Genomic DNA, 57,477 nt, shown 5'->3' on the forward strand with positions numbered 1-57,477 from the left:
GGCGGACTCTTCCCGATCAACGACATTCTCGACTAACGGCTTTCCCGATGGCGAACGGACCCGGTTGTCCGCCGCCCGACGCCGGTCAATCCCGTGGCGCTACTGCCCCCCGCTGGCGGAGCTTGCGGCTCCAGCGTTGCTTGGCGTAACGGCGCAGGTTGGAGACATTGTCCGTCTCGTCCATGATCTCGGTGCCCAGCAGGGTTTCCAGCAGGTCCTCCAGGGTGACAATACCCAGCCAGGTGCCCAGCTCATCGTAGACCACGGCCATGTGCTGCCGTTCCCGGAGCATTTCGGAGAACAGGTACTCGATATTGGTGTTGGCCTTGACCCGCATGATCTGGCGCAGGCTGTCCATTAGCGGTGTATCCTCGTCCAGCGTGATGAGGTCGGCCTTGTGGATATAGCCCAGGGCCTCCCAGTCCTCGTCAAGTACCGGAAACCGGGAGAAGGGCGTGCTGCGGACCTTCTTCAGGAACTCATCCAGGGTGGTGTCCGGGGAGATGGTCTTGCACACCGTGCGTGGCGTCATTACGGCACTGACCTTGATCTCGTGGAAACGCAGCACGTTCTGGATAATCCGCCGCTCGTCCTCATCCAGTGCCTGCTGGTCCCGGCCGATTTCCGCCAGGGCGCTGATTTCACCCCGCACATCGGTTTCCTCGTCCGTGGAAGTGAGACGGCGGGTCACCTGCTTGGACAGCCAGACGAACGGCAGCAGGGCTTTCATCATGAAGCCAAGCATGGAGGGGAGTGCCGGGGCGATACTCCGCCAGTATTTGGCACCGATGGTCTTGGGGATGATTTCCGACAGTATGAGGATGGCCAGGGTCATCGCGGCGGAAGCGGCGCCCAGCCAGGCTTCACCAAACACCACGGTGACCTGGGCACCGACGCCGGTGGCGCCCACGGTATGGGCGATGGTGTTCAGGGTCAGGATGGCCGACAGCGGGTCGTCGATTTCATCCTTGAGTTTGCGCAGGCGCACGAACAGAGTGGGTTTGTCCTTGCCCAGGGACGCAATATAACTCGGGGTGATGGATAGTAGTGCGGCCTCGAGTATGGAACACAGGAATGAAAAGCCGATGGAGAGGAAGGCAAAGAGAATCAGGAGTGTCATGCCGGTCCTGTCAGGAGGAATAAAGCTGAATGGTATCGCCCCGGTATCACGGTGTGAAGCCTGCCGACCGATTCCGGTCCATATCGGATACCGGGAGAATCGGTGAAAAAATCGGTATAGTGCGAAAAACTTACACGAAGGGATGAAAGCATGCTTTTTGCCATTCTGTTGGGCGCTGCCATCGGATACGCCTTTGGAAAGTTTCCGGGTCTGATCATCGGGGGTGCTGTCGGGGCGTTCCTGTTCAATCGCCTGAAGAGCAAGTTGGTGGGACGCCTGCGGGACCTCCAGTCTGGTTTTGTGGAGTCCGTTTTTGCGGTAATGGGGGCGGTGAGCAAGGCGGATGGCGTGGTCACGCGGGACGAGATCCAGATGGCGGAAGCCATGTTTGATCGCTTCCATCTCAATGCAACCCAGCGTGAGACCGCCAAGGCGGCCTTCAACCGGGGCAAGTCGGAAGATTTTGATCTGGACGCCGAGCTGCAGCGGTTCCGCCAGGTCTGCGGCGGTCAGCCCGCGCTGCTGCAGATGTTCCTCCAGGTGCAGGTATCGGCGGTGTCCGCCGATGGTCAGGTGCACCCGGCGGAGCATGACATGCTGGTGCGTATCGCCCGCGGCCTGGGCCTGCCGGACAGCCTGGTGGAACAGCTCGAGGCAACCCTGAGGGGCGCCCGGGCGAGTGCGTCCGGGGCCGGCAACTACTCCAGTGCCCAGCAGATTGACGATGCCTACAAGACCCTGGGCGTCAGTCCCTCTATCGGCGATGCTGAACTCAAACGTGCCTATCGCAAGCTGATGAGCGAGAACCACCCGGACAAACTGGCGGGTCGCGGCCTGCCCGAGAGCATGCGGGAAATGGCCGAGGAGCGGACCCGGGAGATCAGTCACGCCTACGACGTGATCAAGGAGGCGAGGAAGCGCTCGGCCTGACGGTGTCTGTCGCTGATATGTGGTGTGGCAGCCAGATGCAGGCGCAGAGGCCGGGTCGGCCATCGCACCGGTCCCGCAGTGTCAACTGCCCATGGTGCAGCTCGGCAATGCGTCTCGCGATGGCAAGTCCCAGTCCGGCGCCGGAGCCCTGCCGCTGGTCCAGCCGGGAGAAGCGCCCGAGCGCCTTCTCTCTATCGGCCGGCGGTATGCCCGGCCCCTGATCACAGATGCTGATCTCGATGCCTCTGTCCCTGTCCTGCAGTTGCACGTCGATGCGGGTGCCTGGCGGACTGTACTGGACCGCATTGGCCAGCAGTGATCGCATCAACGTGCTGACCAGGGTGGCCTGACACCGGACGGCGGTATCGCCGGCGTGGTTTTCCAGTGATGGTTCAATGTCCTTGCGGCTCGCCAGGGGGAAGACATCGGCGATGCTCTGGGTGACGATTTCAGCCAGATCATGCTCCTCCAGGGCGGAATCCACACCCGCATCGACGCGACTCAGCAGAAGCATCTGCTCAACCAGGTGAACCATGCGGTCGACTGAGGCGATCAGATCGCCGTGGGTCTCGGGGGAGTCCTGTTCCAGTTTCTCAAGGTTCAGGCGCAGGGCCGCCAACGGTGTACGCAGTTCATGGGCCGCATCGGCCGAGAAGCGACGTTCCCGGTCCAGGGCCTGGTCAAGCCGGTCGAGGAGGGCGTTCACTGCCAACACCAGGCCGCTGACTTCCCGGGGGGCATGACGGGCGTCCAGGTGATGAATGCGCTCCGGCGCCATATGCCGTATCGGTTGCTCCAGCCTTCTCAGCGGGCGGAAGCCCAACTGAATGGCGCCCGCCACCGCAATGGTCAACAGGGGCAGGGCGACGATCAGGGGCAGGACGTTGCCCAGTGCCAGTTCCTGACTCAGTTCCTGACGAATATCCTCGCGCTGGGCCGTGCGAATCCAGTAACCGGTCTGCTCGTCCCTTAGGGTAAAGGTTCGCCACTGGAATCCCGTGGCTTCGGCCCAGCCATAGCCTGGTGCGAGCACCATGGAATCATTGGCGGCGAGGGTATCCAGGACCGGCTCGCCGTCGGGGTTCCAGACTTCAAAGGCGAGCTTCTTCTCGTACTTGTGGCCTGTACCGTCCGGAAGGATTTCATTGTCATCACTTTCGTCCAGGGCGCCCTCGGGTAGCTGCAGGGTCTGCTTCAGGGCGCCGGCCAGCTGCTCCGGGGACTGTGTGGTGGCGAGGTTTTGCACCAGCCCCTGCACGATCCGGGTACTCTGGGCCAGCTCCGCGTCAAAGAGCTCTTCCAGTTCGTGGTTGCTTTCAATGTAACTCCAGGTGGCGGCGACGGCGGCGATCAGTACCACGAACGACGTGACCAGCAGAATCAGCGTCCGCGTCATGGACATGGCTGGTCCCCGCAGTAGCCGGCCTGCTGGCTGTCCAGCAGGTAGCCCACGCCGCGCACCGTGCGGATCGCCGTTTTGCCAAGTCGCCGCCGCAGGTGATGGATATGCACTTCCAGAGCATTGCTTTCCGCCCCCTGATCCCAGCCGTACAGCTGCTCCTCAAGCCGGCGGCGTGTGGCAACCTGGTCCGGGTGGCGCATCAGGTAATGCAGGATCTGCAGTTCGCTGCGGGGCAGGGAGGTGGTCTGTTCGCCAATTGTCAGTTGACCCGTATCTGGGTTGAGGCGCAGGTCACCGACCGTCAGGCCGTTCTCCGGTGATGCCCTGCCACGGCGGGTGACCGCGCGGATGCGCGCCTTGAGTTCCGCCATGGCGAAGGGTTTGGTGAGGTAGTCGTCCGCACCGGCATCCAGTGCCTGCAGTTTCTCGTCCAGTTCGGACCGGGCGGTCAGTATGATGACAGGGGTTCCGGCGCCGGACTGTCTGGCTCGGGCCAGGACCTCCAGGCCATCCAGCCGCGGCAGTGTCAGGTCCAGGACGACCAGATCAAAGTCATCGCGGGTCAGTGCGGCCAGGGCCTGTTGGCCGTCGTCCAGCCAGTCCACGGTATGCTGGTCATCCCTCAGCATGGATAACATGGTGCTGGCCAGCATATGGTCATCTTCCACGAGCAGTATCCGCATTCACCCTCTCTCTCATTCGGTTATGCCGGAGCACGATCGGCGCAGTCTGCCACAGAAAGCTTAAGCCTCCCTTAAGAAAAAAGCCCGCGCCTGTTAAGGCTGGTTTAAGGCTGCCTCCCTACTCTGGGGCAAACACAGGGAGAGAGCCCATGACCGATCCGCTGACCATGCCCCCGGCCCTTGATGTGACCTCGGATGAGGTGCGTCCGGTTGCCCGGTTCGGGACCCGCTGGTTGTGTGAAGTTCGCCCCGGCACTGCCAATGCCCGTCGGGCCGGTGATTTTATCCTGCGACGGTTTCGCCAGGCCTATGATGCCTGCCCGGAACTGACGTTACCGCCGCTGCTGGCGATGACAACGGAGCAGGGGACGCTGCTGGCGGTGGTGGGTGTGCGAAGAGCCGGAGACAGCCGCCTGTTCCTTGAGGACTATCTTGATGATCCGGTGGAACTCTGCCTCCCCGGTTTCCCGTCAAGCCGTTCCCGCATAGTTGAGATCGCTCATCTTGCCGGCGTGGAGGCTGGTGTCAGCCGTCACCTCTTCATCACCATGGCCCCCTGGCTGGAGGGTGAGGCGGTGGAGTGGGTGGTCTGTACCGGCACCAGCCGGTTGCGCAACGGGTTCCGTCTGATGGGCATCGATGTCGCTGATCTTGGTCCGGCCGCGCCAGAACGCCTGCCGGGCGGCGGCTGTGCCTGGGGGCGTTACTACCAGCACCAGCCCAGGGTGATGGCCATCCATGTGCCTCCGGGTATACAGAAACTCCGAAGTGCCGGTGCGCTGGACCAGGTGTCGCTCCTTCGGGATGCCGTCAGCCACTCAGGCCAGCCGACCCGGGTCCTGGGAGGGTGCCATGGCCACATTGCCTGACACTATCCAGCGGATTGCGGAGGAGACCCCGGAGCGGACCGCGCTGGTTTCCGGTTCCGGGTCGTACAGCTACCGGTCTCTGATGGAGGCTGTTCGAACCCTTGCGGACGCCCTGGTCCGCCAGGGGCGGCGGCGTATTGGTCTGTGCGGGGACAACACGCCGGCCTGGGTAATGGCGGATCTGGCTTGCCAGGTGGCAGGGGTGGTCTGCGTGCCGGTGCCATCATTCTTCTCGACAACGCAGGTAAGCCACCTGGTACAGCAGGCGGGACTCGACGCGCTGCTGTGGCCCGACACTGATCTGGCGCGAACATCTCTTGGGCAGGGGGTGTGGATGGAGCGTCTGGCAGACTCGCAGGAATCCATCGACCTGCCAGCGGGAACCTCGAAGGTCACCTTTACCTCCGGCAGTACCGGCACCCCCAGGGGTGTGTGTCTGTCCCTGGCGCAGATGCTGGCGACGGCGGAGGCACTACGGCAACGGCTGGCTCCGCTTGGTATCAATGAGCACCTGTGCCTGCTGCCATTGGCGACGTTGCTTGAGAATATCGCCGGAGTCTACCTGCCACTGACGATGGGAGCGACGCTGCGGGTCGAGCCTCTGGCTTCCCTGGGCCTGCTCGGCAGCAGTGGCGTTGATGCACGCACCCTGGTTGCTGCCCTGAATCGCTGGCAGCCGGAATCGCTGATTCTTGTGCCGGAACTGGCCCGTGTGCTGCTGGATGCCGTCGAGGCCGACTGGCTGGTGCCCGATCGCTTCCGTTTTATCGCAGTGGGTGGCGGCAAAGTGGCTGCCTCCCTGCTGTCACGGGCCCAGGATCTCGGGCTGCCCCTGTACGAAGGTTATGGCCTGTCTGAGTGCGGGTCGGTGGTTGCACTGAACGTGCCCGGGGATAACAGACCCGGAGCGGCGGGCCGGCCCCTGGGCCATGTACAGGTAAGGGTGAATGCGGCGCGACATATCGAGGTGCGGGGACACTCTCACCTTGGCTATCTCGGCGATCGCCAGGTCACGCAGGAATGGCTGGATACCGGTGACCTGGGGCACCTCGACAGGGAGGGCTTCCTGCATGTGGATGGCCGGTCCAAGAACCTGATTATTACCGGGTTTGGCCGCAATATCAGTCCGGAATGGCTGGAGGCAGAGCTGGTCCACGGCCTCGGCGTCCACCAGGCAGTGGTGTTCGGGGACGGTGCCCCGCGGCCTTCGGCCCTGGTTGCGGTGGCCCCGGGACAGTCGCCTTCTGTCATGGATGAACGCCTGCGCGGACTGAACGACCGGTTACCGGATTATGCGCGACTGGACACCCTGTACCAGCTCCATCACCCCCTGTCCGCCAGCGACGGTTATCTGACGGCCAATGGCCGGCCCGTACGCGACCGGATACAAGCTGACCTGCCTGCGATCATTGCCGGCAGTTACCCGATCCATACCAACCGCCCAGGAGGACATTCCATGGCATTTTTCGAGCGGCTTCAGGCCGAAACCGAGCAGGCACGAACCCACGTGACCCGTGCACCCGTCATCAATGCCGTCCGGGAAGGCCGGGTGACCCTGGAGAGTTATACCTGGTTCCTGACCCAGGCCTTCCATCACGTCAAGCACACTGTGCCGCTGATGATGGCCTGTGGCGGGCGACTGCCTGACCGCCTGGAATCTGTCCGCAAGGCCCTGGTGGAGTACATCGAAGAGGAAATCGGGCACCACGAGTGGATTCTCGATGATCTGGCGGCCTGCGGCCTGGACCGGGAGGAGTGCAGGGCCAGCCGCCCCGACCTGTCCATCGAACTGATGGTGGCCTACCTCTATCACCAGATCGACCGCGGCAATCCGGCGGCATTCTTTGGCATGGTGCAGGTGCTCGAAGGTACCTCCGTCGAACTGGCCACCCCATTGGCAACGCAGATCCAGACTCACCTGGGCCTGCCGGACAGTGCTTTCAGTTACCTGTACTCCCATGGTGCACTGGATCAGGAGCATTTCGAATTCTTCCGTAGGCTGATGGACGGGATCGCCGATCCGGATGACCAGCAGGCGATCATCGATGCCGCCCGGGTGGTCTACCGGCTCTATGGCGACATGCTCCGTGGGATTCCGCTGCCGGAGACAACCAGCGGCCATTACAGGGAGGCGTCAGATCATGCAGTTGCGTGACCGTTGTTTCCTGCTCCTTGGCGGGACTGGGGGGATCGGCCGGGCGCTGGTCGAGCCGTTGCTGGGCGAGGGCGCGCGGCTACTGGTGGCCACCCGACGTCCGGAGGAGGTAACCCTGCCGGCAGGAGTGAAGGCGGTGAAGCTGGACCTGGCGGCCACGGACCTGGACCGCCAACTGGAGGCGCTTTCCGATACCTGGCCGGATCTTTACGGCGTGATCCACTGCGCGGGGCAGAATGTGTTCAGCGCCCTCCAGCAATCGTCGGTGGCTGATATCGACAATCAGCTCGCGGTCAATCTCCGCAGTGCAATACTGGTCGCCCGCCATTTCGTCCCACGGTTTATCGGACAGGGGGGTGGTGCGCTGGTTTTCATCGGTTCGACGTTCGGCAGCATCGGCTACCCGGGCTATACCGGATACTGCGCCACCAAGTTCGGTCTGCGCGGCTTTACCGAGGCGCTGAGAAGGGAGCTGGCGGATACCCCGGTGGACATCACCTTTGTCGCTCCCAGGGCGACCCATACCGCCATGAATCCTCAGGCAGTCGATGAACTCAACAAGGCTCTGGGCAATGCCATGGACTCGCCACAACAGGTGGCGGACAGCATTGTCCGGGCCATGATCCGCGATCAGCGACGTTGCTTCATCGGTTGGCCGGAGCGGCTGTTCGTGATCATCAATGGCGTTATGCCGCGGCTGGTGGACAGGGCCGTTATCAGGCAATTGCCGGTCATCCGGCGTTATCTGAACTCGGGGGTGTCCTCATGAAATGGGTTGTTGTACTACTGATGTCACTGTTGTCCGTGGCGGCCATGGCCGAAACCCCGGACGCGGGCCTGTCGTCCGAGCTGTCCGCGATCCAGCATCGCTGGGCGGAAATCCAGTACCGTTTGCCGGCAGACGACCGCGAGAAGGCATTCGAAGCGCTGGCCGAACAGACCGAGGCGTTTGTCGAGCACTACCCGCAACGGGCGGAGTCCCATATCTGGCGAGCCATCGTGCTGAGTACCTGGGCTGGCGAGAAGGGTGGCCTGGGAGCCCTTGGCCTGGTCAGGGACGCCCGGAAACACCTGGAGCAGGCGATCCGGATTGACGACACCGCCCTGGACGGCTCCGCCTACACCTCCCTGGGCAGCCTCTACTATCAGGTGCCCGGCTGGCCTATCGCGTTCGGTGATGACGACAAGGCGCGTCGTTACCTGCAGAAAGCCCTGGCCATCAATCCGGATGGCATCGACCCCAACTTCTTCTTCGCAGACTACCTGATAAGGCAGGGGGAGACCGCGCGGGCCCAGCAATACCTGCAAAGGGCGCTTTCGGCCCCGGACCGCCCGAACCGTCCGTTGGCGGACGAGGGCCGTCGACAGGAAATCCGCGACCGGATGTCCAGGCTGGCCGCCGGCCGCTGACAGTATGTGCCGGAGGGGCGTGCGGCCTGGACCTGGGCCGCCTGCCCGCAGGATTCACAGGGCTCGCTGGTTGACCCGGTGGGACAGGGTTTCTGCGGATTCTTTACGCTCCGAATAACGGTCCGTCAGGTAGTTGCTGCCGACTCGAAGCCAGTTTGTCTGATGTGGGCACCGAAAATTTCATGCTGTCCACGTTGGGTAACGGATCAAGTGCCATGGGGATGTCTCCATCGTAGGTTGTCATGGTCTTTATATTCGATAAATCGAATATAATATGTCAAGCATTCTCCAGAAAGAAAGAGGCTAATCGTCTGTTGATTTTTAAAGGTACTGTCATGAAACTGTTACTTGCCAGTCGGTCATGGTTCCAGATATATTGATATCCATATATTTGTCATTTTTCATATGGTGATTCCAATGCGACGTCGAGTTCTTTTCGTCTGTTCCGCCAACAGCGCCCGCTCCCTGATGGCCGAGGCGCTGTTGAGGGATTTGGCCGGTGACGCCTTTGAGGTAGCCAGTGCCGGTACCCATCCCGGTTCGCCGCACCCCATGGCCTTGCTGGTATTGCAGGAGGCGGGCATCGCCACGAGCGGGCTAAGGAGTAAGCCGCTCTCGGAAGTTGAAGACGAGCACTGGGACTATGTGATCACCCTTTGTGAGCGGGCAGCCAGCGAGTGCGGCACGGTTTGCCCGACCGCCCAGCAGATTGCCTGGGATTTCGCCGATCCGTCCCCCTCCGGTCGCCACTCCACCTTCGCCCTGACGCTGGGGGAACTGCGGGAGCGGCTTGCACTGTTCGTGACGGTGCATCAGAAGGAGACAGGAGCGCATTCCATGGGGTATGACCCGGTGGCTGTGTTCAAGGCGCTGGGTGACGACAGCCGGCTGGCAATCATCCTGCTGGTCAGGGCCCACCATGAACTGTGTGTCTGTGAATTGACGGCCGCACTGGAGGTGCCCCAGCCCAAAGTCAGCCGGCATCTGTCCACGCTTCGTGATGCCGGTCTGCTGGAGGGAGAGCGCCGGGGGCAGTGGGTCTACTATCAACTGCACAGCCGGTTACCCCGCTGGGTCGAGCGGGTGATCAACGAAGTCGCCGAGGCCAATGGCAAGCGAATCGACGAGGAAATGAAACGACTGGCGGCCATGCCGGATCGCCCGGTAAAAGCGGATTGCGCCTGAATGGGGATTTTCGAACGTTATCTCAGTCTCTGGGTGGCCCTGGCCATTGCCCTCGGTATCGTGTCCGGCACCTTCATGCCGGGCCTGTTCGAGGTGCTGGCGGGATTCACCTACGCCCATGTCAACCTGGTGGTGGCGGTATTCATCTGGGCCATGATCTACCCGATGATGGTGCAGGTGGATTTTACCGCCATCCGCAATGTCGGTCGCAGGCCCCAGGGGTTGTTCCTGACACTGGTGATCAACTGGCTGGTCAAACCCTTTACCATGGCGGCGCTGGGCTGGTTGTTCTTCCGGGTTTTCTTTGCCGGCCTGGTGGATCCGGCCACGGCGAACGAGTATATCGCCGGCATGATCCTGCTGGGCGTGGCCCCCTGTACGGCCATGGTGTTCATCTGGAGTCACCTGACCCGGGGAGATTCCGGGTACACGCTGGTACAGGTGTCGGTGAACGATCTCATCATGATCTTCGCCTTTGCCCCCATCGCCGCCTTCCTGCTGGGACTGTCGTCCATCACCGTGCCCTGGCAGACCCTGTTGCTCTCAGTTGTGCTGTATGTAGTCGCGCCCCTGATCGCCGGCATCGTCACCCGGCGCCATCTCCTGCGCCGTGGTGAGCAGCGGCTGGACACCTGGCTGGCCCGCAGCAAGCCCACCACGGTTCTCGGACTGCTGGCGACGGTCACCCTGCTGTTCGGCCTGCAGGCGGATCGTATCCTGGACAACCCGCTTGCCATTGGATTAATTGCCATTCCACTGCTAATCCAGAGTTACGGCATCTTTTTCATCGCATATCTGATTGCCCGGAAAATGCGGTTGCCCCATAGCGTGGCGGCCCCGGCAGGGCTGATCGGCACCTCGAACTTCTTTGAACTGGCGGTTGCGGTGGCCATCAGCCTGTTCGGGCTGACGTCAGGGGCGGCGCTGGCGACGGTGGTCGGGGTGCTGGTGGAGGTGCCGGTCATGCTGTCGCTGGTGGCCTTTGCGAATCGCACGAGACACTGGTTTCCGGCGGCATCGGCCGCAACCTGAATCAAGGAGTACACCATGAGCAAGATCAAGGTCGGTATCAACGGATTTGGTCGTATCGGTCGTCTGGCGTTACGCGCTGCCTGGGAATGGCCGGAGCTGGAATTCGTGGCGATCAACGACCCGGGGGCGGATGCGGATTCCCTGGCGCACCTGCTCACCTTCGACAGTGTCCACGGGCGCTGGGATCACGACGTCTCGGCGGACGGCGGGGATATGGTGATCGACGGCAAACGGGTAACCGTCACCCATAACCGCACCATTGACGAGACGGACTGGTCCGGCTGCGATGTGGTCATCGAGTCCAGCGGCGCCATGAAGACGCTGGACAAACTGCAGGCCTATCTGGACCAGGGGGTAGGGCGCGTGGTGGTGTCCGCGCCGGTCAAGGAAAAAGGGGTGAAAAATATCGTGCTGGGTGTGAACGACGGGATATTCGATCCGTCAACCGACCGGATTGTCACCGCCGCGTCATGCACCACCAACTGCCTGGCGCCGGTGGTCAAGGTTATCCATGAGCAACTGGGTATCCGCCATGGCTCCATTACCACCATCCACAGCCTGACCAACACCCAGACCATTCTCGACGCCCCCCATAAGGACCTGCGGCGGGCCCGGGCCTGTGGCAGTTCGCTGATCCCCACCACCACGGGCTCCGCCACTGCGATTATCGAGATCTTCCCGGAGTTGAAGGGGCGCCTGGATGGCCATGCCGTGCGGGTGCCGCTGACCAATGCCTCGCTCACGGACTGTGTGTTTGAAGTGGAGCGGGCAACGGACCGTGATGAGGTGAACCGGCTGCTCAAGGAGGCTGCGGAAAGGGAGCTCAAAGGTATCCTCGGCTACGAGGAACGCCCGCTGGTGTCCATCGACTACAAGACAGACCCCCGGTCATCCATCGTTGATGCCCTGTCCACCATGGTGGTTAACGGTACCCAGGTGAAGCTGTACGCCTGGTATGACAACGAATGGGGTTACGCCAACCGCACCGCGGAGCTGGTTCGCAAGGTGGGTAGCGCCTGACATGGATGCCGCCGTCCGACAGTACCTGGTCATTACCGGCAACTACTGGGCCTTCACGCTCACGGATGGCGCCCTGCGAATGCTGGTGGTGCTGCATTTCCACCAGTTGGGATACTCGCCCCTGGAAATCGCCCTGCTGTTTATCTTCTACGAATTCTTCGGGGTGGTGACCAACCTGGTGGGTGGTTACCTGGGCGCCCGCATGGGCCTCAACCGCACCATGAACCTGGGCCTGTTCCTGCAGATCGTGGCGCTGGGCATGCTGGCGGTGCCGGCCGCCGCCCTCACCGTGCCCTGGGTGATGGCCGCCCAGGCCCTGTCAGGCATCGCCAAGGACCTGAACAAAATGTCCGCCAAGAGCGGCATCAAACTGCTGGTGCCCCATGAGCAACAGGGCAGGCTGTACCAGTGGGTGGCGATCCTCACCGGGTCCAAGAATACCCTGAAGGGTGTGGGCTTCTTCCTGGGGGGCGTGCTGCTGATGGCGGTGGGTTTCCGGGGGGCGGTCCTTGCCATGGCGGCGGCACTGGTGGTGATCTGGCTGTCCAGTCTTGTCCTGCTGGGCCAGGATCTGGGGCGGAGCAAGGCCAGGCCAAAATTCACCGATATCTTCTCCAAGAGCCGGGCCATCAACGTACTGTCTGCGGCGCGGCTGTTCCTGTTCGGCGCCCGTGACATCTGGTTTGTGGTGGCACTACCGGTTTACCTGCACACCGTATTCGGCTGGGACTTCTGGAAAGTGGGCGGTTTCATGGCCAGTTGGGTCATCGGCTATGGCTTCATACAGACCATCGCCCCCCGCATCACCGGGCACGGCGAGGGCCGTCAGGCCGCCGTTGCCTGGGGCGCGCTCCTGGCGCTGGTACCGGCCGCTATTGCCGTGGGTCTGATGGCGGACTGGTCACCGCAGGTGGTGGTTGTCGGCGGGTTACTGCTGTTTGGCGTGCTGTTCGCCATCAACTCATCCCTGCACAGCTACCTGATCGTCCGTTACGCCCGGGGCGATGGCGTGTCACTGGATGTCGGTTTCTACTATATGTCGAACGCCGCCGGCCGCCTGGCCGGGACGGTGCTTTCCGGCTGGGTCTACCAGGCCCATGGCCTGGAGGCCTGTCTGTGGGTGTCCGCCGGGTTTGTTGCCCTGGCGGCGGGGCTGGCGCTGTTGTTGCCTTCGACGGATGAGGCATTTTCCCGATCAACCGTATGAGTGGTATTCAACAACATTTCGAACGGTTGTGAGCGAATGTCGAAGGATGTCCAGGTCCACAGAGCCAAGCGCGATGCGAATCGCATGCGGAACCTGGACCGACGTTGCGAAAGGTTCGGCAGTCGAAACCAGAATGCGGTGATCAAGAAGTTCCCTCACTACCCCGTCGGCGCGCACCTCCTCCGGCAGGGGAAGCCAGAGGAAGTAGGATGCAGGATGCGCCACATAACCCGTGCCCTGAAGGGCCTCGGATGCGATCATTTGCCTGTCGATCGCGTCCTCCCGTTTGGCCGATTCCAGGCGAGTGACGGTCCCGTCCTCAATCCAGCCGCAGGCAATCGCCGTCATCACACCCGGCGTATTCCAGGTGGTCGCGCGAATGGCGCGTTCGATCCGGGGAGTCCACCCTTCCGGTGCTGCTACAAAGCCAACGCGCAGCCCGGTGGCAACGCTCTTGGAGAAGCCGGACACATAGACCGTCCGTTCCGGTGCCAGGGCCGCTAAAGGTGGCGGTGACTGCGGCTCCAGAAAGGCATAGGGGGCATCTTCAATTATCACCAACCCATGCTGTCGTGCCAACCTGACCAGGGTGTTTCGTCGTTCAATGTCCATCACCCAACCCAGCGGATTATGCATGGTCGGCTGGGTATACACCGCCCGGACACGGCGGTGACGGCACAACAGCTCCAGTGCATTCAGGTCCGGTCCTGAGCCATCCGCCGGAACAGGCGCCAGCTCCAGACCAAGGCTGTCCGCGAGCACCTTTATGCCCGGATAGGTCAGTGAGTCAACAGCGACGACATCGCCCGTTTTCAGCAGCGCCATCAGTGTTGTCGTCAGACCGTGTTGGGCTCCATCGACAAGCAACAGGTTGGACGGATCGACCTGAAGACCCCGGGAGGCAAGGTGCTCTGTCACCATCTCCCGTTCACGCATTCGTCCGCCGTGGGGTTGATAGCGTAGAAGTGCGTCCAGGTCCCCGGACGTCGAAAGTCGGCGTAACGCGGTACGTAACAGTTCCGCCTGCCCCGGCAGGGACGGGTAGTTGAAATTGAGATCGACGATATCGTTGGCGGCCGCCCGTTGGTCGACACCGAGGCCTGGCGGTAGGGAAATCTCCCGGACGAAGGTGCCACGGCCGGTTTCTCCGCTCACCAGTCCCATCGCTTCCAGCTCTGCATAGACCCGTGAGGCGGTAGCCAGCGCCAGCCGATGCTCGCGGGCAAGTTGACGATGAGTGGGCAAGCGGTCACCCGGGCGCAATTCGCCGGAGCGGATCTGTCCGGCAAAGTTGTCTACAACCTGCTTGTAGCGGGCACGAGGCATGTTAATTGTATCCATTACAATAATTTGATTGTCATGGATATGCTGCCTACGATGCGTTGCTTAAAGCAACCCCACATGGAGTAATCCTGCCATGCATATCGTCATCTTAACGTTTGATGGCTTCAACGAACTCGATTCGCTTATCGCGCTTGGCATTCTGAATCGGATTAACAGGCCCGATTGGCGTGTATCCATCGCATGCCCGACACCCCGTGTCGTCTCGATGAACGGAGTTGCTCTCGAAGCCCAGGCTTCGCTTGCTGATGTGGCCGGGGCGGATGCAGTGTTGGTTGGCAGCGGCCTGAAGACGCGGGAAGTGTTGGCGGACGCAGCCCTGATGGCTCAGTTGAAGCTGGACCCCGGGAGGCAATTGATTGGCGCCCAGTGTTCAGGCAGTTTGGTCCTGTCGAAACTCGGGCTGCTGGATGCCATTCCGGCCTGTACTGACCTGACAACCAGGCCCTGGTTACGGGACGCTGGCGTCGAGGTGCTTGATCGGCCCTTCTTCGCCACAGGCAACATTGCGACGTCGGGGGGCTGCCTGGCCTCTCAGTACCTCGCCAGTTGGGTCATCGCTCGCCTGGTTGGCATCAATGCTGCCCGCGAGGCAATGCACTATGTTGCGCCAGTTGGTGAGAAGGCCGAATACATTGAGCGGATGTCGGCCAATGTCATGCCTTGTCTGGGCTAGGGAGGTACGAAGAAAAGTGGGCTGAAAATGTGCCAGGCATAAAAAAGGCCGTCATCAACGTATTGAAATGACGGCCTTTGTGTTGGTCGGGACGGCAGGATTTGAACCTGCGACCCCTTGCACCCCATGCAAGTGCGCTACCAAGCTGCGCCACGCCCCGAGTCGCATTCGGAAAACCGTGTCCAGGAGCCGGGCTCCCGTGGTTTCCGGGCCAGGTTGGTTTCCCTCACTGGCTTAGCGGGAGCGAAGTCTACACGAGCCAAACTGAAAAATAAATACTCTTTGACCGGCTTTGTAAGGATTTCCTGTCAGGCACCTCCCAAGCCATGACATTTGCGTACCGAGCTGTAGAATTCCATGATAATAAAAGATTTTCCCTGGAACCGAATCGGAGGCGGGTCTTGAAGATTGCACACTGGTCCATGCCATTGCGCTATGGCGTGTTTGTATTGAGTATCGTCGGGGCATTGGTCACCTTACCCCTGGTTTACTGGCTACCCGAGATACTGATACTTACGCTGGTGTTCCTGGTGCTGGTGGCCGTGGGAACCTGGGACCTTTTTCAGCGCAAGCGCACGGTCAGCCGCAACTATCCGATTCTGGCCCATTTCCGTTACTTCCTGGAGTCCATCGGGCCGGAGATCCGTCAGTACTTTATCCAGTCGGACACCGAAGAACGGCCCTTCTCCCGGGAACAGCGTGCCCTCGTCTACCAGCGGGCCAAGAATGTGCTGGACAAGCGCCCCTTTGGCTCTCAGCTGGATATGGCGGGGGAGGGGTTCGAGTGGATGGATCACTCAATCCGGCCCGTGGATATCCAGGATTCCGATTTTCGCATCACCGTCGGGGCGCGCTGCGAGAAACCGTATAGCGCGAGCGTGTTCAACATTTCCGCCATGAGTTTCGGGTCCCTCTCCGCCAACGCGATTCTCTCCCTCAATAAGGGCGCGCAGATGGGCGGCTTCTATCACGATACCGGGGAAGGCTCCATTTCCCGCTACCATCGGGAGCCTGGTGGTGACCTGGTGTGGGAAATCGGTTCCGGCTACTTCGGGTGCCGGAATGATGATGGCACCTTCAGCGAAGAAAAGTTCGCGGAGAATGCCACCCTGGACCAGGTGAAGATGATTGAAATCAAGCTGTCCCAGGGCGCCAAGCCGGGCCACGGCGGGATACTGCCGGGCGCCAAGGTGACCCCGGAAATCGCGGAGGCCAGGGGAGTGCCGGTTGGCGAGGACGTGGTATCGCCCCCCGCCCATTCAGCGTTCTCGACACCAGTGGAACTGCTGGAGTTCGTCGACCGGCTGCGGGAGCTGTCCGGTGGCAAGCCGGTGGGGTTCAAGCTGGCCATCGGGCATCCGTGGGAGTGGTTTGCCATCGTCAAGGCCATGCTGGCCACCGGTCGGCACCCGGACTTTATCGTGGTGGATGGCGGCGAGGGCGGTACAGGGGCCGCCCCGCTGGAATTCATCAATCGCCTGGGCATGCCGCTGATCGAGGCGCTGCTGCTGGTCCATAATTCCCTGGTGGGGGCCAACCTGCGGGAACACATTGCCATCGGCGCCGCCGGCAAGATCACCTCGGCCTTCAATATTGCCCGTATCCTGGCCCTGGGGGCGGACTGGTGTAACGCGGCCAGGGGCTATATGTTCGCCCTGGGCTGTATCCAGGCGCTGAATTGTCATACCGGGCGCTGTCCCAGTGGTGTCGCCACCCAGGATGCCCGGAGGGGCGGTAAGCTCGATGTGGCCGACAAGAGCGTTCGGGTGGCCAACTTCCACCGCAATACCATGGATGCCCTGGCCAACCTGCTGGGAGCCGCGGGGCTTAGGCACCCCTCGGAGCTGGGGCCGGAGCATATTGTCAGGCGGGTGAGCAAGACCACGGTGCACTCGTATATGGACCTGTACCCGTTCCTGGAGCCCGGCGTCCTGGTCAACGGTGGCGAGTTGCAACATGGCGTGTTCAGCAAGTACTGGGAACTGGCGCGGTCTGACAGCTTCGATCCACCGGACTTCGTCATCAAGCTCAGGGAGACCAAGATCCACTAGGCGGGGATCTGGCGACCAGGGATCCCCCATTTTGTGATACAGGTTTGTCATACCTGAAAGGATGATCCCCCAACCTTGTACTATGCTTAAAAACGTTACTGCATCCCTGGTCCATCATGACGGGCCTGGGTGGGCCATGGAGAGCGATAGCGGTATAGAGACCTGAATTATCGCGATTCTTTGATTCTTAGAGTTCAAAGCAATAAAATTACGTCGTTGTAACGCTTAGGGGCCGTCAGGCTCCGAAAAGATCCAAAAGTCACAGTCTATGGGAGGCTCCACAGTGGGCGAGGTTGTCAAAGACGAGTACCAGACCGACTACGTGGCAGGCCAGGACAACATCAACAAGTTTGGCCTGGACATTCATGCTCCGGTGTTCCCCATCACGGCGATCCTGGTGGTCGTATTCGTGGTGGGCACGCTGATGTTTCCCAGCCAGGCCAAAGAGGTGCTGGACGGGACGAAACTGGCGATTATCAATAACTTCGACTGGTTCTTTATCATAAGTGCCAACATCTTCGTGGTGTTCTGTATCGCCCTGATCTTCATGCCCGTTGGCAAGATCCGACTGGGCGGACCGGACGCCAAGCCGGAGTTCTCGACCATGTCATGGTTCGCCATGCTGTTTGCGGCCGGCATGGGTATCGGCCTGATGTTCTGGGCCGTGGCCGAGCCGGTAGCCTATTACACCGACTGGTATGGCACGCCGCTCAATGCGGAGCCGAATACCCCGGAAGGGGCCCGCATGGCCATGGGCGGTACCATGTACCATTGGGGCCTGCACCCCTGGGCGGTTTATGCGGTGGTTGCGCTGTCACTGGCGTTCTTTGCCTTCAACAAGGGCATGCCGCTGACCATCCGGTCCGCCTTCTTCCCGTTGCTGCGTGACCGTGTGTGGGGCTGGCCGGGGCACATTATCGATGTGCTGGCGGTACTGGCCACCATCTTCGGCCTGGCGACCTCCCTTGGCTTTGGCGCCCAGCAGGCAGCGTCCGGTCTGGACTACCTGTTCGGTACGTCGGCCGGCATCAACGTGCAGATGGCCATCATCACCGGGGTTACCTGCGTGGCGCTGATCTCGGTGCTGCGGGGCCTGGATGGGGGCGTCAAGGTCCTCAGTAACCTGAACATGATTCTGGCGGCGATCCTGCTGTTCTTTATCATTTTCGCCGGTCCCACCATGGCCATTATCGAGTACCTGTGGGTTACGTCCTCCACCTATGTGACCCAGGCGCTGCCCCTGAGTAATCCGTTTGGCCGTGAAGACGAAACCTGGTTCCATGGCTGGACCGTGTTCTACTGGGCCTGGTGGATCTCCTGGTCGCCGTTCGTGGGCATGTTTATCGCCCGTGTATCCAGTGGCCGTACGGTCCGCGAATTCATTACTGCGGTACTGATTATTCCGACACTGATTACCGTTGTCTGGATGAGCGGCTTTGGCGGCACCGCGCTGGAGCAGATCCAGGGTGGCGTTGGCGTGCTGGCAGAGGACGGGCTGACCGATGTGTCCCTGGCCATGTTCCAGATGTTCGAGAACCTGCCGATGACCGGCATTATCTCGTTCATTGGTATCGTGCTGGTACTGGTGTTCTTCGTGACCTCATCGGACTCCGGTTCCCTGGTGATCGACAGCATCACCGCCGGTGGCAAGACCGATGCGCCGACCGCCCAGCGTGTGTTCTGGGTCGTGATGGAGGGTGCCATTGCCGCCGCGCTGATCTTCGGTGGCGGTGCCGATGCCCTTGGCGCCATCCAGGCCTCGGCCATCAGCGCCGGCCTGCCGTTTACCGCCATCCTGCTGGTGATGTGCTGGGGGCTGTTCAAGGGCCTCAGCCACGAGCGCAAGCTGTTGCTGGCGGAAGGCAAGCTGTAGTAGCACTTGCCATTAACGAAAAAACCGGAGCTTCGGCTCCGGTTTTTTTGTGTCTGCAACTTGGTGGTTTGCCTGTGATAGTCCGTCGGTTTACCCGAAAGGTGGTCTTTTGGTTAGCGGGTAGGCGCGGCTGACTCAGGCGCCGAAGGTGGTCATGGCGTAGGCGGCCCGCTTTTCCGGGGTAAAATGGGGGCGTTTCAGGGATTCAATGTTCTGCAGGCGTGGCAACAACCCCTTGCCGTTGGCCATCTGGATGGTCAGGCCCGGGCGGGCGTTGAGTTCCAGCAGCAGGGGGCCTTCGGTCTCGTCCAGCACCAGGTCGACGCCGATATAGCCAAGGCCGGTGGCCTCGTAGCAGCGGGCGGCCATGATCAGCATGGTGTCCCAGTCGTCGATCCGGATCTCGCTCATGGGCAGGCCGGTGTCCGGATGAAGCAGGGTTTTGCGGTTGAACTGGACGGCATTCAGGGCGTGCCCGGTGCCGATATCCAGTCCGACCCCGACGGCACCCTGATGGAGGTTGGCCTTGCCATCGGAGGCTGAGGTGGACAGCCGTACCATGGCCATTACCGGATAGCCCTGGAACACCACGATACGGATATCCGGCACGCCCTGATAGGAATACTTCGAGAGCAGGGCGGTGGGGCGGACCAGATCTTCCACGATGGCGACATCCGGTTTGCCGCCCAGGCTGTATAGCCCGGCCAGGATATTACTCAGGTGGCGCTTGAGGTACTCAAGGGACAGATGTGCGCCGGAAGCCTTGACGTACTGATCGCCCTCCCGACGCTGGACAACGGTAATACCCTTGCCGCCGGATCCCTTGGATGGCTTGATGGCAAAGCCTTCCAGGTCGACCGCCATGTCACTGAAATGGCCGATTTCGTGCTGCTGGCCTACCACCTGACGCAGCCTTGGCGTCTTGATGTCGAACTCTTCCGCCAGCAGTTTGGTTTTCAGCTTGTCGTCCACCAGCGGATAGGCGCGGCGGTCGTTGTATCGGGCGATGTAGGAAACGTTGCGTTCGTTCATTCCCAGGATACCGGCCTTGCGGAGCCGGAAGGGCGATATCCAGGAACTCATGAGAACTCCTTCACCGGTCGGAACCGTTTCAGTTCACTGAGCTTGTAGCCGGTATACTGACCCATCAGCAGCACCAGGCCGAACGTCACCAGGTGCAGTTCGGGGAAGTTGAACGTCAGGTGACGGGCCAGCGGGGCATCCATCAACAGATAGGCCAGGACCGCCACAAACAGGCTGCCGGACCCCTGTACCAGTACTTCCCGGGCGCCGTCTTCCTCCCACAGGATGGACATGCGTTCAATGGTCCACGCCAGGATCACCATGGGGAAGAAGGTGACCGTCATGCCGGTGTTGAAGCCCATCTGGTAGCCGATGATGCTGATGCCGGTGGTGATGGCAATGACCAGTATGATCAGGGCCGAGATCCGGGACACCAGCAACAGGTTGAGGCTGGACAGGTACCCCCGCAGCAACAGACCCACGGTAACCACCGACAGGAACGCCACCAGGCCGGGAACCAGGGAGGTCTGCACAAAGGCGACGGCAATCAGCACGGGCATGAAGGTGCCGGAGGTGCGAACGCCGATAATGATGCGCATGAAAGCCACCACCAGGGCCCCGAGCGGCAACAGCAGCAGCATGCGGAACATGCCCTGTTCCTCAATGGGCAGCTCGTACAGGCTGACCAGTCCCAGTCCGTTCTGTCCGCCCTCACGGGTGGCAAGCTGCAGCGCCGGAACGGTCTGCTGCAGCATGGAGAAGCTGACCTGGGAGTCTTCCCCGCCCATGACATCCAGTAGTGATACGGCGTCCTGGCGCCACAGCAGGACGTTGTCGGGCAGGCCCTGCTGTCCGGTTTCCGGGTGGAAGGTCAGCCAGCGCTCGCCGTTGTGGATCTGGAGGAAGGCGCGCAGGGGCTGTAGGCGCCGGGCATCCTCCAGTTGGAGGCCGTCCGCCACCCGGGCGGGGATGCCGGCATGGTTGAGCATGCGATGCAGCAGGGTGACATAGTTGTCGCTGTTGAGCAGCAGGGCAATGTTCTGGTCCGGGTCGCTGGACTGCATCAGTTTGATCAGTTCCCGGGTCATGCTTTCCGGGCTGGCGGATTTGGCGGCGGCCCGCTCCAGTATCTCGGCCACGGCGGTGGCTTCCGGCTCTTCCCAGAACACGGCTTCCGGGTCCGGCGCTTCGGAGGGAGGCGGGACGTGGCTGGACTCGTCCGGCGTCAACTGGACGTTGAAGTACAGGGTCTGGGGACCCTCCGCCTCGCGGATGCTCCACTCGGCCCGCAGGTCGCCGGATTCTTCAATCAGCGAGAAGCCATAGCCGGGGGAGGCGGCCTGTTGCGAGAGCACGCGGAAACCGGGTGGGCTGTCCGGCACGTTCAGGCTGACCAGCACTTCCTCGCCCACGGCCTCGAAGTCGATACGGGCTTCCACCATCCACACGGGCTGCTGTTCCCCGGCCAGCCAGGGAATCCCCAACTGAACGTGCCGGGCCGTCGCCAGGCCGATACCTCCGGCGATGAGCACGAAAATGGCGATGTAGAAGGGATAGCGGGAACGCAGTTTCAACACAGGAGCCCTCAGTCGCGGCGAATGGCGCTGGTCTGGATGGATCGGGGCAGCTCGGTGCTGTACTCCTTGCCCACGTCAATCAGCATCACATCCCGCAGGATATTGCGCCCGATCAACAGGGAATAGGTGAGGTGTGCCCGGTCGGCGAGCGTGAACTCGGCCTTCTGCTCATGGTCGCCGATTCGGAACTGCAGCTCCACCACGGCCCGACGCTCATAGCCTTCCTCGTTGGCCTGGATGATCCGGACATTGCGCACTACCTTGCGTTCAAGGGTTTCCAGCTCGTCGTCCTTGCCGGGAACGGGGATATCGAACCGGACCCATTCCTGGCCATCACGCTCGAACCGGCGCACATTCCGGGCGTCCATGGACGAGGTTTCGGCACCGCTGTCGATGCGCGCATCGTAGACGAAGTTGGGACCCACCAGGAACGCCTTTTCCACCTCGCCGACCACCAGCTTGCCTTTTACCCGGTCACTGGTGCCGGTGTCACGGGAATCGTCGGCGGCGCAGATGCGCTGTTTGGGGACAGGGGGGCAGGTGGGGGGCTCGACCTGTTGCCGGATGGTGTCGATAATCTCGCGGGTGGTGTCGTCCTGGAGCTCTTTCAGCTCCTGGAAGTGCCGGTCGCCGGTGACCTTGAGATGGGTCAGGTCAGCCTGTTGACTGGCAACGGCCTCCTGCAGGCCCTGCATCTCATAGCGCTTGACGGAAACGGAGTCGGTGGCGCAGCCGGAAAGCAGTGCCATCATGGCAAGAAGGGCCGCAGCAAGCGGTTTGGATGTCGACAACATGGTATCTCTCTGACTGTCCAGGTCGCGCGGATTATACATGAACGGTCCCTCGCTCGGGTTTACGGTAACTTCACGTTGACGACGCCAATGGCCCCATGCCAGTCCGGTCCGGGGGCGGCCGGTTCCCGATGGTGGCAGTCCGGCCACAGCGCTCCGGAATTCGCGTATAGTACTGATAAATCGAGCCTACTGAAAACCGGTGGTGCCCCTTCCGGCTGGTTTTGGAAACCGCCTGGTGGAACACCCATCAACCGACTGCGGGAGACCGACGCATTGAATCCGTTGTGGCAGCAGATTATCGATCAACCCGTTGTAGTGGCAATCGGTGTTGTACTTATTGTGCTGATCAATGTATCGCTGGGTTGGGGGCGGGTGCTCGCCAGCCGGTTGGCCGCCGGACAGGCGCTGCGCCAGGAACTGGAGCAGGAACTGGCTGCACACCGGCATGAAAACGAACTCCAGCAGCAGCGCCTGGAGCAGGTTGCCGACCACGCCGGGTCCCTGGAGGCCCGCGTCAGGGAACTGGATGAGCGCAACGAGCACTGGCGCAGTCAGGCCTCCACCCTGGAACAGCGTGTTGCCACCCTGGAAGCGGAAAAGCAGGCGGAACACTCCCGGGCCGAAGGAATCGCGCAGGAACGGGACCAGCTCCGCAGTCGCCGGGAAGAACTGGCGCGGGAGCTGGAGTCCGTCCGGGTGACGCTGAGGGAGCGGGATGTAACCCTGGACGAGGAGCGCAAGTCCACCGCCGAGAAGCTGGAACTGCTTGAGCGGAACCGGGAAGCCCTCAAGCAGGAATTCGAAAACCTGGCAAACCGCATCTTCGAGCAGAAGAGCGAACGCTTCAGCCAGCAAACCCGCACCAGCCTGGACAACCTGCTCAATCCGTTCCGGGACCAGATCCAGGACTTCCGCAAGCGGGTGGAGGACGTCTATACCAGCGAGACCAAGGATCGCCAGGCCCTGCGCAGCGAAATCAAGTCGCTGCAGGACCTGAACCGCCAGATCACCGAAGAGGCGGCCAACCTGACCCGGGCCCTGAAGGGGGACAAGAAGATCCAGGGTAACTGGGGTGAGCTGATCCTGGAGCGGGTGCTGGAAAAATCCGGCTTGCGCAAGGGCGTGGAATACGACACTCAGGGCAGCTACCGGGACGCCGACGGCCAGCTTCTGAGACCGGACGTGGTGGTGCACCTGCCGGACCGGCGCAACCTGATCATCGATTCCAAGGTGTCGCTGGTGGCCTACCAGCAGTGGGTGACGGAGGAAGACGAAGGGGAGAAGGAGAACCACCTGAGGGCCCATGTGGACGCCGTGCGCCAGCACATCCGGGCCCTCAGTGAGAAGGACTACAGCCAGCTGCATGGTCTGCATTCGCCGGATTTCGTCCTGCTGTTCATGCCCATCGAGCCGGCATTCGTGGCGGCATTCCAGTATGACGAGAACCTGTTCGCGGAAGCGTTCGAGAAAAAGATTATCGTAGTGACGCCAACCACACTTTTGGCGACACTGAGGACGATCGAGAATATCTGGCGGTATGAACGCCAGAGCCAGAATGCCCGCAAGATTGCCGACCGCGCCAGCGCCGTATACGACAAGCTGCGGGTGTTCGTGGAGGCCATGGACAAGATGGGCGGGCAGCTGCAAACGGTGCAGACCACCTATGACGGGGCCATGAATACCCTGACCCGTGGCCGGGGTAACCTGATCTCCCAGGCCAGCAAGTTCGTGGAACTGGGTGTGCGGGTCAAGAAGGAGCTGCCGCGGACCATCACCGACCAGGCGGAGGCCGGCGGAGACGATGACGATGTTGACGACGGGCCCCCGCTGGAAGCCGACGGAAGCATCGATCAGGCAGGCACAGACGAGGAAAGCGATGATGTACTCAAGGAATAAGTTGCCTTCAGGCACCAGGCAGGCCGGCCCCCTGGCGGGACTGGTCCTGGCGGCGGGCCTGATGATGTCCGGTACTGCGCTGGCACTGCCGGCGGAGCACGAGATCCAGCGCCTGATGCTGGCGGTGGAGGAATCCGTCGAGGCCCGGCAATGGGACCAGGCGGCGGAATACCTGAACCGCCTGCAGCGGCTGGAAGGACAGAAGCCGCCGGAGTACCTGTACTACCGGGGGCAGGTAATGGCCCAGTCCGGACACTACAACGAGGCCATGTCGGCCCTGGAAAACTATGTTGCCGGTACCGGTGCCGATGGCAAGTACTACACCGAATCGCTCAAGCTGATTACTGATATCGAACAGGATCGGTCCGGACAGGCGGGTTCGGCGAGCGCCGGCGATGCCGGCCAGGAACCGGTCGCCGAAATCACACCTGCGGGGCAGTCCCTGGGGAGCGGGCAGTCAGCCGCCTCCGGTGATGTCAGCCGGCCCGCGCTGGTGGGGCGTATGAACCGGATCTTCGACCAGGCCGGCTGGCGCCGGGATCCGCGTCTGATCCGGGAAGGCAGCAAGCCAGACGTCCACTACCAGGCGTCGGTGCACGATGGCGAGATCCAGTTCCGTGAAAGCCGTAATGACGAGGATGGCGGCCGCAAGCTTACAACGCTGATCCTGCCGGTCTATGGCATCAGTCCACTGGTGGAGTGGAGCTGCGAGAATGCCACCGAGTCCTGCTGGATCTATGATCCCAGGGACGGTTCCCGCCTGTTGAGACTGGGAAGCGACCGCGACCAGGCCGAAGCCCTGGCAGACACCCTGAGCGGCCTGATCCGCCAGATGCAGAAACCATCCGGTAATTCCTGAGATCAGAGCAAGGCCAGTAGGGGCAATGCAAAAAGGCGCTGGCACCCTGTACGTACAAGACGTTCCGGGTACCAGCGCCTTTTTGTCAGTTTGCGTCCTCAGGAGAACGAGGAAAAGTCCGGCTTGCGCTTCTCCATGAACGCCTTGAAGGCCTCGCCGGCTTCCGGTGACTTCAGGCGCTCACCGAACTGCTCTCCCTCGGCCAGCATGGCATCGCGCAGCCCGGACGCACAGCCCCGGTTCAGCAGGCGCCGGGTGGCACGGATGGCCGCCGGCGGCTGGGCCGCCAGTTGACGGCAGGCCTGCAGGGCCTGGGCCTCGGTATCCGCCGGTTCGCAAACCCGGTTGATCAGCCCCATCTCACTGGCCTTGGGGGCATCGAAGACCCCACCCAGCATTAGCAGCTCCGCTGCCCGCACCCGGCCCAGCCAGGTGGGCAACAGCAGGCTGGAGCCACCTTCCGGACATAGCCCGAGGTTGGCGAAGGGCATCTGGAAGGCCGTGTTGTTGCCAGCGAACACCAGGTCGCAGTGCAGCAGCATGGTGGTGCCGATGCCCACCGCCGGGCCGTTGACGGCCGCCACCACCGGAGTCTCGGCCGACGCCAGCCCGAACAGGAAACGGCCTACCGGGGAGGACTCGAAATCGCCCACGGGGCCGGCGGCGAAGTCCGACAGGTCGTTGCCAGCCGTAAAGCACTCCTCGCTTCCGGTAATCAGCGTGCAGCGGATGTTGCCGTCGTTCTCGGCGTTCTGGATGGCATCCGCCAGGGCGGCGTACATGGCCTGGCTGATGGCATTCTTGCGGTCAGGACGGTTGAGGCGGAGGATCTGGACCTTGTCCTGGATATCAACGGAAATGTGTTCGCTCACGGGGGCTCCTTTGCGCTGTTCTGGTGGGCACCGGGGTGCCAGGGGAGTGCATTAGACTTTCGTCGTGATCCGGGATTAAACCCCATAACAGCGACGGGATGCAAAGACTGGCGCCGTCCACCGCCAGTCTGTATAAAATCCGACCCTGCTGGTAAACTGGGCGCCGTTTTTTGCGGGGCGGTCGCCTCCCAGCGGCATCCAGCAGCCCTCCAACCGAATAACCCGATAACTGATGAGACGCCTATGACCACCGTAATCCGCCAGGACGACCTGATCGAGAGCGTAGCGGACGCGCTGCAGTTCATCTCCTACTATCATCCCAAGGACTTCATCCAGGCCGTGCACGAGGCCTACCAGAGGGAAGAGTCCCAGGCGGCCAAGGATGCCATGGCGCAGATCCTGATCAACTCCCGCATGTGCGCCCAGGGCCACCGTCCCATCTGCCAGGACACCGGTATCGTCACCGTATTCGTCAATATCGGCATGAACGTGAAGCTGGAGTGCGACCAGCCCCTGGATGACGTGATTAACGAGGGCGTGCGCCGTGCCTACACCCATCCGGACAACGTGCTGCGGGCCTCGGTACTGGCCGACCCGGATGGCGCGCGCAGCAACACCAAGGACAACACCCCCGCCATCATCCACTACAAGATGGTGCCCGGTGATACCGTGGAAGTGCATGTGGCGGCCAAGGGTGGCGGTTCCGAAGCCAAGTCCAAGTTCGCCATGCTGAACCCGTCCGACTCGGTGGTGGACTGGGTGCTGAAGATGGTTCCCCAGATGGGCGCCGGCTGGTGCCCGCCGGGCATGCTGGGCATCGGCATCGGCGGTACTGCCGAGAAAGCCATGGAACTGGCCAAGGAATCCCTGCTCGATCCCATCGATATCCATGACCTGAAGGAGCGTGGCGCATCCAACCGCTCGGAGGAACTGCGCCTGGAGCTGTTCGACAAGGTCAATGACCTGGGCATCGGCGCCCAGGGCCTGGGCGGCCTGACCACGGTGCTGGATGTGAAGGTGAAGGACTATCCGACCCATGCCGCCAATAAGCCCGTGGCCATCATTCCCAACTGCGCCGCTACCCGTCACGCGCATTTCGTGCTGGATGGTTCCGGTCCCTCCCTGCAGACCCCGCCGAGCCTGGAAGACTGGCCGGAAATTACCTGGGAAGTGGGCGATAACGTACGCCGGGTGAACCTGGACACCGTGACTCCGGAAGACGTGAAGGACTGGCAGCCCGGTGAAACCGTGCTCCTGTCCGGCAAGATGCTTACCGGTCGTGATGCCGCCCACAAGAAGATGGTGGACATGATCGGCAAGGGTGAGGAGTTGCCGGTGGACCTGAAGGGCCGCTTCATCTACTACGTGGGTCCGGTGGATCCGGTACGTGAGGAAGTGGTCGGTCCCGCAGGCCCCACCACCGCCACGCGCATGGACAAGTTCACCCACACCATGCTGGAGAAGACCGGCCTCACCGGCATGATCGGCAAGGCCGAGCGTGGCCAGGTGGCCATTGACGCTATCCGCGAGTTCGGGGCTGTCTACCTGATGGCGGTGGGCGGTTCCGCCTACCTGGTGTCCAAGGCCATCAAGAACGCCGAGGTGGTGGCCTTCCCGGAACTGGGTATGGAAGCCATCTACGAGTTCGAGGTGGAGGACATGCCCGTCACCGTGGCCGTGGATTCCCGAGGAAGCTCGGTGCACCAGACCGGCCCGGCGGAATGGCAGGAGAAGATCATCGCCGCGAAGGCGGTGTAGGCTACACAGCGCTCGCGCCATATATTCCCTCTCCCTGGCGGGAGAGAGGGGCGCCCGCCCAGGGCGCCAGGGATCAAGCAACGGAGTGGAAGTCTTCCCCCTCTCCCCAACCCCTCTCCCTCCAGGGGAGAGGGGCTCACCCCCCCGGATTAGGCGGCTGACATTCCTTCTCCCTCCAGGGGAGAGGGGCTAAAATCCCCGGATTCGGAGGCTTACATTCCCTCTCCCCTGGCGGGAGAGGGCCAGGGAGAGGGGGAGCGCCCGCAAGGGCGCCGGAGATCTGACACCGGCGTTGATATGACTCCCCACCCCTCAAGAGAGTGGGGTAATCTGTGCCGACGGATTACTAGTGGACCTTGGCCTTCCTGTGCAGTGACAGCCCCGCAAACGGGTTGTTGAAGCTGCTGTCTTCACCCTGGAGCACAGCCTCCGGATGACGAATGCCCATCAGGCGTTTCATCTCCTCCTCATCCTGGTGCGGCACGTCCACCATGACCAGGTACTTTCCCGCCTCGATATCGTCGTGGAAGCGACGGATGCGGTAATTCTCACTCTGGATGCCGCCAAAGCCGGCCAGCCAGCCGCCAGCAACCACCGCGAAGGCGAAGAGGGCGATCCAGGCGCCCATGGGAAAGTTCAGCCCCACAATCAGGGACAGTATCCCGACCACCAGGACACCGGCCACGGCGCCGATCAATACGCCCCGCTCCACAAACCGCGGCAGGTCGGTACGGTCCAGCACACTGGCGGTGTGCAGGTGATGCCGGTAGAGACCGGCTTCGTCCTTGCTGATAATGTGGAAGCGCCAGTCGGTGATGCCGTTGGCATGCACATCGTCGGAGATCTCATCGACACTGTCGATGGAATCCACCAGATAGAACAATCGTTTCATGGCCTGTCCTCCTCGGTTGGGACAACTTCCAAATGATTGCATTTCCTATTCTAGTGGCTTTGGCTGGTTATTAAATGAACGGCTGAGAAGGGTTAGCGATAACCACATAGCCCTTAGATGTAATCGCGATCAGGAGGAACAGCTGATGTCCATGCGCCTGCCCCAGTCCGGAGGCAGGGCGGCGTAGTGCTCGAACTGCGGTTGTTCGTCGTAGGGATGCCTGAGCACTTCCAGCAGCTCTGCCAATGGGGCATCGTCGCCGGCCTGGGCGGCGTCAATGACGTTCTGGGCCAGGTAGTTCCGCAGGATGTATTTCGGGTTGACCTGGCGCATGGCTGCCTCCCGCTCCTCCGGTGATGTGGTTTCCGATTCGATCCGGCTCCGGTACCGCTCAAGCCAGGCATCGGCCACAGCACGGTCCACAAACAGGTCCCTGACCGGTCCGGGTCCCTGTGATGGTAGTGTCGACAGGCCGCGGAAGAACCGGGTGTAGTCGATGCCGTGTTCATGGAGCATGCTGTAGGTATCCATGATCAGGCTCATATCGTTCCCGTCCGGCTCAGTCAGCCCCAGCTTCCGGCGCATCAGATTGATGAAGGTGTCGTTGTAGGTGGTCTCGTACTCCCGCATCCCCCGACGCAGGTCGTCCTCATCCAGCAGCGATGTCAGTGCATGGGCCAGGAACTGGCAGTTGATGAAACCGATCTCCGGCTGCCGGTTGTAGGCATAGCGGCCACCCTGGTCGGTGTGGTTGCAGATGTAGCGGGCATCGAACTCGTCCAGGAAGGCGTAGGGCCCGTAGTCGAAGGTGTCACCAATGATGGACATGTTGTCGGAATTCATTACCCCGTGGCAGAACCCCACCCCCTGCCACTGGGCGATGGTGCGGGCGGTGCGGCGGACCACTTCCGTAAAGAAAGCCGGGTAGCGTTCGGTTTCCGGTAAAGCCGCCAGGCCGGGGAAATGGTGGCGGATGGTGTGGTCCGCCAGGGTCCTGACCGCCTCCGGGCCCAGGTGGTGGGCCGCGTACTCGAAGTGGCCGAAGCGGATATGGGTGTCCGCCACTCGCACCAGCGCCGCCGCGGTTTCCAGGGTTTCCCGGCGTACCGGTTCGGTGGCGGAGACCAGGAGCAGGCCCCGGGTGGAGGGAATGCCCAGGTGGTGCATGGCTTCGCCACAGAGGTATTCCCGGATGGTGGAACGCAGCACGGCCCGGCCGTCCCCAAAGCGGGAGTAGGGCGTCTGGCCGGCCCCCTTCAGGTGCCAGTCCCGGATACGACCGTCCGGGCCCTCGGTTTCCCACAGCAGCAGCCCACGGCCATCCCCCAGGTCCGGGTTGTACATGCCGAACTGGTGGCCGGTGTACTTCATGGCCACCGGATTCATGCCCTCCAGCAGGGCGCGGCCGGCGCCGATATCAGTCCAGTCCTCCGGTGTGTTCACGGACAGTCCCATTTCCCGGGCCAGTTCCCCATTGAAATGCACCAGTCGCACATCGCCCCGTAACGGCGTTGGCCGGACGTGGCTGAAGAAGGTATCCGGTAACTCCAGATAGCGTGGGCGGGTCTTTATGCCATCAGAGGAAGTCATATGGGATTGGCCTAGCCGGGGGCCGTTCTGCTCCTATACTGGACAGGTAGATGTACCGGGACAGGGCACGGCGGTGGTATGGAACCTGCACGGGCCCTGTGGAACCAAGGAGCTGGAGTGAACACAATGCCGAACACCGACACCGATGACGCCCTCGAAGCCCTGATGAACCAGCACCAGTTGCCACCGGCGTACCGGCGCACGGTAAACGATGTCCTCGAGCCCCTGGCCCTCTCACTTTATCAGGCCAGCAGGCATGCGGACACACCCCTGGTGGTGGGCATCCATGGGGCCCAGGGTACCGGCAAGTCCACCCTGACGGATTTCCTGAGGGTTCTGCTGGCCTACCGCTACAAGTGTCCCACGGCCAGTCTGTCACTGGATGACATCTACTGTACCCGTGAGCAAAGGGCAAAACTGGCGAATGAGGTGGATCCGCTGCTGATGACCCGGGGTGTGCCCGGCACGCACGACCTGACCCTGGGCAACCGGGTACTCGACCGATTGCTGGCGGCGAATGCCGGGTCGCGGACCGCCATGCCGACCTTCAACAAGGCCCTGGATGACCGCGAACCGGAGGAGAACTGGCCGCTGTTTATCGGTCGCCCGGAGATCATCCTGGTGGAGGGCTGGTGCCTGGGAGCGCTGCCGGAGACCGAAGCAGCGCTGGCCAGGCCCATGAACGCACTGGAGGCGAACGAGGACCGCAGCGGTGATTGGCGCACCTACGTTAACGATCAGTTGCGGGGACCGTACCAGGCCTTTTTTGACCGCCTGGACCTGCTGGTGATGCTCAAGGCCCCCTCCATGGAAGCGGTGACCCGCTGGCGCACGGAACAGGAGCGCAAGCTGGCCGAGCGATACCTGAGTGCACCACGAGTGGGCGAGGATGGCGGTCGGCCTGCACCGGAAGTGCGCATCATGGGCGACCAGGAACTGGAACGCTTCATCATGCACTACGAGCGGATCACCCGGCACTGCCTGGACGAGATGCCCGACAGGGCGGATGTCCTGCTGGAGCTGGACGAAGACCACAATCTGACACGGGCATAAGAGGCATGGACCAGCCCCGACCGATCTTCTTCAGCGACCTGGATGGCACCCTGCTGGACCATGATACCTACGACTGGCAACCCGCTCGCCCAGCCCTCCAACGCCTGGCGGAACTGGACCTGCCACTGGTGCTCAACTCCAGCAAGACCCGACCGGAAATCGAGGCCCTGCGCAGGGAATTGGACAATACGCACCCGTTCATTGTGGAAAATGGCGCCGGTATGGTGATTCCGGCGGGCTATTTCGGCAATGGGCCGGAAGAGGTGATCACCGCCGGAGCATCGCGGGCCTGCATCCTGGAGGAACTGGCTTCCCAAAGGGCCCGGGACTATCGCTTCACGGGGTTCGCGGATCTGCCGCCGCCGGAACTGGCCCGCTTGACCGGCCTGAGCAGGGAGGCCGCCGCCATGGCCGGGGACAGGATAGGGACCGAGCCCATCCTGTGGCAGGACACCCCCGAACGGCTGCAGACCTTCCGGGAGGGCCTGGCAGACCGGGGCCTGCAACTCCAGCAGGGAGGGCGGTTCCTGCACGTCATGGGGCGGTTCGACAAGGCGGATGGCCTGCGGCAACTGATGAGCCGATACAGGGCGCGGTCGCCGGAGACCTCCTGGCGTTCCGTGGCCCTGGGAGACAGCCTGAACGACCAGGACATGCTCGCTGGCGCGGACCTTGCAGTCATCATTGCAGGCGTCAACGCCGACCGTATTGAACTGCCCGAGGGGCATCCGGTCATCCGTTCCACGGAGCCCGGTCCCACGGGCTGGAACCGGAGTGTATTGGAGGTGCTCTCCCGATTTGGCTACCACGCAGACTAGGCACCCGAAACCACAAGGAGAGTCCCAATGGGGGATTTTTACCAGAACGGTATTGTCACCACCCTTCATAACCTGACCCGACGCCCGGTGGAGGACCTGGAGCAGGAACTGGTCAGGTTCAGCAAGACCCGCCCCATGGCGCTGGTGTTACCGTCCCTCTATTCGGAATTGCAGGGACCGGCCCTGGCCAACATCGTGCAAGAACTCAAGGCCGTGCCCTACCTGGAGGAAATCGTGATCGGGCTGGACCGGGCCAGTGAGGACGAATACCGGCACGCCATGGAGTACTTCTCGGAGTTGCCCCAGAAGGTCAAGGTACTGTGGAACGATGGGCCCCGCCTGCGGGCCATTGACCTCAAACTGCGGGAGCAGGGGTTGGCTCCCTCCGAGATGGGCAAGGGGCGTAATGTCTGGTACTGCTTCGGCTACGTACTGGCCGCCGGCCGTAGCCGGTCCATCGCCCTCCATGACTGCGATATCCTCACCTATTCCCGTGACCTGCTGGCACGGCTGATCTACCCGGTGGCCAACCCGGCCTTCAACTACATGTTCTGCAAGGGATACTACGCCCGTGTGGCGGAGGGCAGCATGAATGGCCGGGTCAGTCGCCTGCTGGTCACCCCGCTGTTGAGGGCCCTGAAAAAGGTGTGCGGCCAGCGGGAGTTCCTGGACTATATGGACAGCTTCCGCTATCCCCTGGCCGGTGAATTCTCCTTGCGCCGGGACGTGATCAGCGACCTGCGCATTCCCAGTGACTGGGGCCTGGAGATCGGCGTACTGTCCGAGATGCGGCGCAACTACGCCACCAATCGCCTGTGCCAGGTGGATATCGCCGACAATTACGATCACAAGCACCAGGAGCTGTCGCCGGAAGACGCGAGCAAGGGGCTGTCCAAGATGAGCATGGACATCTGCAAGGCCCTGTTCCGCAAGCTGGCCACCAACGGCGAGGTGCTGTCCACCGAGGAGTTCCGCACCATCAAGGCCACCTACTACCGCATTGCCCTGGACTTTATCGAAACCTACCAGAACGATGCCCTGATCAACGGCCTCACCCTCGACCGTCACAGCGAGGAGCAGGCAGTGGAGATGTTCGCCCGCAACGTGATGGAGGCGGGCAACTATTTCCTGGACAACCCCATGGATGCGCCATTCATTCCCAGCTGGAGCCGTGTGGTCAGCGCCCTGCCGGACCTGATGGCGGAAATGGCGGAGGCGGTGGAACTGGATAACCAGGAATACGCGCCATGACCGACGTACTGATACAGAAACTGACTGGCATGCTGGACCAGGTCTATCCCGCCCTGGACACCGGCTGGCTCGCCCGGGAACTGCTGGATGCCATGGCCCTGGAGGACGACAGCCCCGGGCCGCCCGCTCACCAGAATAACTGGGATGAGTCCGACATCCTGCTGATCACCTATGGGGACTCGGTCCAGGCCGCCGGCGAGAAGCCGCTACACACGCTGAAGCGGTTCCTGGACGATTGCCTGAAGGGCACCGTCAATGCGGTGCACGTTCTGCCGTTCTTCCCCTACAGTTCGGACGATGGCTTCTCGGTGATGGACTATCGCCAGGTGAACGAGTCCCTGGGGGACTGGGAGGATATTCGGGCCATCGCTTCCGGCTACAAGCTGATGGCCGACCTGGTGATCAACCATATGTCCGCCCGCAGTCGCTGGTTCGAGAACTTCCGGCGGCGGAAGCATCCGGGCCGGGATTACTTCTTCGAGGCGGATCCGGGGCAGGATCTCAGCGAGGTGGTTCGCCCCCGTACCTCGCCCCTGCTGGTCCCGTTCCAGACCGAGGACGGTGAACGCCATGTCTGGTGCACCTTCAGTGAGGACCAGGTGGACCTGAACTTCGCCAATCCTCAGGTGCTGATCGAATTCGTGGGAATTATCCGCTTCTACCTGGAGCAGGGCGTGCGCATCTTCCGCCTCGATGCGGTAGCCTACCTGTGGAAGGAGCCGGGAACCTCCTGCATCCACCTGCAGCAGACCCATGAGCTGATCAAGATCCTCCGCCTGCTGGTGGAACACCACACCCCGGATGCCATCCTGATCACCGAAACCAACGTGCCCAACCGGGAAAACCTGACCTACTTCGGCAACGCCAACGAGGCCCATGTCATCTACAACTTCTCGTTGCCGCCGCTGCTGATCAACACCCTAGTCAGCGGCAACAGCCGTCACCTGAAAACCTGGCTGATGAGCATGCCGCCGGCCCAGATGGGCACCACCTACCTGAACTTCATCGCGTCCCACGACGGGGTGGGCATGCGACCCACCGATGGCTTGCTGACAGAGGAAGAAAAGGCGGCGCTGATCCGCTGCATGGAAACCTTCGGCGGCAGGATCTCCTACCGGCGCCTGGGCAATGGCGACAGCCAGCCCTATGAGATCAACATCTCCCTATGGGACGCCCTCAAGGGCACCGAGGTGCAGGGCCCGGACCAGTGGCAACTGCAGCGTTTCCTGTGCGCCCACACCATCATGCTGGCCCTGGAGGGTATTCCCGCCTTTTACATCCACAGCCTGCTGGGAACCGGCAACGACCACGCCCGTATGGAACATACCGGACGCCTACGGTCCATTAACCGGGGGCAGTGGCAACTGGATGTGCTCGAGAACGAGCTGGATAATCCGCTGAGTCATCACAGCAAGGTGTTCACCGAACTGAGTCGCCTGATCCACATACGGCGGAGCCAGCCGGCGTTCCATCCCAATGCCACCCAGTTCACCCTGCACCTGGGACTGAAGATCTTCGGGTTCTGGCGGCAGAGCATGCGCCGGGACCAGTCCATTTTCTGCATCCACAACATCACCGACGAGGTGCAGCAGGTGTCCCTGGCGGATATCAACCTGATCGGAACCGACCAGTGGCATGACCTGATCGGTGGTGAGCGTATTGATGACCTGTCCGGATGCCTGACCCTGAAGCCCTACCAGGCTGTTTGGCTGTCTAACCAGTAGGAGTCGGCCAATGGATGACTCCGGGGTGGATGCGTCGTTCGGGGCGGGACATTTAATGCCAGGATGAATACACTGGGGCGCGACTGATAAAGACAGGCCCGGTTATGGCAGATCCAAAACGCATCCTGTTGCTGTCCGGCTACGACGCCGGCAGCCACCGGCGCTGGCGTGAGCAGTTGGTGGCGGCCCTGCCGGACTGTCACTGGCACACGCTGGCCCTGCCACCCCGGTTCTTCCGCTGGCGGATTCGCGGCAATCCCCTGAGCTGGCTCGGGGAGCCGTTGCTGCAGGAATCCTGGGACCTGATCATCGCCACCTCCATGGTGGACCTGGCCACGCTCCGGGGACTGAACCCGGGCCTGGCCCGGACGCCGGTCCTGCTGTATATGCATGAGAACCAGTTTGCCTACCCGGATTCCGGACGCCAGCATTCCAGTGCCGAACCGGCCATGGTCAACCTCTACAGCGCCCTGGCCGCCGACCGGGTACTGTTCAACAGCGCGTGGAACCGGGCCAGTTTCCTGGATGGCGCCTACCGGTTTATCGACCGTATGCCGGACCGGCTGCCGCCGGATATGACCAACAGCATCCGCGAGAAGTCCCACGTATTGCCGGTTCCCATTGAGGACCGGCTGTTTGTGCCCCGATCATCGCCACCGGACCTGGATTGTCCCCACCTGCTGTGGAACCATCGTTGGGAGTATGACAAGGGGCCGGAACGCCTGCTCGACCTGTTGCGGGAACTGAAGCGGCGGCAACAGCCGTTCCGGCTGAGTGTGGTGGGGGAGCAGTTTCGCCGCCAGCCGCCGGCCTTTGACCGTATCCAGGAAGAATTTGGGGACAACCTGGTGCACTGGGGCTTCCAGGACCGGCGTGAGGACTACGATCGATTACTGGCCAGTGCCGATATCGTGGTCAGCACCGCCACCCACGACTTCCAGGGGCTGGCCATGCTGGAGGCCATGGCATCCGGCTGCCTGGCGCTGGCGCCTCACCGCCTTGCCTACCCGGAATACGTGCCGGCGTCTCAATGCTACCCAAGCCATGAGGATGACGCCGCCGCCGAGGCAGCTGGCGCTGCTGATTGTCTGCAGACCCTGCTGCATCAACGGCCCGCAGTCGTCAGCCCGGACCCATGGCGGCTCTCCCGGCTGGTCGGGGAATACCGCCGGCATGTCAATGAGGTGTCAGCTCTCCCGCGATAGGTCGGCGGGTACCACCACGCTCTGGTTCCGGCCGCCTTTCTTGGCCTGGTAGAGGGCAGTGTCCGCCTGTTGCAGCCACGCCATGTAATTGTCCGGGCCGGTATCAAGCTGCACCAGCCCCATGCTGATGGTGCAGCGAATGGTACCGTTGTCCGTGTCGAAATCCCGCCCGGCGATGGTCTCGCGGATGTGCTCGCAGATGATCAGGGCGCCGTCGATATCGGTTTCCGGCAGGATAATGCCGAATTCCTCGCCGCCGTAGCGCCCGGGGCGGTCCGCCTGGCGCAGGGATCCCCGGGTGATGCGCGCCACCTCCCGGATGACTTCGTCGCCGATCAGGTGGCCATGGGTATCGTTGATGGCCTTGAAATGGTCGATATCGAACATGGCCAGCACCGTGTTGTGACCGTAGCGACGATAACGTTCGAACTCGGCGTCCAGCAGGTTCTCCCAGGTGCCACGGTTGAGCAGGCCGGTGAGCCGGTCGGTGGAGCTGAGCCGTTCCAGCTGTGCGTTGGCATGTTCCAGGGCCTTGCGTCCCGTGGCCACATCGGTGACGTCGTAGACCATCAGGCAGACCTGGGAGACCTTACCATCCGTGCCCGTGAGCGGGCTTATGGTCAGGTTCTGGAACATGAACTCTTCGGTGCCGGTCACCGGCCGGGTGTTGCGGAACTGGAACAGGTACGGGCGCTGCTCCCAGGATGTAAAGGTGCGGGTATTCAGGGTGACGACAGACTGCACCTTGCGCTCGAGCCAGCTTCGGGGCAACTCCGGAAACAGGTCAAAAAGCACCTGGCCCTTGATACGGCTTGAGGTAACACCACTGTGGTTTTCCATAAAACCGTTCCAGACCTTGACGCGGTAATCAAGGTCGATCACAACCAGTCCCACCTCGATGGATTCCAGCAGCGTGACCATGGCGTGGTAGCCGGTTGCCTCGGATTCGTCAGCCATGATGCCCCTTCATAATTCTTCTCCTTCGCCACCCACCAGGAACGGCAGGTTGGTTTCAAGCTGGTTAATGGACTCCTCAGTCAGGAAAACCAGCAGGTCGCAGCGGATATCGTAACCCTCCAGCCGGTAGGGGATTTCCACGCACATCAGCTTTTCCTGGCGCCGGTTGTGGTGTTCCACCAAATGGTCCACCCGGCGGTGGCGGCCCAGTACCATGGGCTGACCGAGGCCCAGGTGGATGTCCATCTGCTCCCCGACACCCCGCAGGAAGGCCCCGAACAGGATGCTGGACATATCCATCAGCACCTCTACCTCCACGGTTTCGGCGTCGACATCGTCGTAGCCGAGCAGGCGCGCCATGTCCTTGACGCTGGAGTCCGAGAACAGCAGCAATGCCTCCCCCGCCAGGCCGGCACCGGTAAAGCCCTGGCATACGGCGGAATAGGTGTCCTGCTGCTGGGCCGATGCCGTGAGCACCATGCTCAGTTCGCTGCGATAGACCGTGGTGATCCTCGGTACCGGCAGCCGGACGAAAGTGTCCAGCAGTCGCGCCAGCAGGTCGGCGGCCTGGCCCATGGCGACATTGGCCACCTCCTGCAGGAAGTCGGACAGGCCGACGCTGAACGGGGCTCCGTCGCCAGCCCCCTGGCTATCAGGTTGGGGGGCGGAGGGATTCGGCTGATAGAGTCCGAACTGTTCCAGCAGTGCGGCCACCTGGGCAGGTTTGACCGGTTTCTTCAGGAAGTCGATGGCGCCCTGGGAGATCACCCGTTTACGGGCTTCCGGCTGGATATCGCCGGACACCACCAGGGTCATCACCGGCAGATCCTCCTGGCGGATCACCTCAAGCACCTGGTACCCATCCATGTCCGGCATGTTCAGGTCCAACAGCAACAGGTCGGCCTGGCCCTGGCGAATCAGGCCCAGCGCTTCGAGCCCATTGCCGGCGTACAGCAGTTCGGTGTTCCAGTCCTGGGGCAGGGCCCTGGCCATCTGCTTGCGGGCCATCGCCGAATCATCACAGATGAGGATGCGGGTTTGCATAGGAAATCAGGCTCGCCACAAGGGCTGAATGGAGGTTGTTCGACCGATCCGTGACCATGGGTGGAACCGGCCTGGAGTATGTGCATATGATACAGGCAATTGATCGTCAGATAACCGATCAACCGTTAAAGCCTGCAAAACCTGAGCGGCAAAAGGAATGGTCGGTGCCCTGCTGGTTACAGATCCCTTCGGGGAAACTGGTACACTGCGTGCTTCGAATGGACAATCCGGAGCCCAGGCGTGATTCGCTCTTTCTACTGGCATGACTACGAAACCTTCGGCGCAGACCCCATCCATGACCGGCCCTCCCAGTTTGCCGGTGTCCGTACTGACGCCGACCTCAATATTATCGAAGACCCCCTGGTCATCTATTGCAAGCCGTCGGACGACTACCTGCCCAACCCCGAGGCCTGCCTGATCACCGGCATTACGCCCCAGAAGGCCCTGGAGAACGGGCTTCCGGAGGCGGAATTCATCGCCAGGATCAACGAGGCGTTCAGCCAGCCGGGGACCTGTGCGGTGGGCTACAACAGCCTGCGGTTTGATGATGAGGTCACCCGCCACACCCTCTACCGCAACCTGCGGGATCCCTATGCCCGGGAGTGGCAGAACGGCAATTCCCGCTGGGACATCATCGACATGGTTCGCCTGACCTATGCCTTGCGCCCGGAAGGTATCGAATGGCCACGCAAGGAAGACGGCAGCCCCAGCTTCCGGCTGGAGGAACTGACCGCCGCCAACGGCATCGCCCATGAGGCGGCCCACGATGCCATGTCCGATGTGGAAGCCACCATTGCCCTGGCGAAGCTGATCCGGGAAAAACAGCCGAAGCTGTTCGATTTTGTCCTCAACAACAAGGACAAGCACTCCGCCCGGGCCATGCTCGACACCGCTACCATGAAGCCCGTATTCCATGTGTCCTCGAAGTTTCCCGCCAGCCGGGGCTGCTGTGCCATGGTGGCGCCGGTGGCGGAGCATCCCACCAACAGGAATCAGGTCATTGTCTACGACCTGCGGGAGGATCCGTCGGAGCTGATCAATGCCACCGCGGAGGAAATCCGTGAGCGGGTGTTTACGTCGCAGGCGGAGCTTGGAGAAGGCGTCGCCCGCTTCCCGCTCAAGGGCGTGCAGGTGAACAAGTGCCCGGTACTGGCGCCGGGAACCATGCTGAAGAGCCTCAGCCCGGAGCGTCTGGAGCAACTGGAACTGGACGGCGACACCCTGCGACAAAACCTGGCCACCCTGCGGGCGGCGGAGGGGCTCCCACAGAAGATTGCCGAGGCGTTTGGCAAGCAGCCGGAAAGTGACCTGACGGACCCGGATGAGCAACTCTATGCGGGCGGGTTTATCGGCGACACCGACCGTAAGCGGCTCAACTGGATCATCAGCCAGCCCCCGGAACAGCTGGCGGAGGTGAATGAACGCTTCGACGACCCGCGCCTGCAGGAAATGCTGTTCCGCTACCGGGCCCGTAACTTCCCGGATACCTTGATTGATGAGGAGCGTGAGCGTTGGGAGAGCTTCCGACAGAAACGTTTGATGGAGCCGGGCAAGGGCTGGCTGTCGATGGAGGCGTTTGGTCTGGAATTGCAGAGGTTGGCTCAGTCACCTGATCTACCCCCGGAGAAAATGCAGATCCTGGAGGACCTGCACCTCTATGGGGAATCGATCATGCCATATTTCTGATTGACCGGTATTTGGGGGCTGGACGTTAGTAGCCCCTCTCCCCTGGAGGGGTGAAGGGGGTAAAGCGAAGCATCGCTTCGTCCCCCTGAACGCCCTTGGCCTATGGACAAGGGCCGGGGCGCGGAGCGGGGGTTGGGGAGAGGGGGGAGACTCCAACTCTCAAGCTTGGCTTCGGGCGCCCTGGCGGGCGCTCCCCCTCTCCCCGGCCCTCTCCCTCAGTGGGGAGAGGGAATGTAAGCCGCCGGATCCGGAGGTTTAGCCCCTCTCCCGCCAGGGGAGAGGGATATTCGGCGCTATTTCCGTGATAGGGCTTCAACGCCTCCGCACAAAGTAGACCGACAGCGGCTGCCCGACCAGGCTCTGCACCTGGCTGCCCAGGGCCTCGGCACGAACCTGCCGGGCCACCGGTGCCAGGGCCAGGCTGTGGCCGTCCTGGTCGCGGGCCTTCAGCAGTTTCCATTCCACCTCGTTACTCACCAGCCCCATCAGGTCCTTGAGCTGGTTGATGTCCTGGGGCCGGAACCAACGGTCACGGCAGCCACCCAGGCCGTAGAAGTCTTCCTCCTGGAGCAGGTCCTGCCACAGTGGATCCTGGCGGTTGTTCAGGGCCATGCGCCGGAGCCGGCGGAGATTGTCGCGGGTGGGCTGGAGCTTGTGGGCCTCCACAAGCTGGCGGATCTGGGCATCGCCCTTCGTCTGTTCGGCGACCGCCGTGTGCATGTGCACCACGGCACCCTGGGTCGCGGCGTCGCTCACCAGGGCGGCCAGTGACAGGTCTCCCATGGCCGGTGATGGCAGCCGTCCCATCTCGATCCAGTGGACCTTGTGGCCATCCGCCACGAATCGACGGGCCACGGACCAGGGCCAGAAGACGATATTGTTCAGCCCCAGTTCCTCGCACCGGCGGGTAGCCGTCGCCACATTGGCCAGGGACTCGTCCACCGCAATGATTTCCACATCGTCCAGGTAGTGGGCCAGTTCCAGCGCCCGCTGGCCGGACTGGGCGCCGCAGATCATCATCCGCAGGGTGCCGGGCAGGGCGCTGGTATCCATGCCCAGTTCCTGGGTCATGATGGCCTTGAGGCTGGTTTCAGCATGGTAGGCGAGGTGATTCCAGCTGGGCCAGGCCTGGGGTACGTCGGTACGGGCCAGGGTCAGTTCCTCGGTCTTTTCCTCGAAGTTCTGCTTGATGGACTCGTCCAGGGCCCGGTCATAATAGCTGGCGGCCATCACCGGCTGCATGCCGGCGGGCCAATCGGTCAGGGACCACTGGCCCAACTGCGCTGCAAAGTCCTGGTGGAACAGGGCACCGTACATGGTGCTGATCATCACGCTGCCCACCAGGGCTTCCAGGGGCTCCGCCATGGCGAGCTGGGCGGTTATGCTGGTATTGATCGTCTCTACGAGGTTTTCCTCGTCCGCTTCTGCGGCCAGGGCATACCCGGTGCGATCCACATAGCGGGCGATGGCGAGGGTCAGCACCTGTAAATCGTCACGCAGGGAGACGGTCTGGGCGACCTCGGCAATGATGGCCCGGCGTAGCAGTGTTACCAGTTCCTCAATGGCCGGGTCCGGCATCAACGTCCGGTCCAGGGCCAGGATCAACAGCTCGTCCTCCGCTGCGGCATCCAGGAAGACTTCGGCATTGGGGTTGTCCAGGTCATATTGCTGACGCAGGATGGCGGCGCAGAAACGTCCAATCTCCTGGTGGGGCAGCTCGTCCCGGCGCAGCAGGGCAATGGCGTCCAGCGCCAGGTCCGTATCCGCCTGGTGGACATCAATCCGTGCCGCGCACTTGAGCATCCCGCTGTAAACGGAAGGCCAGCCCAGGCCGAGCTGGATCAGCTTGCGGTAATGCAGGTAGGCCACGTCGAACTGGCCCTGCTCCCGTTTGGCATGGGCCACGCCGCAGAAAGCGGCGGCGGATTGCCGGTCCAGCTCCAGGGCCTGCTGGAAGTAGCCTTCCGCCCGGGCGGGACGCTCCGCCTTCAGGGCCCAGTAGCCCAGGTTGCAGTATTGTTGGGGCTGCTCCGGCTGGATCTTCAGGCTCTGCTCAAACAGCTCCGCCGCCCGGTCCAGCTCGCCCTCGTCCATGGCCACCCGGCCAAGCAGGCCAATACCGGCAGCGTGGTCCGGCTCCATGGCCAACGCCCGGGTCAACAGCTCACGGCACGCCTGCCGGGCCCTCAGGCGCTCAAGGTAGCGGCGCTGTGGATGGTTGGACTCGCCATAGGCCTGGTTGGCTTCCAGCAACAGCCGGGCGACCTCGGCTTTCCGGGAGTCGGAAACCTGAACATTGTGTTGTGCTTGCATGGAACACCTCATCAACCGGGCCGCGGCAAGGGGCGGCAAGGATCTGCAGTTTTGACGGCTTTTTGCCGTGTTTTGTGAGGTGTTGCGAAGGGTGTGCCAGTTTTAGAAATGCCGGGGATAGTCCATTGCTTTATGCAATACGCGAAGGACCATTACGCCACAGTCCGTCGGGCGGTAAAAAATGATGTGAGATCGAACCGGATGGTCTGTGAGGCCCGATTTCTGGGAGGTGTAATGAAAAATGCTGACCAGATCGGCATCAGCTGCCGGTTCTAGCCTGAACGTCCTGTTCGCCATCAGTTGCCTTCATCCGTGAGAGAAATTCATCCACATTCCATTCTTTTGCGATACCGCTTCGTTCTCCTTCCTCAATGAGTTGCCTGAGCTGCTCAAGCTTGGAAGCGGCAAGATCTTCCTGTAACAGACGCAAACCGGCGCGAATCACCTCGCTGGTGGTTTTGTAGCGGCCTGATTCCACGAGTGTGGCAATGAAATCGGTAAGCTCAGCGCCAGGGTCGATGGTAATGGTGCGGGCCATGACAGACCTCCGATGTAAGAAATAGTCTTACAATAGTCTGGCTTAGGAAAGGGGGATTGGCAAGATCAGGAGGTAAAAGCAAAAAACGGCCGGCAAATGCCGACCGTTTCTGTACCGCTTTCAGGTTTAACCCTGCAGCAACTGCAACACCTGCTGCGGTCGGGCGTTGGCCTGGGACAGCACCGACAGGCCAGCCTGCTGCAGTACCTGGGTGCGGGCCAGTTCCGCCGTTTCTGCTGCGAAGTCAGCGTCGCGGATGCGGCTGTTGGAGGCGGACAGGTTCTCCGACGTGGTCGCCAGGTTTGCAATAGTGGACTCGAAACGATTCTGAATGGCGCCGAGTTCCGCCCGGAATCCGTTGATCTTGTCGAAGGCATAGTCGACTGCGACCAGGGCCTCTTCCGAACCATCCCGGGTGGAAATATCGATCTGGCGCATGGTGACTACATTGTCTTCGTCGGTTTCGATGTCCACCAGTTGGACAGGCGCCGCGGGTGTGGCGTCGTCCAGAATCTGGGGTGAAGTAATGCTCACCTCAAAAGGTTCGTCGAACTGTGACGAAAAGATGATGTCATCGTTATCAGAGTTCAGATTGGCTTTGACACCGGTTTCGCCGCTCTGGGCATTGATCTGGGCAATGATATCGTTAAGGGAGGTCGCTTCCTCGACGTTGATAGCAGTGCCGTTGACCTCCACGTCGAAATTCAGGGCGTCGTCAACGTTGCCCGAGGCGAAACGGGAAGCAATGGTTGAGCCTTCCTCAATGGCCCCAGGGGCATTTACCGCATTGCCCTGCTCCGTGAGCGAGAAGTTCGCAATATCAAACTCGGTTCCGTCAGTGGCATTGTTTGTAAACACGAAATCATCATTAATGGCTTCGACGGACAAGTCCTCAAAGCCGGTCGGAAGCTGGTCCTGAATCGCCTGTGCGATGTCCTCTGGAGTGTTGGCGCCTGGTCCTACAGTAATCGTGGCGGACGCGGTGGTGCCGTTGTTATCATCCAAGTCAAATGTTATTTCGACACCCGCTCCAAGATTGTTGAGGGTGGTCGTGTCGACACCGACTTCTGAAGAAACTCCATTTGCCAGGTCATCGATATCAGTTCCCGTTACCGCTGTCTGAGCCGTTGCGTCATAAAAAGCCCCCTCTACATCGAGCGCTCCGGCAGTTCCGTTGCTCCAGATGATATCGGTACCGTCGGCTTCCACGCGGATGCCGTCAAACTCTGAGTTGGAGGACAGCTGGGTATTAAGGGCGTCGGCCAGTTCACCGGCGTCCGCAAAACCGGCGGCGGTGACGGAGATTGGCTCTCCATTGATGGTGCCTTCGAAAGCGACATCTGAAGTCCCGAAGTCAAGGCCGTTAACGTCCGAAACGGCTTCAGTCTCTGAAACAGGGAAATTGGCGAATCCGTTGGTCTGTGCAAGTACACCACCTAACATATTCCCCTTGGCATCCAACCCGGAGACGCCGATGGTCTCACCGGAGTTGGCTCCTACCTGGAAGGTCTGCTCGCCCAAGGTGCCATCCAGCACTTTCAGCCCGTTAAAGCTGGTTTGAGCGGCGATTCGATCAATTTCCGCAATCCGCTGCTGAACTTCCTGGTTCAGGGCCTGGCGGTCGGACAGGCTGTTGGTGGCGTTGGCGGACTGAACCGCCAGCTCACGAATCCGCTGCAGGTTCTTGGTCACCTCATCCAGCGCCCCTTCAGCGGTCTGGGCCAGAGAGATGCCGTCATTGGCATTTCGCTGGGCCATGTTCAGGCCGGTGATCTGCGATTCGAATCGGGTGGAAATAGCCAGGCCGGCAGCATCGTCTTTGGCAGAGTTGATCCGCAGACCGGATGACAGCCGCTCAAGAGCCGTATTGGCTTCGCCCTGTGATGCATTCAGGTTGCGCTGCGCATTCAGCGACGCAATATTGGTGTTGATGATCTGAGGCATAACCCTTCTCCCTGCTCAGAGATGCCGGAGCATGGCCCCGAGAGCGGAAACCATTGCCGGCGCAAATTCGTTGAATTGCCGTGTTGCAGGAGCTTAAGCGAAGGGTGTGCCAGTTTTTTGTGTGCGTTGTTAGTGATCTGTTTTAAATAAATTTTTTGTGGATTGGCATGGTGGTGCTGGCGCGTTGGTTGCCAGGAACCTGGCGCGGCAAAGGGAAACGGATTGCCGCTTTTTCAGCCAATGTTTCGGGCATTCAGATTAATGCTCTGTCTATTGAACCTTCCTCGGTATGCCACTCAGTGATATAGTTAGTTCATGATAAGGATCTTCAGAACAAGAGCGTTCTCGCGTTGGATGCGCAAACATCACCTGACCGACGACGTATTACGCCAAGCGGTTACTGAGATGGCTGCCGGACTGATTGACGCAGATCTCGGTAGTGGCGTGGTAAAGAAGCGGCTGGCGACAGCTGGGCAAGGCAAAAGGGGTGGAGCCAGAACGATTATTGCGACCAATTATGGCGATCGCTGGTTTTTCCTGTTTGCTTTTGCCAAGAACGAGAAAGCGAATGTTTCGAAAAAAGAGCTCAGAGCCCTTCAGGAGTTGGCGAGGGATTTTCTCTCCTTCGACGACCAGAGCCTGGGTGAAGCTCTACGAACCGAAGTATTGACGGAGATTAAGTATGGCAACCACTGAGCAGCGGTCCCGCTTGTTGGATGAAATTCAGAACACGGCTGCTGATCTCCGCAAGGCGCGCTTGATTAGCAAGCATCGGCTTAAAGAGTATGAAGCATTGTGCCAGTCGGACGACACTCTATTGCCGGCCAGCGATATCAAGCAGATTCGACAACAGGCGCAGATGAGCCAGGCGGTGTTTGCCGCGATTCTGAACGTGAGCGTTTCAACAGTTCAGAAGTGGGAAACGGGCGAAAAGAAGCCTGCCGGCGCATCACTGAAGCTCCTGAATCTGGTCCGACGAAAAGGCATCGAGGTTTTACTCTTCTGACCGGAGCGAGGGCGGTACCTGTCTCCGATACGCCATGCTCACATAAAGGAACGACTCGCCCCACGGTTTGATCTGGCTGAGGCCATCCGGTCGCAAACGGAGCAGCAGTTCATGAGAGGGTTTCCGGTATCCTTGAAACCACTGCTTGGCTTTGAGGGGGCCGCGAGGAACGAACACCAACTGGCATACGCCAGGGTGCCGCCGTACCTGAGAAGCGAGAAATATGTCTGAGGACGGCCTGAAATCGCGGTTTTCCGAGGTCAAAGGTCGGATCTTAGGTGTTTGGGGGCGGCGCGGTGTGGATGCAGAGGGGCCGGGGAGGTTTTCTCTGAAGGTGTCTGTCCTGTCCTAGTTGATCGTGTCCTAGTTTAGTTCTTTATCGGAAGGTGTCTATCCTAGTTTAGTTCTGTCTGTTCCTGTTGCGCCATCCTGGCCCCGTTCATACCGGCAAACCTGTGATAAGCTTCCAGTAAACCCGGTGGCCGGAGAATCTCCATGGTAATTGACTCCATACCTGACATCCTGAAGCACAAGGCGAATGATATTGACGCTTTATGCAAGAAGCACCGCGTCACCTACCTTGCCGTGTTTGGTTCAGCCACTACGGGGCGTTTTCGTGCGGACAGTGATCTGGATTTTCTTGTTACGTTTGAAGGCCACCTGAGCGCCCGCGAGAAGGCGGCTGCCTTCTTCGGCCTGAAGCAGGATATTGAAGCGTTGTTTGATCGGCCTGTTGACCTGGTCACGAAGGCCTCTTTGACCAATCCTTATTTCCGCGATTCTGTCCTGGCTGGCCAGAGGCTTCTTTATGCAGACTGAGGCTCTGAAATACCTCTATGACATCCGGGAGGCGGCTCTGAAGATTCAGTGCTTCACCGCGAACAAGGATGAGCAGGACTATCTGAATGATGAGCTTCTGCAATCAGCGACGGAGCGTCAGTTCGAGATTATCGGCGAAGCGTTGAACAAGCTTTGCAAGGCGTTCCCGGAAGTGGGGGAATCGATTCCGGACTATCAGAAAATGATTGGGTTCAGAAACATGCTTATCCATGGATATGCCGTTGTAGACCCGGTGATCGTGTGAGGTGTGGTGGAGGAAAACCTCCAGGGTTTACTGGACCGCCTTGATGATTTGATGCCGGAATAGTTCAGCCGTTGAACCGTTTAACGATCTTTTCCTGACCCATCCGGTCGCGTCTTCCATCCATCCAACCAAGTGGGGCCTCATTCCAGGGTGCCAGCCCCCATCTTTGAACGTCTGGATCATGCAGCGGCCATTGTTCAATCTGAGGAACTGGCGATTTCACTATCGGTTCTGGTTGATCAGGGCCGGGTGTATTTTCCCAATGTTATGCGTGATCGCTATGGGGACGAGAAACAGGAGTCGAGGCAGGGCTATCGGAATGCACTGCTGGACCCGTTGGTGGCTGCAATAGGCGTTGCCGAAGGTCAGGAACCTGGGTTCGACTTGCCAGACCCGAACGGCAAATACGGCACCAACCGAAACTCGAAAGCCCTGCGGCTGTACCTGAACGCTTTCCTGTCTCTGATGGAACGGGTCCTGCTGGTTCAGGCTTCACACCAGAGTCTTATTGCGCGATTAAAGGAAGTGGGTGATGAGAACAGCGCGCAGAGGCTCCAGCGCCTTCTCTGTCCTGAGGATGGCCAGGTGCCGCCGGGTCACCGCTACTGGCTGGGGCAGGAGGGTGGCCCACAGATTCCCAGTGAAGGCGCTATCTTCAATGAATAGTGATTATTCAGCAGGACAATGGGGTGTGTAACATTCCTTTACAAAACCCCTGAAATTTTTTCTAAAGGAACTCACCAGGGCGCCGTTAAGCATTGCAACAGGGCGGCGCTCCCAACCCAACGAGAACGGGCGCCAGACCTTTTCCATGAAATAACGACATAGGTCGAAGGAGAAGCATAATGGCTCTCGGTATTAACACTAACGTTGCATCACTGTCTGCTCAGAATCAGCTGGGTAACTCTCAGAAAATGAATGATCAGGCGCTGGAACGTTTGTCTTCTGGTCTTCGTATTAATTCTGCGAAAGACGATGCGGCCGGTCTGGCTATATCGACTCGTTTCCAGTCTCAGATCAATGGATTGGGTGTTGCGCAGCGTAACGCTAATGACGGTATTTCTTTGGCGCAAACGGCGGAAGGCGCTCTGGATGAGATCACCAACAACCTGCAGCGTATTCGCGATCTGTCTGTTCAGTCGGCAAACGCCACTAACAGTGCGTCTGACCGAGCAGCTCTCCAAGCCGAAGTCGAGGCGCGAATCGAAGAAATTGACCGCGTCGCTTCGCAAACTGACTTCAACGGTACGAAGCTGCTTGATGGTGATTTCGTAGCAAAAGAATTTCAGGTTGGTGCCAATGTTGGGCAAACCATTGGCATTGATGAAATTGCCAGTGCTCGTACTACCGACCTAGGTACCTATCAAGGTTTCAATTCAACCGTTGCCATTACTGCCAACCAGACTGCGTCTACTAAAACCGTAGATGTTGACGGTGCTACCGTTCAGTTGGGCGATGTAGCAGATGACGCGAAAGCTCTGGCGTCCGCACTAAACTCTTCCGGCATCGATGGGCTGCAAGCAACTGCCAAAGAAAACACGGTGGCTGGGCAGACAGCCAACGTAACCGGTGCTGCGGATGATGCGGACACCCTGACGCTCAATGGTACAACCATTAATTTGACCAACACTGCAGACGCGCAGGGCAATATCAACGCTGCCATCGAAGCCATTAACGCTGAATCCTCGGTAACGGGTGTGCGTGCCGAACAGAATGGCAACGCGGTTGACTTAATTGCAGCAGACGGGCGAAATATTGAAATTGGGTTTTCAGGCGGGGGTACTGGTGATGCAGCGGATTACGGCCTGGCCGCAGATGGCACTCTCGAGGCCTCGTCCGTTGAGATGACGTATGTCGCTCCTGAGGGCGTTTCTGGCTCAATGGATTTTGATGCCGCCATGGTTACGGCTGGTTTCTCTGCAAGCGAAACTATTGCATCAACAGGGACTGCCTTGGCTGATGTGGATGTTTCGACAGTATCTGGTGCAAATGCAGCGTTGACAGCAGTAGATGCAGCACTTACATCAGTCAACTCCTCAAGAGCGGATTTGGGTGCGGTTCAAAACCGTTTTGAATCTACCATCTCAAACATTGCTTCAACCTCAGAAAACCTGAGCGCTTCAAATAGCCGTATCCTGGACGCCGACTTCGCCGCAGAAACCGCGAAGCTCTCCAAGTCCCAGGTGCTGCAGCAGGCCGGTATCTCCGTACTGGCCCAGGCTAACGCCCGGCCGCAGCAGGTTCTGTCCCTCCTGCAGTAAGGGGTTGACTGACGGTAACAACCGGAGCCTTCGGGCTCCGGTTTTACGCCGTCTGAGGATAGCGAGGTAAAGCTATGAATGACGTTAACCTGAACAATCCGAACCTGAAGCTGGTACGCGCCAGTGATCAGGCGCCGGTGAGGGCACTGTCGTCATCTCAGGCCGAAGGCAGGAATGCCTCCGACCTGGCATCGTCATCCGCAGGCAGTACGGCGCAGGCTCGTTCAACCGAACAGTCCAGTGAGCCGTCCAAAGCCGAAAGGCTGCAGGCGCGTAACGAGGATCAGCGTGAGCAACTGGGCGAGGCTGTTACCCAGCTGAACGACTTTGTACAGACCGTTCAGCGGGACCTGCAGTTCGAGGTGGATAATGAAGCGGGTCAGACCATCGTGAAGGTGGTGGATCAGGAGACCCAGGAAGTGATTCGCCAGATTCCGGATGAAGTTGCCCTGAGGTTGGCAGAAAACTTGCAGCAGGACGAACCGCTGACGTTGTTGAACATCAAGGTGTAAAAGCTTGCCGCTTTTGGCCTGATATAAGCAACGGTATTTCAGCACCGCCGCACCTCCACGGGTCCGGCGGTGTTCTGCGTTCAGGAAGGTGGCCGCGGAAACGATTGATTGGCCACGGAATCCACGGAAGAACACGGAAAAATGAAATGAATGAACACGGATTCGAACGGTGAGTGAAGAAAGAACTGTCTGAACGGGCATCGGTGTTTTCATCATTGCCAATTTGTTCTTTTTCATCTTTTTTCCGTGTTCTTCCGTGGCTAAAAAGAAGTTGTTACAGGCTGTTACAAATCGGTACCCGGATTCGGGAAAAAGAGGCAAAGTTTTGCCGCCCTCTGCCGATAAACTGAACAGTAGCGAATTGAGCCCCCTTGAGGAGGCAGAGTTATGGCTGGTATATCATCGTTAGGTATTGGTTCCGGGGTCCTGAATTCGGACCTGGTGGACCAGTTGGTCGCGGCGGAGCGCAAGCCCACCGAAACCCGGCTGACCCAGAAAACCGAGCAGGCGGAAGCCCTGCTGTCTGCCTATGGCAAGTTGCGCAGCGCAGTCACCGAGCTGCGCCTGCCCATGCGCCAATTGAGCTCGCCGGATAATCTGAAGGCATTTTCTGCCTCCTCCAGCAATGAAGACATTGGTGTGTCGGTGGATGCTACGAAGGCCAGTCGCGGTACCTATAGTGTTGAAGTGACCAGTCTTGCTTCTGCCCAGGCCCTGGCATCGCAAGCGGTGTTCGACGACAGGGACACGACCAGTGTGGGGCAGGGCACTCTTGAATTATCTGTGGGTGAAAAGAACACCAGCATCACCATCGACAGCAGCAACGACACTCTTCAAGGGCTGGCCAACGCCATCAACGAATCTGATGCAGGGGTCTCTGCTGGCGTCATTGATACCGGTAGTGGTTACCAGCTGGTGCTGTCTGCCGATGACACTGGCACTGCCAACGCGGTGAGTATTTCCGTGTCCGATGACAATGGTGGTACGAATACCGACAATCAGGGTCTCTCCCGGTTTGCCTTTAATTCCGGGATGGATGCGGACGCCGGTCTGACAGAAACCATAGCCGCCAGCGATGCGGTTATGAGCATCAACGGTATCGAGGTGACCCGGTCCACCAATACCTTCGAGAATGTGATTGACGGGCTTACCTTCGATATCAAGGCTGAGGGTACCTCCACCATCAAGGTGGACCAGGATCTGGATGCGGTGGCCGACCGGGTTCAGGGCTTTGTCGACAAGTTCAATGGCCTGCAGTCCACTATTGATAGCCTCGCAGGCTTTAACGCCGAGGCTGGTACCGGCAGCCTGCTGACCGGCGACTCCACCGTTCGAAACATCCAGAACCAGTTGCGCCAGATCCTGACCCGGGTAGTGCCGGGAATGGAGGACGCCAGCGTGCGAAGTTTGGCGGATGTTGGTATCACCACCGATTGGGAAACCGGCGGTCTGGAGTTTGACCGGGAAGCCTTCAAGGAACAATTGGCAAGCAACCCGGACGACGTCACCGCGTTATTTGCCGAACAGGGCCGTACCTCCGACAGTCAGGTGGAGTTTGTACGCAGTGGAACGACCACACAGCCTGGTGAGTATGCGATTAATGTGACCCAGGCGGCGACGCAGGGCACGCTGGTGGCTGACTCTGCCATAGCCAATACGGTTACGGTGGATGACAGCAATGATGAATTTACTCTGGAGATTAACGGCGAGCTGTCAACGAATATAAAGCTAACCCATGGCACCGATATTTCAGCGCAGGCCGTGGTGGAGGATATTCAGGCGCAGCTGGATAGCGGCGTTAACCTCGGCCTGGGCTCCGGTGAGTCGGTGCAGGTGGAGCTGGGTGCGGATAACAAGCTGAGGTTCACGTCTGGCAAATACGGTTCCGAATCCAGTGTGAATGTTACGTCCGCGGAGGGTGGTAGTGTCATGGGGCTCTCCGTGGCAAACGGAACCGCCGGCCTGGATGTGGCTGGAACCATTGATGGGCAAGTGGCCGAAGGTGATGGCCAGGTGCTTTATCTGGGCAGTGGTAGTGGTGATGCCTCCGGGCTGCAGGTAAGAATCCTGGGTGAGGAAACCGGCAACCGCGGTTCCATTACCTTTGTTGAAGGCGTTGCCGAGCGCACGGTGGACATGGTCACCAATATGGTGGGTGCTGATGGTGCCATCGAAGCCCGTACTGACGGCCTGAACAGGGAATTGGAACAGATCCAGGAAAGCCAGGTGCGGCTGGAAGAGCGCATCACGGCCTACCGGGAGCGGCTGGTCAGCCAGTTCAGCGCGGCGGATTCGCTGATTTCACAACTCAACAGCACCCGGGACTATGTCAGTCAGCAGCTGGCAGCCCTGGCGCCGAACAGCAGCAGCGATAGCTGAAAACACGATTGAGGCTATGCTAGTGGCATGGCCAGCCAACACGGCACAACCGGAACACCGGTGAACTGAGAGGTAGATTATGAACGGTTTACAGGCCTATCAGCGCGTAAACACCCAGACCAGCATCACCGATGCGGACCCCCACAAGCTGATCCAGCTGCTGTACAACGGGGCGCTTGAGCGCATCAACATGGCGAAGGCGAAGATCCAGCAAAAGGATTACGGCGCCAAGGCCCAGTTGATCAACAAGGCCATCGAGATTGTCGGCGGTCTGCGCAGCTTCCTGGACTTCGAGAAGGGCGGCGAACTAGCCCTGCGCCTGGAGGCTCTCTATGACTACATGGAGCGAACCCTGCTGGAAGCCAGTGCAAAGAATGACGTGGCCAAACTGGACGAAGTGGCCAACCTGCTGCGCTCCGTGAAGGACGGCTGGGATGGTATTCGTGAGGAAGTATCCAGCCAGCAGGCCCAGGCCACCGGCTGATTTTTTGGCCATGGAATCCACGTAAGAACACGGAATAAATAAGATTAACGGCGAAAGAACGCGTATTTCGTCATCTTTTTTCCGAGTTCTTCCGTGGATTCCGTGGCAAAACTTTTTTCCTGTATAGCCACTCGCGCACTTCGCGCCAAACCCTCCCGATAGCCATTCCCCCCGTACTCCCGTACAATAACGCCCTTATTTTCTGAACCCGACACGGGCCTGAAGGCCGGTTTTACCGCCTGTTTGGGGCCGTCGTCCGTTTTTCGAATCGCAGGAGCAAGGGCATGTCTGATATCAAGAAGGTGGTGCTGGCCTATTCCGGTGGTCTGGATACATCCGTGATCGTCCGCTGGTTGCAGGACACCTACGACTGTGAGGTGGTGACCTTCACCGCTGACATCGGCCAGGGCGAAGAGGTGGAACCGGCTCGTGAGAAGGCCAAAGCCCTGGGCGTGAAGGAAATCTACATTGAGGACCTGCGTGAGGAGTACGTGCGTGACTATGTGTTCCCCATGTTCCGCGCCAACACCATCTACGAAGGTGAGTACCTGCTGGGTACCTCCATTGCCCGCCCACTGATCTCCCGTCGCCTGATCGAGATCGCCAACGAGACCGGCGCCGATGCCATCTCCCACGGTGCCACCGGCAAGGGCAACGACCAGGTGCGGTTCGAGCTGGGTGCCTACGCTCTCAAGCCCGGCGTGAAGGTGATCGCTCCCTGGCGTGAGTGGGACCTGAACTCCCGGGAAAAGCTCATGGCCTATTGTGACGAGCGCAATATCCCGGTGGAGAGAAAGAAGGGCAAGAGCCCGTACTCCATGGACGCGAACCTGCTGCACATTTCCTACGAAGGCATCAACCTGGAAGATCCCTGGGCCGAGGCCGAGGAAGACATGTGGCGCTGGAGCGTTTCACCGGAAGCCGCCCCGGACCAGCCTACTTACATCGAGGTGACCTACGAGAAGGGTGATATCGTCGCCATCGACGGTCAGGCCATGAAGCCCCACGAGGTGCTGGAGCACCTGAACAAGGTGGGCGGCGCCAACGGTATCGGTCGTATCGACATCGTCGAGAACCGCTACGTGGGCATGAAGTCCCGTGGCTGCTACGAGACCCCGGGCGGCACCATCATGCTGCGCGCCCACCGTGCCATCGAGTCCATCACCCTGGACCGTGAGGTTGCCCACCTGAAGGACAACATCATGCCCCGCTACGCGGAGGTGATCTACAACGGCTACTGGTGGTCACCGGAGCGTGAGGCCCTGCAGGCACTGATCGACAAGACCCAGGAGTACGTCAACGGCACCGTGCGTCTGAAGCTCTACAAGGGCAACGTGGATGTGGTGGGCCGCAAGTCCGACGACTCGCTGTTCGACGAGAAGATCGCCACCTTCGAGGAAGACGAAGGCGCCTACAACCAGAAGGACGCGGAAGGCTTTATCAAGTTGAACGCCCTGCGGTTGCGGATTGCCGCCGGCAAGGGGCGGAAGCTCTGAGGTGCACTAAAGCCCCTCTCCCTTGACGGGAGAGGTGTTGGGGAGAGGGTGGAGCAGGCAAGCTCGGGCGTTCGTCCGCTCCCCCTCTCCCTGGCCCTCTCCCGCGAGGGGAGAGGGAAGATTCGGCAGTGAGGCGGCATTGACGAACGTTAAAACAAAAAAAGGCCGGCTTCGTACTGCGAAGCCGGCCCCATAACAACAAACAAGGAAAGATCGAAACTGCCTGAAACAACACAACTGGTCCCAAAAAGCCGGTGAGGGTACTGCCTGAACCCCTCACCGTTGGGGGTGGATACTGCCAGGGATACTGCACAACTCCCCGATCCACGTGCCCAGAATACTGCCCGCCCGTCGTCCTGTCTGTTGGCCTTGTGTGATTGTCTGTTACCGGGTGTTTCCCTCTGCTGTCGCGTTTACCGACGGATGTCCAACGGTTTCCGCACTCGATGTGGAAGGCGTTTATCGCTATGCTATCGTGCTTTCGTGTCCGCCCCGTTCCGCCGGGATTCTGTTTATGGAGACCCAACACCATGCCTTCCTTTGATATTGTGTCCGAAATCGACATGCATGAAGTCACCAACGCCGTTGACCAGGCCAAACGGGAGCTGGGTAACCGCTGGGATTTCAAGAATGTGGAGGCGGATATCGAGCTGGACGACCAGTCCATTACCCTCAGCGCCGAGCAGGAATTCCAGGTGGAACAGTTGCTGGACATGCTGAGGATGGCCTTCGCCAAGCGCAATATTGACACCCGGGCCATCGATGACGACGGCGAGAGCAAGGCCGGCAAGCTGGTCCGCAAGCACCTGAAGCTGCGCCAGGGCATCGAGACCGACCAAGGCAAGAAGATCGTCAAGATGATCAAGGATGCCAAGATGAAGGTCCAGGCCAGCATCCAGGGTGACAAGGTGCGGGTGACCGGCAAGAAGCGGGACGACCTGCAGGGGGTGATCGCCATGCTGAAGGAATCGGATCTCGACCTGCCGCTGCAGTTCAACAACTTCCGCGACTGAACGGAGCACTACCATCTCTTCCAGGTTCAACGTGTTATGGCTGCGGTCGAAACTTGTCTCGCTCTGGCAGTGGGTGGTAGAGCGCTATGCCATCGGCTGGCCCTGGTTGCGGGAGGTGGTGGAGATATACTCCCGCTGGCAGGTGGTGGCGCTGCTGTTCCTGGGGTTTTCCGCCGGTCTGCCATTCCTGCTGGTGTTCTCCACCCTCAACGCCCGGCTGGCGGATGTGGGCGTGGAAACCGCCACCATCGGCTTCTTTAGCTGGCTTGGTATTACCTATTCCATCAAGGTGTTGTGGGCCCCGGTGGTGGATCGGGTCAGGCTGCCGCTGCTGGATCGCCTGCTGGGCAAACGCCGGAGCTGGATACTGCTGGCCCAGGGGGGTATCGCCACCGGCCTGTTCCTGATGGCCACCGTGGACCCACTGGCTGCCCCGGAAATGATGGCCCTGTGTGGCCTGCTGGTGGCCTTCTCATCGGCTACCCAGGATGTGGCCATTGATGCCTACCGTATCGAAATTGCCGAGGACCGCCTCCAGGCGGCGCTGGCCTCCACCTACATCTTCGGCTATCGGCTGGCATTGTTGGTGGCCGGAGCCGGGGCGCTGTACCTGGCCGAGTACTGGTCCTGGACCGTGTCCTACCAGGTCATGGCGCTGCTGATGGGTGTCGGTGCCGTCACCGTGCTGGTGGTCCGGGAGCCCGTGGTCAACCATTTCGCCGTCGCGGCGGACATTGCGCACCAGATCGAACGGGAAGCGGCCAAGCGGGGGCACCTTCCACTGAGGCTGGCGAGGATGGCCGGCTGGTTCTCCGCCGCAGTGGCAGGGCCGTTCATGGACTTTTTCCGTCGCTACCGGGAATTGGCCCTGATCATCCTGATCACCGTGGCCGTCTACCGCATCTCGGACATCGCCATGGGCGTGATGGCCAATCCCTTCTACCTGGATTTCATGGGGTTCTCCAAGACCCAGGTGGCGGATGTCACCAAGATCTTCGGGTTCTTCATGACCATTGTCGGTTCCATGGTCGGGGGCGTGCTGGTGGTGCGTTTCGGCGTGAGACCCATCCTGCTGATTGGGGCGGTGATGACCGCTGCCACCAACCTGCTGTTCGTCTGGCTGGCCCAGATGCCACCGGATCTGATGACCCTGGCGGTGGTGGTAAGTGCGGATAACCTTAGCGGTGGCATCGCCAATGTGGCCCTGATCGCCTGGTTGTCCAGTATGACCAGTGCCTCCTTCACGGCCACGCAGTACGCGCTCTTCAGTTCCCTGATGACCCTGCCGGGCAAGTTCCTGGGGGGGTTCTCCGGCATTGTGGTGGCGGACTTCGGGTATGCCGAGTTCTTCCTGCTGGCAGGGCTGATGGGCGTGCCCGCTATCCTGCTGGTGCTCTACATTATGAAAAAGGGCCGGATACTGGATCAGAGAGCGCCGGACAAGGAGACGCCGGGGGAGGCCTGACCGGGCTACGTTGCCTGATCTTCAGGGCCGCCAGCGAAACCGCTGCATCGATACCCGGCCGTTGACCACATCCACGCCTTCCTGCTCCAGCAGGGTTTTCTGACGGATGAACGTATCCGAACCGTCGGGAAAGGCGATCTGGCCGGTATTGCGGATCACCCGGAACCAGGGCACCGAATGACCTTCCGGCAGCATGCCCAGGGCACGGCCCACGAACCGGGCCTGGCGGCCCAGTCCCGCCATGTCCGCCACCTGGCCATAACTGGCCACCCGGCCTTGGGGAATGGCCAGTACCACCTGCCATATTCTCTGTTCGCGTGTGGGTTCCACGGTGTTATAGGTCCTGTCGTTTGTTACCCATGTTGGCGGTTTGCGCCTGTGTAGCCCCGAAGAGGGGGTGGGGAGAGGGGGAAGAGGTTACCTCCCCGGTTTGTGTTCTGGCGCCCTTCGGCCGCTTCCCCTCTCCCTGGCCCTCTCCCGCAAGGGGAGAGGGGATGTATGCCGGATGACTGGAAACTCACGTTCTGGCCAACCCTCCCGGCCTTGAAGTTTTCAGCTTTGCCCAGATGGTAATGGAAGCGTGGAATCCGGGCTACCGGCTTTCAGCAGGATACAGAAGAACCAGGCCAGGTTGCTCCGGTCTGACAGTCACAGTGGGGAAGGCCCCGGGAGGCATCCGTTGCCGGTATTCGTGTTTCTGTTCATCGTGCTGCCCATCCTCGAGATGGTGGTGCTTATCAAGGTGGGAACCATCATCGGGGCCCTCAGTACCGTGGGCCTGGTCCTGCTGACCGCGGTCATTGGCGCGGCCCTGCTCAAGCAGCAGGGACTGGCCACCCTGACGCGGGCCAATCAGCGGCTCAACAGCGGTGAGCTGCCTGCCAAAGAGGTGGCTGAAGGGCTGATCCTGGCGGTGGGCGGTGCCCTGCTGCTGACCCCCGGCTTTATTACCGACACCATCGGATTTCTGTGCCTGATTCCCGGATCCCGTCACTGGTTTGTTGCCCAGGCCATGAAGCGTCTGGTGGT

The 57,477-nt window shown here is 60.7% G+C and carries 50 protein-coding genes, 1 tRNA gene and 1 pseudogene (1 of these 52 only partly in view); 34 read left to right on the forward strand and 18 right to left on the reverse strand.

The window, feature by feature from the left end; all coding sequences use genetic code 11:
• Positions 1-85: 85 nt before the first annotated feature.
• The gene (locus RO069_RS04340) at positions 86-1,120 is read right to left on the reverse strand and encodes a CNNM domain-containing protein (RefSeq protein ID WP_328185505.1); all 1,035 of its coding nucleotides are present in this window, start codon (positions 1,118-1,120) and stop codon (positions 86-88) included.
• 150 nt (positions 1,121-1,270) lie between these two features.
• Here RO069_RS04340 and djlA point away from each other — a divergent pair, with 150 nt between their 5' ends.
• The gene (djlA, locus tag RO069_RS04345) at positions 1,271-2,050 is read left to right on the forward strand and encodes a co-chaperone DjlA (RefSeq protein ID WP_328185506.1); all 780 of its coding nucleotides are present in this window, start codon (positions 1,271-1,273) and stop codon (positions 2,048-2,050) included.
• On the opposite strand, the gene RO069_RS04350 is transcribed toward djlA, so the two are convergent.
• Both RO069_RS04350 and RO069_RS04355 read right to left on the reverse strand, forming a co-directional pair.
• The gene (locus RO069_RS04350; protein WP_328185507.1) at positions 2,022-3,452 is read right to left on the reverse strand and encodes an ATP-binding protein; all 1,431 of its coding nucleotides are present in this window, start codon (positions 3,450-3,452) and stop codon (positions 2,022-2,024) included. The genes djlA and RO069_RS04350 overlap by 29 nt on opposite strands.
• Positions 3,443-4,135 carry a response regulator transcription factor gene (locus tag RO069_RS04355; protein ID WP_328185508.1) on the reverse strand — a complete coding sequence of 231 codons (693 nt, stop codon included), beginning with the start codon at positions 4,133-4,135 and terminating at the stop codon, positions 3,443-3,445. The genes RO069_RS04350 and RO069_RS04355 overlap by 10 nt, the downstream gene beginning before the upstream one ends.
• Positions 4,136-4,284: 149 nt before the next feature.
• Here RO069_RS04355 and RO069_RS04360 point away from each other — a divergent pair, with 149 nt between their 5' ends.
• The 4 genes from RO069_RS04360 to RO069_RS04375 are packed head-to-tail and all read left to right on the forward strand — an operon-like array spanning position 4,285 to position 8,569.
• On the forward strand, positions 4,285-5,004 hold the full coding sequence (locus tag RO069_RS04360; RefSeq protein WP_328185509.1) for a thermostable hemolysin: 720 nt from the start codon (positions 4,285-4,287) through the stop codon (positions 5,002-5,004).
• Positions 4,988-7,159, forward strand: a complete 2,172-nt coding sequence (locus RO069_RS04365) for an AMP-binding protein (RefSeq protein WP_328185510.1) — start codon at positions 4,988-4,990, stop codon at positions 7,157-7,159. Before RO069_RS04360 ends, RO069_RS04365 begins: the two co-directional genes overlap by 17 nt.
• Positions 7,146-7,928 (forward strand): SDR family oxidoreductase, encoded by a 783-nt coding sequence (locus tag RO069_RS04370; protein WP_328185511.1) that lies wholly within the window; start codon positions 7,146-7,148, stop codon positions 7,926-7,928. Before RO069_RS04365 ends, RO069_RS04370 begins: the two co-directional genes overlap by 14 nt.
• Entirely contained in the window at positions 7,925-8,569 is a 645-nt protein-coding gene (locus RO069_RS04375; RefSeq protein WP_328185512.1) for a tetratricopeptide repeat protein, read from the forward strand. Before RO069_RS04370 ends, RO069_RS04375 begins: the two co-directional genes overlap by 4 nt.
• Before the next feature lie 54 nt (positions 8,570-8,623).
• Here the strand turns inward: RO069_RS04375 and RO069_RS04380 are convergent.
• A pseudogene (locus tag RO069_RS04380) lies at positions 8,624-8,719 on the reverse strand (arsenical resistance protein ArsH); the annotation flags it as partial.
• A gap of 267 nt (positions 8,720-8,986) precedes the next feature.
• Between RO069_RS04380 and RO069_RS04385 the strand changes: the two are divergent.
• From RO069_RS04385 to arsJ, 4 genes are read left to right on the forward strand one after another with little or no spacing between them, the layout of a single operon-like run.
• Positions 8,987-9,754 carry a metalloregulator ArsR/SmtB family transcription factor gene (locus RO069_RS04385; protein WP_328185513.1) on the forward strand — a complete coding sequence of 256 codons (768 nt, stop codon included), beginning with the start codon at positions 8,987-8,989 and terminating at the stop codon, positions 9,752-9,754.
• Entirely contained in the window at positions 9,755-10,786 is a 1,032-nt protein-coding gene (gene arsB, locus RO069_RS04390) for an ACR3 family arsenite efflux transporter (protein ID WP_328185514.1), read from the forward strand.
• A gap of 15 nt (positions 10,787-10,801) precedes the next feature.
• Positions 10,802-11,806, forward strand: coding sequence for an ArsJ-associated glyceraldehyde-3-phosphate dehydrogenase (locus tag RO069_RS04395; RefSeq protein WP_328185515.1), 1,005 nt, complete (start codon positions 10,802-10,804; stop codon positions 11,804-11,806).
• 1 nt (position 11,807) lies between these two features.
• Entirely contained in the window at positions 11,808-13,013 is a 1,206-nt protein-coding gene (gene arsJ / locus RO069_RS04400; RefSeq protein ID WP_328185516.1) for an organoarsenical effux MFS transporter ArsJ, read from the forward strand.
• Here the strand turns inward: arsJ and RO069_RS04405 are convergent.
• A complete protein-coding gene (locus tag RO069_RS04405) occupies positions 13,002-14,339 on the reverse strand; it encodes an aminotransferase-like domain-containing protein (RefSeq protein WP_328185517.1) in 1,338 nt (445 codons plus the stop codon). The genes arsJ and RO069_RS04405 overlap by 12 nt on opposite strands.
• Positions 14,340-14,430: 91 nt before the next feature.
• Here RO069_RS04405 and RO069_RS04410 point away from each other — a divergent pair, with 91 nt between their 5' ends.
• Positions 14,431-15,030 carry a DJ-1/PfpI family protein gene (locus tag RO069_RS04410; protein ID WP_328185518.1) on the forward strand — a complete coding sequence of 200 codons (600 nt, stop codon included), beginning with the start codon at positions 14,431-14,433 and terminating at the stop codon, positions 15,028-15,030.
• Positions 15,031-15,113: 83 nt separating this feature from the next.
• On the opposite strand, the gene RO069_RS04415 is transcribed toward RO069_RS04410, so the two are convergent.
• Positions 15,114-15,190 (reverse strand) — tRNA-Pro (locus tag RO069_RS04415).
• Positions 15,191-15,452: 262 nt separating this feature from the next.
• Here RO069_RS04415 and RO069_RS04420 point away from each other — a divergent pair.
• Positions 15,453-17,081, forward strand: a complete 1,629-nt coding sequence (locus RO069_RS04420; RefSeq protein ID WP_328185564.1) for an FMN-binding glutamate synthase family protein — start codon at positions 15,453-15,455, stop codon at positions 17,079-17,081.
• 283 nt (positions 17,082-17,364) lie between these two features.
• Positions 17,365-18,954 (forward strand): BCCT family transporter, encoded by a 1,590-nt coding sequence (locus RO069_RS04425; protein WP_328185519.1) that lies wholly within the window; start codon positions 17,365-17,367, stop codon positions 18,952-18,954.
• A gap of 135 nt (positions 18,955-19,089) precedes the next feature.
• Here the strand turns inward: RO069_RS04425 and RO069_RS04430 are convergent, their stop codons facing one another.
• The 3 genes from RO069_RS04430 to RO069_RS04440 are packed head-to-tail and all read right to left on the reverse strand — an operon-like array spanning position 19,090 to position 22,348.
• Entirely contained in the window at positions 19,090-20,037 is a 948-nt protein-coding gene (locus RO069_RS04430; RefSeq protein WP_328185520.1) for an alpha-L-glutamate ligase-like protein, read from the reverse strand.
• Positions 20,034-21,551 (reverse strand): inactive transglutaminase family protein, encoded by a 1,518-nt coding sequence (locus RO069_RS04435; RefSeq protein WP_328185565.1) that lies wholly within the window; start codon positions 21,549-21,551, stop codon positions 20,034-20,036. The genes RO069_RS04430 and RO069_RS04435 overlap by 4 nt, the downstream gene beginning before the upstream one ends.
• 11 nt (positions 21,552-21,562) lie before the next feature.
• Positions 21,563-22,348, reverse strand: a complete 786-nt coding sequence (locus tag RO069_RS04440; RefSeq protein WP_328185521.1) for an ATP-dependent zinc protease family protein — start codon at positions 22,346-22,348, stop codon at positions 21,563-21,565.
• 564 nt (positions 22,349-22,912) lie between these two features.
• Here RO069_RS04440 and rmuC point away from each other — a divergent pair.
• Positions 22,913-24,244, forward strand: a complete 1,332-nt coding sequence (rmuC, locus tag RO069_RS04445) for a DNA recombination protein RmuC (protein ID WP_442915334.1) — start codon at positions 22,913-22,915, stop codon at positions 24,242-24,244.
• Entirely contained in the window at positions 24,228-25,103 is an 876-nt protein-coding gene (locus RO069_RS04450) for a tetratricopeptide repeat protein (RefSeq protein ID WP_328185522.1), read from the forward strand. Before rmuC ends, RO069_RS04450 begins: the two co-directional genes overlap by 17 nt.
• Positions 25,104-25,201: 98 nt before the next feature.
• Here the strand turns inward: RO069_RS04450 and RO069_RS04455 are convergent, their stop codons facing one another.
• A complete protein-coding gene (locus RO069_RS04455) occupies positions 25,202-25,975 on the reverse strand; it encodes an enoyl-CoA hydratase (protein ID WP_328185523.1) in 774 nt (257 codons plus the stop codon).
• 243 nt (positions 25,976-26,218) lie between these two features.
• Between RO069_RS04455 and RO069_RS04460 the strand changes: the two genes are divergently transcribed.
• Positions 26,219-27,733, forward strand: coding sequence for a fumarate hydratase (locus tag RO069_RS04460; protein WP_328185524.1), 1,515 nt, complete (start codon positions 26,219-26,221; stop codon positions 27,731-27,733).
• A 346-nt stretch (positions 27,734-28,079) separates the two neighbouring features.
• Here the strand turns inward: RO069_RS04460 and RO069_RS04465 are convergent, their stop codons facing one another.
• Positions 28,080-28,625, reverse strand: coding sequence for a hypothetical protein (locus tag RO069_RS04465; protein ID WP_328185525.1), 546 nt, complete (start codon positions 28,623-28,625; stop codon positions 28,080-28,082).
• A gap of 129 nt (positions 28,626-28,754) precedes the next feature.
• On the reverse strand, positions 28,755-30,215 hold the full coding sequence (locus RO069_RS04470; protein ID WP_328185526.1) for a protein adenylyltransferase SelO: 1,461 nt from the start codon (positions 30,213-30,215) through the stop codon (positions 28,755-28,757).
• Positions 30,216-30,341: 126 nt separating this feature from the next.
• Here RO069_RS04470 and RO069_RS04475 point away from each other — a divergent pair, with 126 nt between their 5' ends.
• The 5 genes from RO069_RS04475 (at position 30,342) to RO069_RS04495 (ending at position 36,266) form a co-directional block, all read left to right on the forward strand.
• Entirely contained in the window at positions 30,342-31,268 is a 927-nt protein-coding gene (locus RO069_RS04475) for a hypothetical protein (protein ID WP_328185527.1), read from the forward strand.
• 5 nt (positions 31,269-31,273) lie between these two features.
• On the forward strand, positions 31,274-32,086 hold the full coding sequence (locus tag RO069_RS04480; RefSeq protein WP_328185528.1) for an HAD-IIB family hydrolase: 813 nt from the start codon (positions 31,274-31,276) through the stop codon (positions 32,084-32,086).
• Between the two features lie 27 nt (positions 32,087-32,113).
• Entirely contained in the window at positions 32,114-33,337 is a 1,224-nt protein-coding gene (locus RO069_RS04485; RefSeq protein ID WP_328185529.1) for a glycosyl transferase, read from the forward strand.
• Positions 33,334-35,061, forward strand: a complete 1,728-nt coding sequence (locus RO069_RS04490) for an alpha-amylase family glycosyl hydrolase (protein WP_328185530.1) — start codon at positions 33,334-33,336, stop codon at positions 35,059-35,061. Before RO069_RS04485 ends, RO069_RS04490 begins: the two co-directional genes overlap by 4 nt.
• Positions 35,062-35,165: 104 nt before the next feature.
• Complete coding sequence (locus tag RO069_RS04495; protein ID WP_328185531.1) at positions 35,166-36,266, forward strand: tRNA-queuosine alpha-mannosyltransferase domain-containing protein; 1,101 nt, start codon at positions 35,166-35,168, stop codon at positions 36,264-36,266.
• Here RO069_RS04495 and RO069_RS04500 read toward each other — a convergent pair.
• Together RO069_RS04500 and RO069_RS04505 are read right to left on the reverse strand one after the other, a co-directional pair.
• Positions 36,249-37,223: a sensor domain-containing diguanylate cyclase gene (locus RO069_RS04500; protein ID WP_328185532.1), complete on the reverse strand. Its 975-nt coding sequence runs from the start codon at positions 37,221-37,223 to the stop codon at positions 36,249-36,251. The two genes, RO069_RS04495 and RO069_RS04500, sit on opposite strands and share 18 nt — an antisense overlap.
• Before the next feature lie 9 nt (positions 37,224-37,232).
• The gene (locus RO069_RS04505) at positions 37,233-38,267 is read right to left on the reverse strand and encodes a response regulator (RefSeq protein WP_328185533.1); all 1,035 of its coding nucleotides are present in this window, start codon (positions 38,265-38,267) and stop codon (positions 37,233-37,235) included.
• Between the two features lie 240 nt (positions 38,268-38,507).
• Between RO069_RS04505 and sbcB the strand changes: the two genes are divergently transcribed.
• Positions 38,508-39,953 carry an exodeoxyribonuclease I gene (sbcB, locus tag RO069_RS04510; RefSeq protein ID WP_328185534.1) on the forward strand — a complete coding sequence of 482 codons (1,446 nt, stop codon included), beginning with the start codon at positions 38,508-38,510 and terminating at the stop codon, positions 39,951-39,953.
• A 312-nt stretch (positions 39,954-40,265) separates the two neighbouring features.
• Here sbcB and RO069_RS04515 read toward each other — a convergent pair whose 3' ends face one another.
• From RO069_RS04515 to RO069_RS04525, 3 genes are all read right to left on the reverse strand, one after another.
• On the reverse strand, positions 40,266-42,266 hold the full coding sequence (locus RO069_RS04515; RefSeq protein ID WP_328185535.1) for a tetratricopeptide repeat protein: 2,001 nt from the start codon (positions 42,264-42,266) through the stop codon (positions 40,266-40,268).
• A gap of 259 nt (positions 42,267-42,525) precedes the next feature.
• Entirely contained in the window at positions 42,526-42,804 is a 279-nt protein-coding gene (locus RO069_RS04520) for a type II toxin-antitoxin system ParD family antitoxin (RefSeq protein WP_328185536.1), read from the reverse strand.
• A 126-nt stretch (positions 42,805-42,930) separates the two neighbouring features.
• The gene (locus RO069_RS04525) at positions 42,931-44,748 is read right to left on the reverse strand and encodes a flagellin N-terminal helical domain-containing protein (protein WP_328185537.1); all 1,818 of its coding nucleotides are present in this window, start codon (positions 44,746-44,748) and stop codon (positions 42,931-42,933) included.
• Positions 44,749-45,063: 315 nt separating this feature from the next.
• On the opposite strand from RO069_RS04525, the gene RO069_RS04530 reads away from it, so the two are divergent.
• From RO069_RS04530 to RO069_RS04585, 12 genes are all read left to right on the forward strand, one after another.
• Entirely contained in the window at positions 45,064-45,444 is a 381-nt protein-coding gene (locus tag RO069_RS04530; RefSeq protein WP_328185538.1) for a type II toxin-antitoxin system RelE/ParE family toxin, read from the forward strand.
• Positions 45,431-45,754, forward strand: coding sequence for a helix-turn-helix domain-containing protein (locus tag RO069_RS04535; protein ID WP_328185539.1), 324 nt, complete (start codon positions 45,431-45,433; stop codon positions 45,752-45,754). The genes RO069_RS04530 and RO069_RS04535 overlap by 14 nt, the downstream gene beginning before the upstream one ends.
• A gap of 495 nt (positions 45,755-46,249) precedes the next feature.
• The gene (locus tag RO069_RS04540; RefSeq protein ID WP_328185540.1) at positions 46,250-46,573 is read left to right on the forward strand and encodes a nucleotidyltransferase family protein; all 324 of its coding nucleotides are present in this window, start codon (positions 46,250-46,252) and stop codon (positions 46,571-46,573) included.
• Positions 46,563-46,838, forward strand: a complete 276-nt coding sequence (locus RO069_RS04545) for a HepT-like ribonuclease domain-containing protein (RefSeq protein WP_328185541.1) — start codon at positions 46,563-46,565, stop codon at positions 46,836-46,838. Before RO069_RS04540 ends, RO069_RS04545 begins: the two co-directional genes overlap by 11 nt.
• 150 nt (positions 46,839-46,988) lie before the next feature.
• Positions 46,989-47,504: a hypothetical protein gene (locus RO069_RS04550; protein ID WP_328185542.1), complete on the forward strand. Its 516-nt coding sequence runs from the start codon at positions 46,989-46,991 to the stop codon at positions 47,502-47,504.
• Between the two features lie 179 nt (positions 47,505-47,683).
• Positions 47,684-49,099, forward strand: a complete 1,416-nt coding sequence (locus RO069_RS04555) for a flagellin (protein WP_328185543.1) — start codon at positions 47,684-47,686, stop codon at positions 49,097-49,099.
• A gap of 74 nt (positions 49,100-49,173) precedes the next feature.
• Positions 49,174-49,611 (forward strand): flagellar protein FlaG, encoded by a 438-nt coding sequence (locus RO069_RS04560; protein WP_328185544.1) that lies wholly within the window; start codon positions 49,174-49,176, stop codon positions 49,609-49,611.
• Between the two features lie 387 nt (positions 49,612-49,998).
• Positions 49,999-51,990: a flagellar filament capping protein FliD gene (gene fliD / locus RO069_RS04565; RefSeq protein ID WP_328185545.1), complete on the forward strand. Its 1,992-nt coding sequence runs from the start codon at positions 49,999-50,001 to the stop codon at positions 51,988-51,990.
• Between the two features lie 79 nt (positions 51,991-52,069).
• The gene (gene fliS, locus RO069_RS04570; protein WP_328185546.1) at positions 52,070-52,474 is read left to right on the forward strand and encodes a flagellar export chaperone FliS; all 405 of its coding nucleotides are present in this window, start codon (positions 52,070-52,072) and stop codon (positions 52,472-52,474) included.
• 284 nt (positions 52,475-52,758) lie between these two features.
• Positions 52,759-53,970 carry an argininosuccinate synthase gene (locus RO069_RS04575; protein WP_328185547.1) on the forward strand — a complete coding sequence of 404 codons (1,212 nt, stop codon included), beginning with the start codon at positions 52,759-52,761 and terminating at the stop codon, positions 53,968-53,970.
• A 530-nt stretch (positions 53,971-54,500) separates the two neighbouring features.
• Complete coding sequence (locus tag RO069_RS04580) at positions 54,501-54,983, forward strand: YajQ family cyclic di-GMP-binding protein (RefSeq protein WP_328185548.1); 483 nt, start codon at positions 54,501-54,503, stop codon at positions 54,981-54,983.
• A 31-nt stretch (positions 54,984-55,014) separates the two neighbouring features.
• Positions 55,015-56,448, forward strand: coding sequence for an AmpG family muropeptide MFS transporter (locus RO069_RS04585; RefSeq protein WP_442915333.1), 1,434 nt, complete (start codon positions 55,015-55,017; stop codon positions 56,446-56,448).
• 21 nt (positions 56,449-56,469) lie between these two features.
• On the opposite strand, the gene RO069_RS04590 is transcribed toward RO069_RS04585, so the two are convergent.
• On the reverse strand, positions 56,470-56,778 hold the full coding sequence (locus tag RO069_RS04590; RefSeq protein ID WP_328185549.1) for an MGMT family protein: 309 nt from the start codon (positions 56,776-56,778) through the stop codon (positions 56,470-56,472).
• Between the two features lie 349 nt (positions 56,779-57,127).
• On the opposite strand from RO069_RS04590, the gene RO069_RS04595 reads away from it, so the two are divergent.
• Positions 57,128-57,477: the 5' portion of an FxsA family protein gene (locus RO069_RS04595; RefSeq protein ID WP_328185550.1), read on the forward strand. The gene runs 160 nt beyond the window's last position; the window shows 350 of its 510 coding nt (coding positions 1-350); its start codon is at positions 57,128-57,130; its stop codon lies beyond the right edge, outside the window.

The sequence above is a fragment of the Marinobacter sp. OP 3.4 genome, assembly GCF_036224885.1.
GTDB lineage: Bacteria > Pseudomonadota > Gammaproteobacteria > Pseudomonadales > Oleiphilaceae > Marinobacter.

Excerpts from the sequence above, each read along its gene's own strand:
- RO069_RS04410 (WP_328185518.1), top strand. The coding sequence starts at position 14,431 with ATGCATATCGTCATCTTAACGTTTGATGGCTTCAACGAACTCGATTCG.
- RO069_RS04580 (WP_328185548.1), top strand. The coding sequence starts at position 54,501 with ATGCCTTCCTTTGATATTGTGTCCGAAATCGACATGCATGAAGTCACC.
- RO069_RS04560 (WP_328185544.1), top strand. The coding sequence starts at position 49,174 with ATGAATGACGTTAACCTGAACAATCCGAACCTGAAGCTGGTACGCGCC.
- RO069_RS04530 (WP_328185538.1), top strand. The coding sequence starts at position 45,064 with ATGATAAGGATCTTCAGAACAAGAGCGTTCTCGCGTTGGATGCGCAAA.
- RO069_RS04385 (WP_328185513.1), top strand. The coding sequence starts at position 8,987 with ATGCGACGTCGAGTTCTTTTCGTCTGTTCCGCCAACAGCGCCCGCTCC.
- RO069_RS04430 (WP_328185520.1), bottom strand. The coding sequence starts at position 20,037 with ATGAGTTCCTGGATATCGCCCTTCCGGCTCCGCAAGGCCGGTATCCTG.
- RO069_RS04545 (WP_328185541.1), top strand. The coding sequence starts at position 46,563 with ATGCAGACTGAGGCTCTGAAATACCTCTATGACATCCGGGAGGCGGCT.
- RO069_RS04340 (WP_328185505.1), bottom strand. The coding sequence starts at position 1,120 with ATGACACTCCTGATTCTCTTTGCCTTCCTCTCCATCGGCTTTTCATTC.
- RO069_RS04355 (WP_328185508.1), bottom strand. The coding sequence starts at position 4,135 with ATGCGGATACTGCTCGTGGAAGATGACCATATGCTGGCCAGCACCATG.
- arsB (WP_328185514.1), top strand. The coding sequence starts at position 9,755 with ATGGGGATTTTCGAACGTTATCTCAGTCTCTGGGTGGCCCTGGCCATT.
- RO069_RS04365 (WP_328185510.1), top strand. The coding sequence starts at position 4,988 with ATGGCCACATTGCCTGACACTATCCAGCGGATTGCGGAGGAGACCCCG.
- RO069_RS04575 (WP_328185547.1), top strand. The coding sequence starts at position 52,759 with ATGTCTGATATCAAGAAGGTGGTGCTGGCCTATTCCGGTGGTCTGGAT.
- RO069_RS04360 (WP_328185509.1), top strand. The coding sequence starts at position 4,285 with ATGACCGATCCGCTGACCATGCCCCCGGCCCTTGATGTGACCTCGGAT.
- RO069_RS04405 (WP_328185517.1), bottom strand. The coding sequence starts at position 14,339 with ATGCCTCGTGCCCGCTACAAGCAGGTTGTAGACAACTTTGCCGGACAG.
- arsJ (WP_328185516.1), top strand. The coding sequence starts at position 11,808 with ATGGATGCCGCCGTCCGACAGTACCTGGTCATTACCGGCAACTACTGG.
- djlA (WP_328185506.1), top strand. The coding sequence starts at position 1,271 with ATGCTTTTTGCCATTCTGTTGGGCGCTGCCATCGGATACGCCTTTGGA.
- RO069_RS04490 (WP_328185530.1), top strand. The coding sequence starts at position 33,334 with ATGACCGACGTACTGATACAGAAACTGACTGGCATGCTGGACCAGGTC.
- RO069_RS04555 (WP_328185543.1), top strand. The coding sequence starts at position 47,684 with ATGGCTCTCGGTATTAACACTAACGTTGCATCACTGTCTGCTCAGAAT.
- RO069_RS04460 (WP_328185524.1), top strand. The coding sequence starts at position 26,219 with ATGACCACCGTAATCCGCCAGGACGACCTGATCGAGAGCGTAGCGGAC.
- RO069_RS04515 (WP_328185535.1), bottom strand. The coding sequence starts at position 42,266 with ATGCAAGCACAACACAATGTTCAGGTTTCCGACTCCCGGAAAGCCGAG.
- RO069_RS04370 (WP_328185511.1), top strand. The coding sequence starts at position 7,146 with ATGCAGTTGCGTGACCGTTGTTTCCTGCTCCTTGGCGGGACTGGGGGG.
- RO069_RS04420 (WP_328185564.1), top strand. The coding sequence starts at position 15,453 with ATGCCATTGCGCTATGGCGTGTTTGTATTGAGTATCGTCGGGGCATTG.
- RO069_RS04350 (WP_328185507.1), bottom strand. The coding sequence starts at position 3,452 with ATGTCCATGACGCGGACGCTGATTCTGCTGGTCACGTCGTTCGTGGTA.
- RO069_RS04375 (WP_328185512.1), top strand. The coding sequence starts at position 7,925 with ATGAAATGGGTTGTTGTACTACTGATGTCACTGTTGTCCGTGGCGGCC.
- RO069_RS04500 (WP_328185532.1), bottom strand. The coding sequence starts at position 37,223 with ATGGCTGACGAATCCGAGGCAACCGGCTACCACGCCATGGTCACGCTG.
- RO069_RS04540 (WP_328185540.1), top strand. The coding sequence starts at position 46,250 with ATGGTAATTGACTCCATACCTGACATCCTGAAGCACAAGGCGAATGAT.
- RO069_RS04470 (WP_328185526.1), bottom strand. The coding sequence starts at position 30,215 with ATGACTTCCTCTGATGGCATAAAGACCCGCCCACGCTATCTGGAGTTA.
- RO069_RS04525 (WP_328185537.1), bottom strand. The coding sequence starts at position 44,748 with ATGCCTCAGATCATCAACACCAATATTGCGTCGCTGAATGCGCAGCGC.
- RO069_RS04465 (WP_328185525.1), bottom strand. The coding sequence starts at position 28,625 with ATGAAACGATTGTTCTATCTGGTGGATTCCATCGACAGTGTCGATGAG.
- RO069_RS04440 (WP_328185521.1), bottom strand. The coding sequence starts at position 22,348 with ATGTTGTCGACATCCAAACCGCTTGCTGCGGCCCTTCTTGCCATGATG.
- fliS (WP_328185546.1), top strand. The coding sequence starts at position 52,070 with ATGAACGGTTTACAGGCCTATCAGCGCGTAAACACCCAGACCAGCATC.
- RO069_RS04395 (WP_328185515.1), top strand. The coding sequence starts at position 10,802 with ATGAGCAAGATCAAGGTCGGTATCAACGGATTTGGTCGTATCGGTCGT.
- RO069_RS04505 (WP_328185533.1), bottom strand. The coding sequence starts at position 38,267 with ATGCAAACCCGCATCCTCATCTGTGATGATTCGGCGATGGCCCGCAAG.
- fliD (WP_328185545.1), top strand. The coding sequence starts at position 49,999 with ATGGCTGGTATATCATCGTTAGGTATTGGTTCCGGGGTCCTGAATTCG.
- RO069_RS04450 (WP_328185522.1), top strand. The coding sequence starts at position 24,228 with ATGTACTCAAGGAATAAGTTGCCTTCAGGCACCAGGCAGGCCGGCCCC.
- RO069_RS04475 (WP_328185527.1), top strand. The coding sequence starts at position 30,342 with ATGCCGAACACCGACACCGATGACGCCCTCGAAGCCCTGATGAACCAG.
- RO069_RS04495 (WP_328185531.1), top strand. The coding sequence starts at position 35,166 with ATGGCAGATCCAAAACGCATCCTGTTGCTGTCCGGCTACGACGCCGGC.
- RO069_RS04480 (WP_328185528.1), top strand. The coding sequence starts at position 31,274 with ATGGACCAGCCCCGACCGATCTTCTTCAGCGACCTGGATGGCACCCTG.
- RO069_RS04520 (WP_328185536.1), bottom strand. The coding sequence starts at position 42,804 with ATGGCCCGCACCATTACCATCGACCCTGGCGCTGAGCTTACCGATTTC.
- RO069_RS04485 (WP_328185529.1), top strand. The coding sequence starts at position 32,114 with ATGGGGGATTTTTACCAGAACGGTATTGTCACCACCCTTCATAACCTG.
- RO069_RS04535 (WP_328185539.1), top strand. The coding sequence starts at position 45,431 with ATGGCAACCACTGAGCAGCGGTCCCGCTTGTTGGATGAAATTCAGAAC.